Source organism: Pseudomonas allii (assembly GCF_055380095.1).
The window spans coordinates 2635429-2693099 of the sequence record NZ_AP039450.1 but is presented as its reverse complement, the minus strand read 5'-3'; the positions used below and the strand labels follow the sequence as shown (position 1 = coordinate 2693099).

Annotated in this window: 21 protein-coding genes (2 of these 21 only partly in view); 8 read left to right on the top strand and 13 right to left on the bottom strand. The window is 63.7% G+C overall.

Going from position 1 to position 57671, the window contains the following annotated elements; genetic code table 11:
- Positions 1 to 641, top strand: partial view of an AraC family transcriptional regulator gene (locus tag ACZ445_RS12090; RefSeq protein WP_310863937.1) — the 3' portion only. 397 nt of this gene lie to the left of the window's left edge; only the last 641 of its 1038 coding nucleotides appear in the window; its start codon lies beyond the left edge, outside the window; it ends in the stop codon at positions 639 to 641.
- On the opposite strand, the gene ACZ445_RS12085 is transcribed toward ACZ445_RS12090, so the two are convergent.
- From ACZ445_RS12085 to ACZ445_RS12065, 5 genes are all read right to left on the bottom strand, one after another.
- Entirely contained in the window at positions 628 to 1509 is an 882-nt protein-coding gene (locus ACZ445_RS12085) for a LysR family transcriptional regulator (protein ID WP_058425557.1), read from the bottom strand. The two genes, ACZ445_RS12090 and ACZ445_RS12085, sit on opposite strands and share 14 nt — an antisense overlap.
- Before the next feature lie 108 nt (positions 1510 to 1617).
- Positions 1618 to 2235, bottom strand: a complete 618-nt coding sequence (gene ycaC, locus ACZ445_RS12080) for an isochorismate family cysteine hydrolase YcaC (protein WP_058425558.1) — start codon at positions 2233 to 2235, stop codon at positions 1618 to 1620.
- A gap of 29 nt (positions 2236 to 2264) precedes the next feature.
- Positions 2265 to 4103 (bottom strand): amidohydrolase, encoded by a 1839-nt coding sequence (locus tag ACZ445_RS12075; RefSeq protein WP_058425559.1) that lies wholly within the window; start codon positions 4101 to 4103, stop codon positions 2265 to 2267.
- Positions 4100 to 4690, bottom strand: coding sequence for an antibiotic biosynthesis monooxygenase (locus tag ACZ445_RS12070; RefSeq protein WP_464708364.1), 591 nt, complete (start codon positions 4688 to 4690; stop codon positions 4100 to 4102). Before ACZ445_RS12070 ends, ACZ445_RS12075 begins: the two co-directional genes overlap by 4 nt.
- A gap of 894 nt (positions 4691 to 5584) precedes the next feature.
- Complete coding sequence (locus ACZ445_RS12065) at positions 5585 to 6055, bottom strand: Lrp/AsnC family transcriptional regulator (protein ID WP_179030020.1); 471 nt, start codon at positions 6053 to 6055, stop codon at positions 5585 to 5587.
- A gap of 123 nt (positions 6056 to 6178) precedes the next feature.
- On the opposite strand from ACZ445_RS12065, the gene ACZ445_RS12060 reads away from it, so the two are divergent.
- The gene (locus tag ACZ445_RS12060) at positions 6179 to 7414 is read left to right on the top strand and encodes a methionine gamma-lyase (RefSeq protein ID WP_179030021.1); all 1236 of its coding nucleotides are present in this window, start codon (positions 6179 to 6181) and stop codon (positions 7412 to 7414) included.
- 155 nt (positions 7415 to 7569) lie between these two features.
- A complete protein-coding gene (locus tag ACZ445_RS12055; RefSeq protein ID WP_179030022.1) occupies positions 7570 to 8241 on the top strand; it encodes a response regulator transcription factor in 672 nt (223 codons plus the stop codon).
- A 116-nt stretch (positions 8242 to 8357) separates the two neighbouring features.
- On the opposite strand, the gene ACZ445_RS12050 is transcribed toward ACZ445_RS12055, so the two are convergent.
- The 5 genes from ACZ445_RS12050 to pvdP all read right to left on the bottom strand — a co-directional run bounded on the left by ACZ445_RS12050 (position 8358) and on the right by pvdP (position 37910).
- Positions 8358 to 10316: a MacB family efflux pump subunit gene (locus tag ACZ445_RS12050; protein ID WP_058427272.1), complete on the bottom strand. Its 1959-nt coding sequence runs from the start codon at positions 10314 to 10316 to the stop codon at positions 8358 to 8360.
- A 3-nt stretch (positions 10317 to 10319) separates the two neighbouring features.
- Entirely contained in the window at positions 10320 to 11471 is a 1152-nt protein-coding gene (gene macA, locus ACZ445_RS12045) for a macrolide transporter subunit MacA (RefSeq protein WP_058427273.1), read from the bottom strand.
- A 421-nt stretch (positions 11472 to 11892) separates the two neighbouring features.
- The gene (locus ACZ445_RS12040; protein ID WP_058427274.1) at positions 11893 to 23187 is read right to left on the bottom strand and encodes a non-ribosomal peptide synthetase; all 11295 of its coding nucleotides are present in this window, start codon (positions 23185 to 23187) and stop codon (positions 11893 to 11895) included.
- Complete coding sequence (locus ACZ445_RS12035) at positions 23184 to 36011, bottom strand: amino acid adenylation domain-containing protein (protein WP_464708363.1); 12828 nt, start codon at positions 36009 to 36011, stop codon at positions 23184 to 23186. The genes ACZ445_RS12040 and ACZ445_RS12035 overlap by 4 nt, the downstream gene beginning before the upstream one ends.
- A gap of 279 nt (positions 36012 to 36290) precedes the next feature.
- Positions 36291 to 37910 (bottom strand): pyoverdine maturation tyrosinase PvdP, encoded by a 1620-nt coding sequence (pvdP, locus tag ACZ445_RS12030; RefSeq protein WP_058427311.1) that lies wholly within the window; start codon positions 37908 to 37910, stop codon positions 36291 to 36293.
- Positions 37911 to 38052: 142 nt separating this feature from the next.
- Between pvdP and pvdM the strand changes: the two genes are divergently transcribed.
- From pvdM to pvdO, 3 genes are read left to right on the top strand one after another with little or no spacing between them, the layout of a single operon-like run.
- Complete coding sequence (gene pvdM, locus ACZ445_RS12025; protein WP_179040738.1) at positions 38053 to 39402, top strand: pyoverdine-tailoring dipeptidase-like protein PvdM; 1350 nt, start codon at positions 38053 to 38055, stop codon at positions 39400 to 39402.
- An 18-nt stretch (positions 39403 to 39420) separates the two neighbouring features.
- Positions 39421 to 40692, top strand: coding sequence for a pyoverdine-tailoring periplasmic protein PvdN (gene pvdN / locus ACZ445_RS12020; protein WP_179029984.1), 1272 nt, complete (start codon positions 39421 to 39423; stop codon positions 40690 to 40692).
- A 34-nt stretch (positions 40693 to 40726) separates the two neighbouring features.
- Positions 40727 to 41587, top strand: a complete 861-nt coding sequence (gene pvdO, locus ACZ445_RS12015; RefSeq protein ID WP_058427314.1) for a dihydropyoverdine dehydrogenase — start codon at positions 40727 to 40729, stop codon at positions 41585 to 41587.
- A gap of 1194 nt (positions 41588 to 42781) precedes the next feature.
- On the opposite strand, the gene ACZ445_RS12010 is transcribed toward pvdO, so the two are convergent.
- A complete protein-coding gene (locus ACZ445_RS12010) occupies positions 42782 to 43612 on the bottom strand; it encodes a formyl transferase (protein WP_058427531.1) in 831 nt (276 codons plus the stop codon).
- Between the two features lie 200 nt (positions 43613 to 43812).
- On the opposite strand from ACZ445_RS12010, the gene ACZ445_RS12005 reads away from it, so the two are divergent.
- Positions 43813 to 45465 carry a cyclic peptide export ABC transporter gene (locus ACZ445_RS12005; protein WP_179029983.1) on the top strand — a complete coding sequence of 551 codons (1653 nt, stop codon included), beginning with the start codon at positions 43813 to 43815 and terminating at the stop codon, positions 45463 to 45465.
- Positions 45466 to 45574: 109 nt separating this feature from the next.
- Complete coding sequence (locus ACZ445_RS12000; RefSeq protein WP_201026032.1) at positions 45575 to 48007, top strand: TonB-dependent siderophore receptor; 2433 nt, start codon at positions 45575 to 45577, stop codon at positions 48005 to 48007.
- Between the two features lie 120 nt (positions 48008 to 48127).
- Here ACZ445_RS12000 and ACZ445_RS11995 read toward each other — a convergent pair whose 3' ends face one another.
- Complete coding sequence (locus tag ACZ445_RS11995; protein ID WP_464708362.1) at positions 48128 to 52246, bottom strand: amino acid adenylation domain-containing protein; 4119 nt, start codon at positions 52244 to 52246, stop codon at positions 48128 to 48130.
- A protein-coding gene (locus tag ACZ445_RS11990) for a non-ribosomal peptide synthase/polyketide synthase (protein ID WP_464708361.1) crosses the window boundary here: on the bottom strand, positions 52246 to 57671 show its 3' portion. 8749 nt of this gene lie beyond the right edge of the window; the window shows 5426 of its 14175 coding nt (coding positions 8750-14175); its start codon lies beyond the right edge, outside the window; its stop codon occupies positions 52246 to 52248. The genes ACZ445_RS11995 and ACZ445_RS11990 overlap by 1 nt, the downstream gene beginning before the upstream one ends.

Sequence of the window (57671 nt, the reverse complement as noted above, 5' to 3'; positions counted from 1 at the left end):
ACCTGTACTGGCGAGACAGTTGCGGCGCCGGCGAGCACTGGCGGTTTTTGCTGGAGGCCAGCATGACCTCGCTGGTTGCCATGAGCCAGTGGCTCAGTGGCGAGCGCCTGCCGTGGGTGTGCTGTTTCAGTCATGCCGAACCGCGCTACATCGAGCAGTATTGGGTGCACCTGGGCGAAGAGACGCGCTTCGAACGGCCGCTGGATATGCTGAGCATCCCCCGCGAATACCTCACCCGCGCCTGGCCGGGCGCCTCGGCCACCGCCGGCCAGGTCGCACGCCAGCAGGCCCGCGAACAGATCGAACAGCTGGGCTTTGCCAGCAGCTTTCTCGACTGCCTCTACGACTACCTGCACGAACAGGTGCGCCAACCGCCCAGCCTGGAACAGGCCGCGCTGGCCTTCGCCATGAGCCCGGCGACCCTCAAGCGCAAATTGCACAAGCATGACACCGGCTTTCAGCAGCAGGTGGACCGCGTGCGCAAGCAGGTGGCGCTGCACCTGTATCAGGTCAAGGGCTATAGCAATGATGAAGTGGCGGCGTACCTGAACTTCAACGATGCGGCGAACTTCCGCCGCTCATTCAAGCGCTGGACCGGCAGTACGCCCAACCTGATCCGCCAGTTGTTCAACAGCCGCTAGCCAGGCGTTCGCGCAGGAATTCCACCAGCGCCTGCACCGGTCGCGAACTCTGCCGGTGCTGGGGGTACACCGCCGACAGCGTCAGGTCTTCGGGGGCGAATTCGTCCAGCACCGTGACCAGGCGACCGTCCTTCAACGCCTCGCCGACGATAAAGGTCGGCAGGTAGGTCACGCCCAGGCCGGCGATGGCGGTATCACGCAGCAAGTCACCGTTGTTCACCCGCATGCGCCCGCTCACGCTCAGCGCCTGCAACTTGCCCTTGAAGCGCCACTGCACCTGGCGGCCATGGCCGTAGGGCAAGCAGTCGTGGTCGGCAAGGTCATCGGGTTTTTGCGGTGTACCGCGCAAGGCCAGGTAGTCTGGGCTGGCGCAGTACACCCGGGGAATGCTGGCGATACGGCGGGCGATCAGGGTGGAATCTTCCAGGGTGCCGATACGCAGCACCAGGTCATAACCTTCGCCGATCAGGTCGACGGGGCGGTCGCTCAAGTCGACCTCCACCGCCACCTGGGGATGGCGCTGCAGGAACAGTGGTAACAGGCAGCCCAGATGGGCCATGGCAAACGACAACGGCGCGCTGAGGCGAATGGTGCCGCGCGGTTCGCTGTTCTGGCCGGCGATGCCCTGCTCCACTTGCTCGACTTCACTGAGCAGGCGCAAGGCGGATTCGTAGTAACTCTGGCCGAGTGGCGTGACATCCAGGCGGCGGGTGGAGCGGTTGAGCAGGCGCACGCCGAGGCGATCTTCCAGCTGGATCAGGCGGCGGCTGACGAATTGCTTGGACAGGCCCAACTGTTCGGCGGCGGCGGTGAAGCTGCCGGATTCCATGACTTGGCAGAACAGGCGCATGTCTTCGAAGGGGTTCATTGTCGCTTCTCGGTGGACATTTCTCGGATTTATAGCCTGTTAGTGGACACACCACAAAACAAATTGTGGGAGGGGGCTTGCCCCCTCCCACATTGATGACCGACAGGGTTACTTGGCAGTAAACGCCGAGTAGCTGTTCATCAGGTTGCGGTAGTTGGGGATGCGCGGCGACAGCAGGTTGGCCAGGCCTTCCATGTCGTTGCGCCAGTCGCGCTGCAGCTCGCAGGCCACGGCGAACCAGTTCACCAGCTGTGCACCGGCGGCGGTCATGCGCGCCCAGGCGGCTTGTTGTACGGTTTCGTTGAAGGTGCCGGAGGCGTCGGTGACCACGAACACTTCAAAGCCTTCTTCCAGCGCGCACAGGGTCGGGAATGCGACGCACACATCCGTCACCACACCGGCAATGATGATCTGCTTGCGGCCGGTGGCCTTGACGGCCTTGACGAAATCTTCGTTGTCCCAGGCGTTGATCTGGCCAGGGCGGGCGATGTACGGCGCGTCCGGGAACAGGGCTTTGAGCTCTGGCACCAGCGGGCCGTTGGGACCACTTTCGAAGCTGGTGGTGAGGATGGTCGGCAGGTTGAAGAACTTGGCGACGTCAGCCAGGGCCAACACGTTGTTCTTGAATTCGTTGGGGGAGAAATCCTGCACCAGGGAAATCAGGCCAGTCTGGTGATCCACCAACAGTACAACGGCGTCATCTTTGTTCAAACGAGGGCTAGCCATGGTTCAACTCCTTACGGGGGTATGGGTAATCAAAATGCAAAACACGAGCAGCCAAACGCACCCCAGAAACCCTGGAAGTCGCTGACCGGTACGCTGGAATGGCGGGCTTTTTCGTGGCTGTGGGCATGTACGCCGCACGGGCCGCTGCACTGGTGCACCTGGGCCTGTAACGGCGAGCCTGGGCGCCAGTGCCCTGGCACCTTGACCACCGGCGACCAATCCGGCAGTACCGGCACGCGCGGGGGGGCGAAGTCTTCGAAGTCACCGGCACCGTAGACCACCTTGCCGCCGACCACAGTGAGTACCGACTCGATCCACTTGATGGCTTCTTCATCGACACTGAAGAAGTCCGCCGAGAGTGCCGCCACGTCCGCCAGTTGCCCGACCTTGATCTGGCCCTTCTTGCCCTGCTCGGACGAGAACCAGGCGCTGCCATGGGTGAACAGTTCCAGCGCGGTCAGGCGCGGCAGGCCTTCGGCATGCAACTCCAGGCCGCCGACGGTACGGCCGCTGACCATCCAGTACAGCGAGGTCCACGGGTTGTAGCTCGACACCCGCGTCGCATCGGTGCCCGCGCCGACCGGCACGCCTTCGGCGAGCATGCGCTTGATCGGCGGTGTGGCTTCGGCGGCCTTGGCGCCGTAGCGCTCGACAAAATATTCGCCCTGGAACGCCATGCGGTCCTGTATCGCGATACCGCCACCGAGGGCACGTACACGCTCGATGTTCTGCGGGGTGATGGTTTCGGCGTGGTCGAAAAACCACGGCAGGCCGTTGAACGGGATGTCACGGTTGACCTTCTCGAACACGTCGAGCATGCGCGAGATGGACTCGTTATAGGTGGCGTGCAAACGGAACGGCCAGCGCTGTTCAACCAAGTGGCGCACCACCGGTTCCAGCTCCTGCTCCATGGTCAACGGCAGGTCGGGACGCGGTTCCAGGAAGTCTTCGAAGTCGGCGGCCGAGAACACCAGCATCTCGCCAGCGCCGTTGTGGCGCAGGTAATCATCGCCCTGGTGCAGGGTGACGCTGCCGGTCCAGTTCTTGAAGTCGCTGAGTTCTTCCTTGGGCTTCTGGGTGAACAGGTTGTAGGCGATGCGCACCGTCAGCTGTTGGTCCTTGGCCAACTGCTCGATCACCGCATAGTCATCGGGGTAGTTCTGGAAGCCGCCGCCGGCGTCGATGGCACTGGTGAGGCCCAGGCGGTTGAGTTCACGCATGAACTGGCGGGTCGAGTTGACCTGGTACTCCAACGGCAGTTTCGGGCCTTTGGCCAGGGTCGAATACAGAATCATCGCGTTCGGCCGCGCCACCAGCATGCCGGTGGGGTTGCCGTTGCTGTCCCGCACAATCTCGCCCCCCGGCGGGTTCGGCGTGTCCTTGGTGTAGCCGGCCACACGCAGCGCTGCGCGGTTGAGCAAGGCGCGGTCGTACAGGTGCAGCACGAACACCGGGGTATCCGGCGCGGCCTGGTTGAGTTCTTCCAGAGTCGGCATGCGTTTTTCGGCGAACTGGAATTCGTTCCAGCCCCCTACCACGCGCACCCATTGTGGCGTCGGGGTGCGGTCGGCCTGGTCCTTGAGCATGCGCAGGGCATCGGCCAGGGACGGCACGCCCTCCCAGCGCAGTTCGAGGTTGTAGTTCAAGCCGCCCCGGATCAGGTGCAGGTGCGAGTCGTTGAGGCCGGGGATGACGGTGCGGCCCTTGAGGTCAATGACCTGGGTGCCACTGCCGCGCAGGGCCATGGCTTCACCGTCGGTACCCACGGCGACAAACCGCCCCTCGCGGATGGCGACGGCCGTGGCGCGCGGGTTTTCACGGTCCACGGTGTGGAACTGGCCATTGAACAGAATCAGGTCGGCGTTCATAGGGTTTCCTTTACAGAGGCTTCGAGCCAGGGAGCGAACAGGCGGGTGGCCGCCGGCATCAGCAGGTAGACCACCAGCACGACGATGGTCACGGTTACCAGAAACGTGGCGACCACGTAGTTGGAGAGAAACGGGTGCAGGCGCAGCACCGGGCCCCACACGATCGGCACCAGCAGGGTCAGCGGCAGGATCACGCACAGGGTGACTACCGCCTGCTTCCAGCGCGGCGGCTTGGCGGCATTCGGGGTTTCGGGGTTGAACCAGAATTCGTTGACCGCACCGATTTCGGTGTTGTCGCCGTCGGCGAGCATGGGCGCGGCTTCGGCGATCAGGGTTTTGCGCTCGGGGGAGTCGAGCCAGGTTTGCAGGTCATCGGTGGAACGGTAGCGCAACACACAGGTAAACAGCGCCAAATTGCCCTGTTTGCCGCGTACCACGTCGACACCGAGGTGGCCAGGGCGGTCGCCGGCGATGCGGACGATGCGGCGCAGCCAGGCTTCGTAGTCAGCCTCCAGGCCGTGTTTGATGAGGTGTTTGACCACCAGGGTGACGACTTCGTCGGGGCCTGGTTTTGTGGTTGGGTCCATGGGTGTCCCTCTGCCTTGAAGATTCAGCGATGAGGGAGTTTGAGGGGGGATGGGGTGGGGAAAATTGGATGTACGTGCTGTTTGGGGGGGTGGGTTGGGTTGGACTGGGGACATATCCGTTATTTAGGTAACGGCTACTTAGGGTTCCGCTCTTACAGCGGCTCACTTTTGAAAAGCGCAAAAGTAAGCAAAACGCTCTTGCCCCAACACTCGGCACCTCGCCTAGGCGCGGTGTGCCCGTAATTCGACAGTGATTTGGGGGGCCGCCGCCACGCGCCATCCATGGCGCGGGGCGGCTAAACCGGCATCCCTGCCGGTTTACCCCCCAAATCCCTGCCGAATTCCGGCCAGCGTGTTTGACGGGGCGCCTAAGATCAAAATCAAAAGCAGATCAAAAGCCAGAGCCAGAGCCAGAGCCAGAGCCAGAGCCAGAGCCAGAACAAACCACCCTTCACTGATACATGAAGATCAAACTGTGGGAGGGGGCTTGCCCCCGATGGCGGTGTGTCAGCCAACTCATCAGTGACTGACCCACTGCCATCGGGGGCAAGCCCCCTCCCACACTTTGACCGAGTACCGGCCATACAATCCGGTCGGCTCTAAGGCCGCCGCGCTCTTGCTTTTGATCTTGGGCGCCCCGTCAAACACGCTGGCCGAACGCAGGCTTGAATCCGTGGGTAACCCGGCAGGACGCCGGGTTACCCACGGATTCAAGCCGGAATGAGGGCACACCGAGCCTAGGCGTGGTGCCGAGTGTTGGGGCGACGGCCTTTTGCTTACTTTTGGCTGGGCCGGCATTCCGGCCTTTCCAAAAGTGAGCCGCCGTAAGGGCGGAACCATAAGCCGCCGTTACCGCAGCAACGGATATGTACACAACACGACACCACCACCCAATCACCCCGGCAAGGGAATCACCCGCAACCCCCTCACCGACTTATAGGAAAAACTCGAATAAATCTCCTTGACGCAAGGCAACGTCTGCAACACCTCCCGCGCAAACTCCCCAAACGACTCCAGATCCCTCGCCACCACTTCCAACAAAAAATCATACCGCCCCGACACGTTATGACACGCCACAATCTCGGGAATCTCCAACAGCCGCTGCTCGAATGCCCGGGCAATGTCCTGGGTGTGACTCTCCATCATGATGCTGACAAACGCCGTCACCCCATACCCCAGCGCCTTGGGCGAGAGAATCGCCTGGTACCCACTGATCACCCCGCTCTCCTCCAGGTTGCGCACCCGGCGCCAACACGGGGAGGTCGTCAGGGAAACGCGGTCGGCCAATTCAGCCACGGTGAGCCGAGCATTACCTTGCAATGCGTTTAAAAGCGCTTTATCGGTGCGATCCAGACTGACAGGCATAACGTGCCTCTATTCGTTATTTTTATGAGGTTTTCATCCCAGGACGCGGGAATCAGCAGCAAATATTGCAAAATTCATCTGTGGTTATGAGCATAGCATTGTAGGAAATAAGGAGCGTCCGACATGAACAATAAACACAATGCATTCGGCTTTTCCACCCGCGCCATCCACCACGGCTACGACCCCAAGGACCACCACGGCGCGCTCGTCCCGCCGATTTATCTGTCTGCCACCTTTGCCTTCCCCACCGCCGAATATGGCGCCGCCTGTTTTGCCGGCGAAGCCAGCGGCCACTTCTATACGCGTATTTCCAACCCGACCCTGGCACTGCTGGAGTCACGCATGGCGACCCTGGAAAACGGTGAGGCGGCGGTGGCGTTCAGTTCCGGCATGGGGGCGATTGCCGCGACGTTCTGGACCCTTCTGCGCCCCGGCGACGAGGTGATCGTCAGCCAGACGCTGTACGGTTGCACCTTCGCCCTGTTGCACCACGGCATCGGCGAGTTCGGCATCAAGGTGCGGCATGTCGACCTCACTGACCTGGCCGCGCTGCAAGCCGCGCTCAGCCCCGCGACCCGCATGATCTACTGCGAAACCCCGGCCAACCCCAACCTGCAACTGGTGGATATCGCCGCCGTCGCCGCCCTCGCCCACCAGCAGCCCAACGTCACCGTGGTGGTCGACAACACCTACTGCACGCCCTACCTGCAACGCCCCCTCGATTTGGGTGCCGATGTGGTGGTGCATTCGGCCACCAAGTACCTCAGCGGCCATGGCGATATCACCGCGGGTATTGCCGTGAGCAGCCAGGCGCTGGCCCAGCGTATTCGCCTGCAAGGCCTCAAGGACCTGACCGGCGCCGTCATGTCGCCCCAGGATGCCTCGCTGTTGATGCGCGGCCTCAAGACCCTGGCCCTGCGCATGGATCGCCATTGCAGCAACGCCCAGGCCGTGGCCGAAGCCTTGCAGGCACACTCAGCCGTAGAGCGCGTGACTTACCCGGGGCTGCGTTCTTTCCCACAATACGAACTGGCGACACGGCAGATGAAAATGCCCGGCGGCATGATCGCCTTCGAACTCAAGGGCGGGATCGAAACCGGCCGGCGCTTCATGAATGCCCTCAAGCTGTTCACCCGTGCCGTCAGCCTGGGCGACGCCGAGTCACTGGCCCAGCACCCGGCAAGCATGACCCACTCCACCTACACCCCGGAGCAACGCGCCCAGCACGGTATCAGCGAAGGGCTGGTGCGGTTGTCGGTGGGCCTCGAGGACGTCGCCGATCTGTTGGCCGATGTGCAGCAGGCACTGGCCAAATGCACGCGCACGCCGCAACACAAGTCCAAACTCGTGAGTGTCTAATCCAATTTTTTTAGATTGGATCCCCTTCCCGCCGCCAGGCTGTACTAGCATAGGTTCCGGCGGGAAGGACTATCACCGCAGGTTATTCGCATTGGCATGCCTCTTAACCCCCGTCGCTATAAGGCCGAATACCTGCACGCCTCATGGACGAATTGATGAACTCACAGCTGTTTCCCCATATTGGCAAGGTCATCGCCAGCACCGGCAGCCGCCATTTTCCGCGCATGCTGCATGACCTGATCCTCACCCAACTGGCCGTGGACGCCACCCATATCAGGCAATTGCAGCTGAGTGCCGAAGGGCAGGTCCGCCGCAAGATCAGCCCGGTCTACACCGACTCGGTAGAAGCCTTGGGCGAAGAGCAACCTGCGGCACAATTGCACCTCACCCGCCGCCGCGACGACGTGCGCTATGTGTTATCGGTGTATCGCTCACACCAGTCCGAAAATTTCTCGCCGCAGGAGCGCAGCATGCTGCAGGACTTCTCCACCCTGCTGCTGCCCATGGTCGAAAAACACATCGCCGCGATCCAGCCGTGCCGTCAGGACAGCGAACCGGTGCCCCCGGAAAACCAGGGCCTCGAAACCTTGCGCCGGCGCATCGAGGAACGCCTGGTGCAATCGGGGCTGACCCTTTCCAACCGGGAACTCGAAGTGTGCGTCGGGCTGCTGGCCGGGCGCACGGCACCGGAGTTGGCGGAGCAATTGGCGTTGAAGGTCAACACCATCGAGAGTTACCTGAAACGCGCGGCGATCAAGTTGGGGATCAGCGGGCGGCATTCGTTGTTGCGGTGGATGTATGCCACCGAGGAAAGTACGGGGCTTTAAGCTCACACCGAACAAAATGTGGGAGGGGGCTTGCCCCCGATGGCGGTGGGTCAGCAACCGAAATTGTGGCTGATACACAGCAATCGGGGGCAAGCCCCCTGCCACATTCGGCCCTATCAGTCCCTTGCCAAGGCCTCGATCGGGTCCAGCCGCGCCGCATTCCGCGCCGGCACAAAGCCGAACACGATGCCGATCAATGTCGAACAGGCAAATGCGGTGATGACCGAGCCCAGGGAAAACACCATCTCCCATTCCTTCACAAACAACGAAAACAGAAAGCCCAGGGCATAAGACAGCGAGATCCCGATCAGCCCGCCGATCAAACACACCATCACCGCCTCCACCAGGAACTGCTGGCGAATGTCCGATTGCCGGGCGCCCACCGCCATGCGAATACCGATCTCACGGGTGCGCTCGGTCACCGACACCAGCATGATGTTCATCACCCCGATACCGCCCACCAGCAGCGAAATCACTGCGATCAACGACAGCAACAGCGCCAGTGAACGACTGGTTTTCTGCACCGTCTGCATGATGCTGTCGAGGTTGTTGGTGAAGAAATCCTTGGTGCCGTGGCGTTGCAGCATCAGCTTGTTGACGTTGTCTTCGACCACCTTGCTCGGCTGGCCGTCCTTGATACGCACAGTAATGCTGTCCAGATGGCGTTGCCCCAACAGGCGCCCCGCCGCCGTTTCATACGGCACCCACACGTTCAGCGCCTTGCTGGCGGCGAACATGTTTTTATTGTCGGCCGTCACCCCGATCACCGTGCACGGCAGGTTACCCACCAGGATCACCTGGCCCAGCGGGTCGACGTTCGGCCCGAACAGACGATGGCGGGTGTTGTGATCGATCACCACCACCTGGGCCTGACGGCGTGCATCGCTTTCGCTGAAGGCGATACCCGCCTCGAGCTTGAGGCCCTTGACCTTGAAATAGCGGTCACTCACACCGTTGACCTGCGCATCCAGGTCGATATTGCCAAAGCGCAGCAACAGGTTGCGCCCCACCACCGGCGTGGCGCTGTCGACGTAATACAGCTGGTTCAAGGCGTCGACATCCGAAGGCATCAAGGTCTCGATGGCCGAGGCGCGGCTGTCGCCGAAGCTGGTTCCGGAGAAGATATCGATGGTGTTGCTGCCGATGGCCTGGATGTCCTTGAGCACATAACGCTTGGCGCCTTCGCCGATGGCCGAAATCGACACCACCGAGGTGATGCCGATGACGATACCGAGCATGGTCAGCAAGGTGCGCATGCGATGGGACACCAGCGCGACCCAGGCCATGTTGAACGCTTCCTTGAACAACCCCAGGCTCGCCACCAGACGCCGCGCGCCGCTGCGCTTGGGCTCGATGGGCGTTTCGCCGGGCAGCTCCAGGCCGACACTGTCGTTGGACTTGTCGCTGACAATCTCGCCATCGCACACCTCGACAATACGCTGGGCGTTCGCCGCGACCTTGGGGTCGTGCGTCACGATGATCACCGTATGCCCCGCAGCGTGCAGCTCGGCGAGGATACGCATGACCTCCTTGCCGCTGTGGGTGTCGAGGGCGCCGGTGGGTTCGTCGGCGAGGATCACTTCACCGCCGTTCATCAACGCCCGGGCAATACTTACCCGCTGCTGCTGCCCGCCCGACAGCTGGCTGGGACGGTGGCTGGTGTGGCCGGCCAAGCCCAGGCGCGCGAGCAGCTCCCGCGCGCGGCTATGGCGCGTGGTCTCCGGTGTGCCGGCATAGATCGCCGGCATCTCCACGTTGTGCAAGGCGCTCAAGTGCGCCAGCAAGTGGTAGCGCTGGAAGATAAAGCCGAAGTAATCGCGGCGCAGCTCGGCCAATTGCTCGTCGCCCAATGAGCGGGTCTCAATGCCATTGATCTTGTAGCTGCCGGCCGTGGCGTAATCCAGGCCGCCGAGGATGTTCATCAGGGTCGATTTACCCGAGCCAGAGGCGCCGATGATCGCGACCATTTCCCCAGCGTGAATCGTCAGGTCGATGCCCTTGAGCGCAATGAACTCACGCTCGCCGGCCATGAAACTGCGGGTGATGCCCTTGAGTTCCAACAGTGGCTGGGTCATCCGTCAGTTCCCCGCCATAGCCGGCGTGGCATCGCCGATCACCACTTTGTCACCTTCGGCCAGGCCTTCGAGGATCTGCACCTTGACGTTGTTGTTGATCCCGGTCTTCACGTCCCGCGACACCGCCTTGCCCTTGGCATCCAGCACCCGCAGCGGGTAGCTGCCGTCGTTGTTGCGCGCACCGAGCGCCGCCACCGGCACCATCAACGCGGCCTGGGCGGTATCGAGCACGATACGCACCTGGGCGGTCATGGCGATACGCAGGCGGTGATCGGGGTTGGGCACGTCGAACAACGCGTTATAGAACACCGCGGTGTTCTGCTTCGGCGTGCCGGCGGTCTGGGTTTCCAGGAAGTTCTGCGGCGCCGGCTCGGTGCCGCGCAGTTTTGCGTAGTAGCGTTTGTCAGCTTCACCGAGGATGGTGAAGTACACCTGCTGGCCGGGGCTGATGTGAATCACATCCGCCTCGGAGACCTGGGCCTTGACGGTCATGGTGTCCAGGTCCGCGAGTTTGAGCAGCACTGGCGCCAGTTGGCTGGCAATCACGGTCTGGCCTTCCTGGGTGACGATGCCCACCACATCGCCGTCGATGGGCGCGACGATGCGGGTGTAGGCCAGGTTGACCTTGGCGGTGTCGATCTGGATGTGGGCGCTTTTGATCTGCGCATCCAGGGAGAGCAGGTTGGCCTGTTGCACCTGGAAGTTGGACTCGGCGTCTTCGAAATCCTGGCGGGAGACCGACTCGTCGATCTGCAGGCCTTTGTAGCGCTCGTACACGGACTTGGCCTGCCTGAGCTGGGCCGCCGTGGCGCGGCGTTGGGCCTGGAGGTTTTCTTCGTCGACCTGGGCTTTGCGCAGGGTGTTTTGCAGGACCAGTGGGTCGATTTCGGCGAGCCATTGACCCTTTTTGACCTTGTCGCCGACTTTGACCTTGAGGGACTTCAATTGGCCGGAGACCTGGGCGCCTACGTCGACCTGTTTGATGCCTTCGAGCAGGCCGGTGGCCAGGACGGCGTTTTCGATGTCACCGCGTTCGGCGGTGGCGGTGAGGTATTGGGGGGCGTCGGCGGGGGCCTGGACTGTGTAGATGATCAGGCCGATGGCGACTGTGATGACTGTGAGCATTCCTAGTTTGCGTAACTTTGACTTTTCCATGGGTGGCCTTTGATCGAGTACATATCCGTTATTTAGGTAACGGCCGCTTAGGGTTCCGCCCTTACGGCGGCTCACTTTTGAAAAGCGCAAAAGTAAGCAAAACGCTCTTGCCCCAACACTCGGGCTCGGTGTGCCCGAACGAAGGTCAGCGTGGTTTTACGGGGCGTCTGGGATCAAACGCCAGATCACCAGCAGATCAAAAGCAGGCTGATATCTACCTGATGTATGGAGATCAAACCGTGGGAGGGGGCTTGCCCCCGATTGCAGTGGGACAACCACAGATGCATCAACTGACACACCGCCATCGGGGGCAAGCCCCCTCCCACACTCGAGCCGCGAACGACAAACACAATACCGGTCGGCCCTGAGGCCGCCGGGCTAGCCGTTACCGACGCGACGGATATGTACACCGACAATCCACTCAAGAAACCACCTCCCCAACCACCACCCCATCCACCCACCAACGCGCCAACCCAACCACATTGGGCGCCTTGAGCAACGTAAAGTGATTCCCCCCGCCATACCAAACCTGCAACCCACTCCCCTGGCGCCGCCACCCCTCAACCATCATCCCCTGCTCCCGCTGATTCCCCGCCGCATCCAGCGCCGGATCCTCCGCCAACACCAACCGCACCACGCCCTTGAACCGCGCACCCGGCCGATACTCTGTACGCAACGCCGCCGCATAAGTGCGCGCCGGCCCGTCCATCGCATCCACCGCAGAACGCCCCGGCAACAACCCGACACCGACCATGCCGGCGTGTAACCGCCGCCGCTGCGCCCCCTCATCACTCGCGGCAAAATCCCCCGGATCAATCCCCAGCGACCTGCCGGCCGACAACTGCATCGCCTCGATCAAGCGCAGCAACGCCGCCGTCGTGGTGTAAACCTTCCCAGGCCCTCCAGGCGCCTCACTGTCGATCACCGTCAACGACGCCACTTCGCGCCCGGCGGCCTGCAAGCGCAACGCCATCTCCAGCGCAACCCAGCCGCCAAACGAATGCCCCACCAGATGCACCGGCCCGTGCGGACATTCCTGCTCCAAGGCCATCAAGTAACAAGCCGCCGCCGCTTCTACCTGGCTATGGGGCACCGCCTCACCGTCCAGCCCACGCGGCTGCAAGCCAAACAAAGGCCAGTCACGCCCCAGTGCCTCGCCCAAGCCGACGAACCCGGTGACGCTGTCCCCTGCCCCCGGCACGCAGAACACAGGTGCATACCCCGCCCGGCCACTCTGAATGCGCAACAACGGCTGATGCGGCGCCTGGGCCTGCGGCAAACAGGCCGCCAGCACCTCGCTCATCGCTCGCCCCAGTGCCTGGATATGCGGCGTTTGCATCATGCTCTGGTGATCCCCCGGCACCTGTACCTGGCGCAACTGGCCTGGCGCCAATACCTCATGCCACCCCAGCGACTCACTGCGCCGCGACAACTCGGTCGGGCGCTCACCCGCGCTGAACAGGTACACCGGAACCGGCAACGGGAACAGGCTGTAGTGCGCCAACGCATGGCCGTGGCCGACTTCGCGCTGGATATAGTTCAAGAGGTCCGCGTCCGTCGCCGCCGCCATTTGCGCGTGCAGCACACCTTCATCGCGACAACGTTGCAGCAGCCGCGCAAAGTCCAGCTGTCCAACGTCTGCCTCCAAGTGTTCAAGGCTCGCCAGTTCATCCACACCTCCCTGTGCTTTCCAATACGCCGTGCACTGCAACAGCAAATGCCGCTTGAGCGCGTCCGGCCCGCTCCAGCGCGCCTTGCCCTGGTCGGTCATACGCGGCACGTAGCTGTCGATCAGGCCGAGGAACTCCACGGCCTCATCCAGCCCCAGCAGTTGCATCGCCACTTCATAGGCCAGCACGCCGCCAAACGACCAGCCGGCCAGCCGATAAGGTCCATGGGGTTGAAGGCCGCGAATCAAGCCGACCAACCGCGCCGCCAGGCCTTCCATGGTGTTCAGGTGCGGTTCGCCCAGGGCCACGCCCGGCAGGCCGTAGATCGGGTAGTCACCCGGCAGGTGCTGGCCCAGCGCCGGGAAGTACACGTCCATGCCACTGAACTCGTGCACCAGGAACAACGGCGTCTGCGCACCACTGCCACGTACCGTGATCACCGACGTGTCGCGCACCGGCGCGGCGGTACGCTGACGTAACAGCGCAGCGACAGAGGCCACGCTGGCGTGTTGGAACAGCTCGGCCAGGGACAGGTGCAACCCGGCGTCTTCCACCAGGGTGACCAACCGGATCGCCAGCAGGGAATGCCCACCCAATTCGAAGAAGCTGTCATGACGCCCGACCTGCTCCAACTTCAGCACCTCGGCCCACAGCGTTGCCAGGGTCTGCTCCAGTGCATCCACCGGCGCTTCAAACTCGCGGCGGTGCAAGGCTTCCAGCGCGGGCACCGGCAAGGCTTTGCGGTCGACCTTGCCGTTGGCGGTCAACGGCAGGTGCTCCAGCGGCACGAAGGCTGACGGCAGCATGTAGTCCGGCAACTGGCCTTGCAGGAAGGCCCGCACGCTGTCGATGCCGAGGGGCTCATCGGCCCAGGTGAAATACGCCACCAGGCGCTTGTCGCCCGGTGCGTCTTCACGGGCCAGCACCACCACTTCCTGGATACCGGCGAAACCGGACAGGCGCGCTTCGATCTCACCCAATTCGATACGGAAACCACGGATCTTCACCTGGTCGTCATTGCGCCCGATGCACTCCAGCAAGCCCTGCGCCGTCCAGCGGCCAAGGTCGCCGGTGCGGTACATCAAGGCGCCTGGGATAAACGGGTCCTGCACAAACTTTTCGGCGGTCAATTCAGCACGGTTCAGATACCCCTTGGCCACCCCGTCGCCGCCGATGCAGATTTCACCGGTCACGCCCACGGGCACCGGCTGCAACTGCGCGTCCAGCACATGCACCTGCGTGTTGGCGATCGGTAGGCCGATGGGCACGCTGTCGGCCGTCTCGGCCAGCGACCGCACTTCGTAGGTGGTGGCGTAGGTGGTGGTTTCGGTCGGCCCGTAGCAATGCACCAGGCGCAATGCCGGTGCCTGCGCCAACAGGCTGCGGAACGCCGCCGGGTCGGCCCGCTCGCCGCCGCACAGCAGGATGCGCAGGCCCGCCAGGGCCTGGGGGATCAACTGCACGTACTGGTTGAACAACGCGGTGGTGACAAACAGCACCGTCGCGTCCGCCAAGGCCACGCCGAAGGCGGCCGGGTCGAGCAAGGTGGCGTGGTCGATCACCTGCACCTGGCCACCGTTCAGCAACGGCCCCCACACGTCCATGGTGCTGGCGTCGAACGCCGGGTTGGAGGCGAAGGCGACGCGGTCACTGGCATTGAAGTCGGCATAGCCGTTATTCAGCACCAGCCGTGTGATGCCACGATGGGGCACCAATACGCCTTTGGGCGTGCCGGTGGAGCCGGAGGTGTACATGATGTACGCCACGCTGTCCGAGGACTGCGACAGATCCGGGTTGTGGCTCGGCTGCGGGTCGAGGGCCAGGGTGTCCAGGTCCAGGCGCTGCACGGCGTATTCGACGGCAACGTCGCTGCCGGTCAACAACCAGGCCGCGCCGCTGTCCTGCACCATGAACGCCTGGCGCTCGGATGGAGCGTTGATGTCCAGCGGCACATAGGCGGCAGCGCACTTGAGCACGGCCAGCTGGCTGACCAGCAGGTTTAGCGAGCGCGGCAGCAGGATCGCCACGTGATCGCCGGGGCGTACCCCAAGGCCCAGCAGATGATGGGCCAGCCGATTGGCGCGGCTGTTCAGCTCGCCATAACTGAGTGATTGCTCGCCCTGCAGCGCCGCCAGCGCAGTCGGCCGTGCATGGGCCTGGGCTTCGAACAAACGTTGCACCGTATGCTCACGCGGGAATGCGCGGGTAGTGGCGTTCAGGTCGAGCAATTGCTGGCGTTCGGCGGCAGGCAGGATCGGCAAGTGGCCGATGGCCGTCGTACCGCCCTGTTCCAACGCCTGCACCACCTGCTCCACGGCGATGCGCAGGTAGTCGCACACGCGACGGGCGCCCTGCCCCACGACTTTCAAGGAGAAACCCGCGCCCAGATCATCCACGCTCACCGACAGACCGTAGTTGCTGTGCTCCTCGGCCTTGAGCAAATGGATGCCCTGCCAGGCCTCGCTCGCCACCTGCGGCGCACTGTGGCGATAGTTGAACAGCGTATCGAACAGCGGAGTCGTCACCGGCACGCCGCTGCAGCGCTGGGCCAAGGCCAACGGCGCCTGCTCGTGGCTGAGCAGTTGAGTGAGGCGTACGTGGGTGGCACGCAACGCGTCGCGCACGCTGTGCCGACCCAGGTCGACCCGCAGCGGCAAGGTGTTGATGAACACCCCCATGGCCCGCTCGGCCCCTTCGCCGCCTTGCAGGCGACCGAGCATCACGCTGCCGAACACCACCTGCTCACGACCCGAGACCTTGCCCAGCACGTGCGCCCAGGCCAGGTGCATCAGGCTGGCGGCGCTCACCCCGGATTGTCGGGCCTGGGTGCGCAGGCGTTGGCTCAACGCCAGGTAAAGGGCGCAGTGAACCTGCTCATTGCCGCCGAGGTTTTCCAGGCGGGTCGGCTCGTCGATCTCGCCCAGCATCTCGCGGAAGAACGCCTCGTGATCGTCCACCCCCAAGCGGGTCTGGGCCACATAGTTGCGATACGGCACCGGCGCGCCCAGGGTGTGTTGGGTGCCCGAGAGAAACGCCTGCATTTCGTGCTGCAAAATCTCCAGGGCGATGTGGTCCATCACCAGGTGGTGGAACAGCAAGGTGGCACTGTCTTCACTCACCACCAGGCGCATCAGCGGCGCCTGGGACAACTCGAGCCGCTCCGGCATCGGCCCACGTTCGACCTGTAGAGCGGCCTCGCGCCACACCACCTGCACCGGTTCTTCCAGGCCGTCCCAATGGAACGATGAACGCAGGCTGTCGTGACGCTGGATCACCGCCTGCAAGGCCAGGACGAACGCCTCCAGGCGCTGGGCGCTGTCGAACGCAAACTGCGCCCGCAACACATAGTCGTCGCCGCCCTGTACGGCGCGATGCTGATAGAGCATGCCGGCCTGCAACGGCGCCAGCGGGTAGATGTCCTGCACATTCGCCGCGCCGCCCGGGATGCAGGCGACGATACGCTCGATGGCCGGCTGGTCCAGCTGGATCAACGGCAACATGCCCGGGGTGATCGCGGTGCAATCGGCAGCAATGCCATTGACCGGCACCGCCACTTCACGCCCGCCGCCCAACGCAGCGGCTAACGCCGACAAGGTCGGCTGGCCGAACAATACCTTCACATCCGCCGACAATCCGAGGCGACGCATGCGCCCCATCAGGCTCACGGCGAGCAACGAGTGGCCACCCAGCTCGAAGAAGTTGTCGTGACGGCCCACGCGCTCCACGTTGAGCAACTCGGCCCACAGGCTGGCCAGGGCGATTTCCGTGTCGCCCTGGGGCGCTTCGTACTCGCGCACCACCACCGACTCCAGGCCCGGCGCAGGCAGCGCCTTGCGGTCAAGCTTGCCGTTGGGGCTCAGGGGCAAGGTATCCAGGTGTACGAAAATCGCCGGCACCATGAATTCCGGCAGGTGCTGCAACAGGTGCGTGCGCAAGGCATCGATCTCGCTGAACGCCCCGGTGTAATAGGCAATCAGGCGATTGTCACGGGCGATCACCGCGGCTTCTTTGATCTGCGGGTAGTCGGTGAGGCGCGCCTGGATTTCCCCCAGCTCGATGCGCAGGCCACGGATTTTCACTTGGTCGTCGTTGCGCCCCAGGTACTCGATCGTCCCGTCCGCCAGGTAGCGGCCTACGTCGCCGGTGCGGTACAGGCGACCATCGGTGAACGGGTCTTTGAGGAAGCGTTCGGCGGTCAGTTCCGGCCGGTTCAGGTAGCCGCGCGCCACCTGCACGCCGCCGATAAACAACTCGCCGACCACGCCCAATGGCACGGGCTGCATCTGTGCGTCGAGCACGTAGATACGGGTATTGGCGATCGGTTTGCCGATCGGCGTGTTGTCCGGCGTCACCGGCCCGGCGCAGTTCCAGGCGGTCACATCGACAGCGGCTTCGGTCGGGCCGTACAGGTTATGCAATTGGCTACCTGGCAATTGCTGCTTGAAGCGCCGTACCAGGCTACCGGGCAGGGCTTCGCCGCTGCACATCACGCGCACCAGCCCGCCTGCCTGGCTCACATCGCCATGGGCCAGGAACACATCCAGCATCGACGGCACGAAGTGCAGCGTGCTGATCTGTTCGGCGGCAATCACCTCGCACAGATAGGCCGGGTCTTTGTGACCGCCCGGGCGCGCCATCACCAGGCAGGCGCCGGTGAACAGTGGCCAGAAGAATTCCCACACCGACACGTCGAAACTGAACGGGGTCTTTTGCAGCACCCGGTCATGGGTTTGCAGGCCATAGGCATCCTGCATCCACAGCAGGCGGTTGACCACGCCGGGGTGGTCGTTGATCACGCCCTTGGGCTGGCCGGTGGAGCCAGAGGTGTAGATCACGTAGGCACTGACGCCGGGCACTTGCGGGTTGTCGACGGGTTGCTGCTGCCAAGTCGGCTGGTCCAGATCGACCACCGGTACATCCCCCAACAGTGACCGTGTCGCGCCCTGGGCCAGCACCGCCACCGGCGCGCTGTCGTCGAGCATGTAGGCAATGCGCTCCAGCGGATACGCCGGGTCCAGCGGCACATAGGCGGCGCCGGCCTTGAGGATCGCGTACAGGCCGATGACCATGTCCAGGCCGCGCTCCACGCAGATCGCCACCCGTGAATCCGGCTGCACGCCCAATTCCAGCAGGTGGTGGGCCAGTTGATTGGCCCGTGTATTCAGCTCGGCATAGGTCAACACACGGTCATCGGCCTTGACGGCAATGGCATCCGGCGTCCGTGCCACCTGCGCTTCGAACAGGCCATGCAAGGTCTGTTCGAGGTTGTAAGCCACTTCGGTGGCGTTGAAATCAAACAGCAGGTGCTGGCGCTCGCGCTCATCGACCAGCGGCACCTGCTCCAGCACCGCCTGGTCGTTGTCCACCATGGCCTGCAACACGCGGGTGAAGTAGCCGACGTAACGCTGCACCGTCGATGCGTCAAACAGCGCCACCGCGTATTCCAGCGCACCGATGATGGTGCCCTGCACTTCCGACAAGTCCAGGGACAGGTCGAACTTGGCAAAGTGGCTGTCCTCGACAATGCCTTCCAAGGCCAGGTCGCCCAGGGCCAGGGTCGGTGCGCTGCTGTCCTGCCAGGTCAGCAGGGTCTGGAACAACGGGCTGTGGGCCAGGCTGCGCGGTGGCCGGGTGATCTCCACCACTTGTTCGAACGGCAGGTCCTGATGGGCCTGGGCTTCCAGCGCCTGGGCCTTGACCCGCGCCAATAGCGCTTCGGTGCTCAGCTCGCCGGAGGTGTCGATACGCACCGCCAGGGTGTTGACGAAAAGGCCGATCAGCCCTTCCACTTCACTGCGCGTGCGGTTGGCCACGGGTGAGCCGATCACCACATCGTGCTGCCCGGAGAGCCGCGCCAGCAGTGAGGCCCAGGCGCTCATCAAGGTCATGTACAGCGTGGTGCCGTGGCGTTGGCTCAAGGCCTTGAGCCCGGCGGTGAGGCGTTCGTCCAGGCGCACCGCGACGGTGCTGCCGGCGTAGTCCTGCTGCGCCGGGCGCGGGCGGTCGGTGGGCAGCGTGAGCAAGGCCGGCGCACCGGCCAGGGTCTGTTGCCAAAAGGAGCTCTGGCGCTGCAGCACTTCGCCGCTGAGCCACAGGCGCTGCCATACCGCGAAGTCGCCGTACTGGATCGGCAACGCCGGCAAGGGGTCGGGCTGGCCGTGGCTGAAGGCCTGGTACAGCGCCATCAGTTCACGGGTGAGTACGCCCATGGACCAGCCATCGGACACGATATGGTGCAGGGTCAGCAACAGCACATGGTGATCGCCGGCCATCACCACCAGGCGCCCGCGCAGCAGCGGGCCGCGCTCCAGGTCGAACGGCGCCGAGGCCTCGCCATGGATCAGCGCGTCCAGCGCCTGCTGCGGCTGCGGGTGGCGGCGCAGGTCCTGTACTTGCAGGGGCAGCACGTCTTCGGCGGGCACGATCATCACCTGGGCCTCGTCGCCGTGCTGGGCAAAGCGACTGCGCAAGGTTTCGTGGCGCGCGACGATGCGTGCCAGCGCGCGTTGCAGCGCTTGCACATGCAACTGCCCACGCAGGCGTAGGCCAATGGGAATGTTGTAGGCAGTGTTGGCGCCTTCCATCAGCGCCAGGAACCACAGGCGTTGCTGGGCGAAGGACAGCGGCGTGGGCTCATCGCGATTGGCCGCAAGGATAGCCGGCAAGGTGCTGCGGCCCGACTGGGCCAGTACCTCGGCCACGGCTGCCAACTCGGCATTGGCAAACAAGTCGCCCAGCAGCAACTCCACACCCAGGCGCTGACGGACCTGCGAGACCATGCGCATCGCCAGCAACGAATGCCCGCCCAATTCGAAGAAGTGATCACGACGCCCCACGCGCTGCACCTGCAGCACATCGGCCCAGATCTGCGCCAGTACGTTTTCGATCTCGCCTTCCGGCGCCACGTACTCGCGGGTAAACACTGCGGCCATGTCCGGCGCCGGCAAGGCCTTGTGGTCGAGCTTGCCATTGGCGGTCAGGGGCAACGCGTCCAGCTTCACGTAGGCGACCGGCACCATGTAGTCCGGCAGGTGCGCCACCAGATGGGCGCGGATATCGCCGACGGCCAACGGGTCGAGTTGGCGGTGTTCGGTGAAATACGCCACCAGCCGCTCGTCACGCACCAGCACCACGGCTTCCTGGATAGCCGCCAACTGGTTGAGTTGGGCTTCGATTTCGCCCAGTTCAATGCGCATGCCACGGATCTTCACCTGGTCGTCATTGCGCCCCAGGTACTCGATGTTGCCGTCCGGCAGCCAGCGTGCGAGGTCGCCGGTGCGGTACATGCGCCCGGGGTTGAACGGGTCGTGCAGGAAACGCTCGGCAGTCAGCTCCGGGCGGTTCAGGTAACCGCGCGCCACGCCTTTTCCGCCCACGTACAACTCCCCCGCTACGCCCAGCGGCACTGGCTGCTGTTGCTCATCCAACAGGTACACGGTGGCGTTGGCCATGGGTTTGCCGATGTGCAACGGCTGGCCGGCTTCGACCTTGCCGGAGGTGGCGACCACTGTGGCTTCGGTAGGCCCATAGTTGTTGATCAGGTCGAAACGTTGGGAGCGACCGAACTGGCGCAGGCGATCACCACCGATCAGCAGCGTGCGCAGCGTCGGGTGTTCGAGCTGCTGGCTGAACGCGTACTCGGCCACCGGCGTGGGCAGGAAGCACACGTCCAACGGCTGCGCACACCACCAGGCCAGCAGTGCGTCGACATCCTCGGCGCCGTCATGGGCCGGTGGCAGGTGCAGGGTCGCGCCCACGCACAGCGCCGGCCAGACTTCCCAGGCCATCGCGTCAAAGCCGAACCCGGCGACGCTGGCAGTGTGGCGCCCGGCGCACAGGTCAAAGGCGCGGCAATGCCAGTCCACCAGGTTGACCACGGTATGGTGCTCGACCATCACGCCCTTGGGCAGCCCGGTGGAACCGGAGGTGTAGATCACATAGGCCAGGTTGGACGGCGTGACCGCCACCTTGGGGTTGCTCGCCGAATGGTGCTGCCAGGTGTAGCGGTCGAGGTTGATCACCGGCACTTCCAGGGCCGGCAGGCGCGCCAGCAAGGCGTGCTGGGTCAACACCGCCACCGGCGCGCTGTCGCTGAGCAGGTAGTTGAGGCGCTCGGCCGGGTGGGACGGGTCCACCGGCACATAGCAGGCGCCGGCCTTGAGAATCGCCAGCAGGCCGGCCAGGGTGTCCAGGCCGCGACGGGCGACGATGGCGACGCGGTCGTCGGGCTTGACCCCCAGCGCCAGCAGGTGATGGGCCAGCAGGTTGGCTTGCTGGTTGAGTTCGGCATAGGTGAGCTGGCGGCCCTGATGCACGGCGGCAATGGCGTCGGGGCTGAGCACCGCCTGGGCTTCGATGCGCGCGTGCAGCGTGTCGCCTTGGGGGAAATCCGCCTGGGTGGCATTGAAGTGCTCCAACAGCAGACGCTGCTCGTCGGCGGGAACCACTGCCACCTGATTCAGCGCGGTATGCGGCGCCTCTCCCAGCGCCGTCACCAGATGGTCGAGGGCGGTTTGCAGGTAGGCGCAGACGCGCTGCGGGTCGACCTGGGTGGTCGCCAACAGCCGCAGGACAAACCCTTCGCCGAGGTCATCGACGCTCAAGGTCAGCGGGTAGTTGGTACGTTCATCCGAACGCAAGGTCTCGATGCCCTGCCACGCCGCCACCGCTTCGCTGCTGGTGCCGGTGCCGCTGTGGCGATAATTGAGCAGCGCGCTGAACAACGGTGTCGGCGCCAGCACCCCGCTGCAACGCTGTGCCAGGGCCAGCGGCGCGTGTTCGTGGCGCAACAGGCCGGTGAGGCGCGCATGGGTGGCCTTGACCGCACTGCGCAGGTCGTCGTCGCCCACATCCACGCGAAACGGCAAGGTGTTGATGAAGATGCCCAAGGCACGGTCCGTGGCGTGCCCGCCCTGCATGCGCCCCATCAGCACAGTGCCGAACACCACCTGGGACTTGCCGGCCAGCACACTCAGCACCCGCGCCCAGCCCAGGTGGAACAGACTGGCGACGCTGACCCCAAGCACGCGGGCCTGGGCGCGCAGGCGCTGGTTGAGGGTGTCTGTCAGCGGCCAGTCGAGTTCATTGATGCCACGGCCATCGCCCTGCACATCCTGCAGGCCGAAGGGCAAGGTTGGCTCCAGCACATCGCCGAGCATCTGCTGGAAGAACACTTCGTGCTGTTGCTCGCTGACCCCCAGGCGCGCCTGCGCCACGTAGCTGCGAAACGGCACGGCGTGCCCCAGTTGCCCGGCGTGGCCTTGCAGCAGCGCCTGCATTTCATGGCGCACCACTTCCAGCGCACTGTGGTCCAGGGCCATGTGATGGAACAGCAGCATGGCGACGATGCGCTGCTGTGCCGGGTCGTTGGCCCAGGCCAGACGCAGCATGGGCGCCTGGGTCACGTCGAGGCGGTAATGGCGGGCGTCGAAACGTGCATGCAACTGGGCGGCGATATCGCCGTCGGCCGGGTCCAGTTCCAGCGCCTGCACCGGCAGCGTTGCCGTGCGCCACACCACTTGCGAGGGTTGCTGCAAGCCGTCCCAGATCACGCCGGTACGCAGGATGTCATGCCGGTCCATCACCCCTTGCAGGGCCTGGGCAAACGCCTCGAAACGCTCGATGCCGTCGAAGGCGAACTGCGACTGCATCACATAGGGGTCGCCCTGCTCGGTGCTGACGTGGTGGAACAGAATGCCTTCCTGCAGCGGCGCCAATGGGTAGATGTCCTGGATATTCGCCACCCCGCCGTCGACGGTGGTGACGATCCGGTCGATCTCGTCCTGGCTCAGCTCGGACAGGGTCAACATCGCCGGTGTGATGTGTGCGGCGCCAGCCGGGATGCCATTGGCCGGCACCTCGTTGGCCGCCGAGTAGTCACCGGCCTTGATCAGCTCGATCAGCGCCGGTTTGTGTTCGCGCAGGGCGGCGAGGATCAACGGGTCGCTCAGCGCTTGCTTGTTGCCTTGCACTGACAATTGCTCGCCCTTGAGCGCGAGTTGCACATCCTTGGTTTTCAGCGTCGCCAGCAGTTCGAGAATGCTCACAGGACGATCTCCATTCGTTCAGTCATTGCGGCGTAGCCGGCCAGGGTCGGCTGTTCGAACAACCCTCGCACATCGGCTTCCATGCCTTCCTGGCGCAAGCGCCCGATCAAGCTCACGGCGAGCAGCGAGTGCCCGCCCAGCTCAAAGAAATTGTCCTGGCGCCCTACCCGCTCCACGTTGAGCAACTCGGCCCAGAGTTGCGCCAGAAGGATTTCGGTGTCGCCCACCGGGGCTTCGTAGTCGCGCAGGCTCAAGGCATCGGTGTCCGGCGCCGGCAGCGCCTTGCGATCCAGCTTACCGTTGGGGCTTAACGGCAACGCGTCCAGGTGCACGAACAGCGCAGGCACCATGAACTCCGGCAGGTGCTGCAAAAGATGCTCGCGCAGGTCGGCTGAGCGAGCGCCGGTGTAGTAGGCGACGAGCCGCTCTTCGCGGGCCACCACCGCGGCTTCGCTAACCTGCGGGTGTTCCAGCAGGCGCGCCTGGATTTCGCCGAGTTCGATACGCAGGCCACGGAGCTTGACCTGGTCATCGTTGCGCCCGAGGTATTCGATATTGCCGTCGGCCAGGTAACGCCCCAGGTCCCCGGTGCGATAGAGGCGGCCATCGGTGAACGGGTCCTTGAGGAAGCGTTCGGCGGTCAGTTCCGGCCGGTTCAGGTAGCCGCGCGCCACTTGCACGCCGCCGATGTACAACTCGCCGACCACGCCCAATGGCACGGGCTGCATCTGTGCATCGAGCACGTACAGGCGGGTATTGGCGATGGGTTTGCCAATCGGTGTGTTGTCCGGGACGTCCGGCCGTGCGCAGTTCCATGCGGTCACGTCCACCGCTGCTTCGGTCGGGCCGTACAGGTTGTACAGGCCGATGTCCGGCAACTGCTGCTTGAAGCGCCGCACCAGGCTGCCGGGCAAGGCTTCGCCGCTGCACATCACGCGGACCAGTCCGGCGGCCTGGCTCACATCGCCATGGGCCAGGAACACGTCGAGCATCGACGGCACAAAGTGCAGCGTGGTGATCTGTTCTTTCGCGATGACTTCGCACAGATAGGCCGGGTCTTTGTGACCGCCCGGGCGCGCCATCACCAGGCAGGCGCCGGTAAACATCGGCCAGAAGAACTCCCACACCGACACGTCGAAGCTGAACGGGGTCTTTTGCAGCACCCGGTCATGGGCCTTGAGGCCATAGGCGTCCTGCATCCACAGCAGGCGGTTGACCACGCCAGGGTGGTCGTTGATCACGCCCTTGGGCTGGCCGGTGGAGCCGGAGGTGTAGATCACGTAGGCGCTGATGGCCGCCACTTGGGGGTTTTCGGTAGGTTGATGCTGCCAGGTCGGCTGGTCCAGATCGACCACCGGCACGTCCCCCAGCAATGCCCGCGTCGCGCCCTGGGCCAGCACCGCCACCGGCGCGCTGTCTTCAAGCATGTAGGCGATGCGCTCCAGCGGATACGCCGGATCCAGCGGCACATAGGCGGCGCCGGCCTTGAGGATCGCGTACAGGCCGATGACCATGTCCAGGCCGCGCTCCACGCAGATCGCCACCCGAGAATCCGGCTGCACACCCAATTCCAGCAGGTGGTGGGCCAGTTGATTGGCCCGTGCATTCAGCTCGGCATAGGTCAATACGCGGTCATCGGCCTTGACGGCGATGGCGTCCGGCGTCCGCGTCACCTGCGCTTCGAACAGGCCGTGCAGGGTCTGGTCCAGGTCGTAGGCCACTTCGGTGGCATTGAAACCGGCCAGCAGTTGCTGACGCTCCTGTGCCTCCAGCACCGGCAGGCGGTTGACCGCCCACTGCGGTGCCTGCTCCAGCGCGTCGACCAGACCCTGCAACGTCACCTGCAGGTAACCGCAGATGCGTTGCGCGCCAATCGACTTCGCGGTCATCGCGGTGAGGCGGAAACCGTCGCCCTGATCGTCCACGTTCAACGTCAACGGGTAGTTGGTGCGCTCCTCGCTGGCCAGGGTCTGGATGCCTTCCCAGGCCTGGGACACCGGCGCCTGGCGGCTGTCGCTGTGGCGGTAGTTGAGCATCGCGCTGAACAACGGCTGCGGCGCGGCAACCCCGCTGCAACGCTGGGCCAGGGCCAGGGACGCGTGTTCATGGCCGAGCAGCGCGGTCAGTTGTGCATGGGTCTGCTTGACCGCAGCGCGTACGCCGCGCCCATCGATGTCCACGCGCAACGGCAAGGTGTTGATGAACATGCCCAGGGCACGGTCACTGCCTTGGCCGCCTTGCATGCGGCCCAGCAGCACGGTGCCGAACACCACGTGCTCCTGGCCGGACGTGCTGGCCAGTACCCGCGCCCAGGCCAGGTGGAACAGGCTCGCGGCACTCACCCCCTGCAAGCGGGCCTGGGTGCGCAGGCGCTGGTTGAGCGACGGGTCCAGGTTCAGTTGCAGCTCTTCAATGGCGTTGCCGTCGCCGCGTACATCCTGCAAGCCAAACGGCAACGTCGGCTCGCTGATATCGCCGAGCATCCCGCGGAAGAACTGCTCATGCTCCGCTTCGCTGACGCCCAGGCGGGCCTGGGCCACGTAGTTGCGGTACGGCGTGGGCGCACCGCTCGGCTGCGGCTGCCCGAGCAGGCTGGCCTGCATCTCGTGGCGTACGCCGTCGAGCGCCGTGTGGTCGAGGGCAATATGGTGGAACAACAGGATCGCGACCACCCGTTGATGCGCCGGGTCCGGCGCATACACCAGGCGTACCAGCGGGGCCTGGTTCATCGGCACACGGTACTGACGTGGGTCGAAGCGCTGGTATAGGTGTTCGAGCACATCGGCCTGCACCGCCAACTCGGCCTTGCGCCACACCACTTGCAGCGGTTGCGCCAGGCCCTCCCAGACCACGGCGGTGCGCAGGATATCGTGACGCTCGATCACCTGCTGCAACGCCTGGGCGAACGCATTCAGCCGGTCGAGGTTGTCGAACGCCAGGTGCGATTGCAGCAGGTAGGGGTCGCCCTGCCCGGCCGTGATGTGGTGGTAGAGAATGCCTTCCTGCAACGGCGCCAGCGGGTAGATGTCCTGCACGTTGGCGGTGCCACCGGGTACCTGGGCGACCACATGATCAATCGTCGCCTGGTCGAGTTGCACCAATGTCAGCAGGTCCGGGGTGATGCGCCGGCAATCGGCAGCAATGCGATTGGCCGGCACCTGCACTTCGCGACCACTGCCCACGGCGGCGGCCAGGGCAGCCAGGGTCGGCTGGCTGAACAGCACGCGCACATCGGCACTCAGGCCGACCTGGCGCATACGTTCGATCAGGCTGACGGCCAGCAACGAATGGCCGCCCAGTTCAAAGAAGTGGTCATGGCGCCCCACCTGTTCAACCTGCAGCACCTCGGACCAGAGGCGCGCCAGGGTGGTTTCGACCTCGCCTTGGGGGGCTGCGTATTCGCGGGTCAGCAGCGCCGCTTGATCCGGCTCCGGCAGGGCCTTGCGGTCCAGCTTGCCGTTGGCGGTCAGGGGCAGTGCCTGCACCTGCACATAGGCGACCGGCACCAGGGCCTCGGGCAACTGGGCTTGCAGGTCGGCACGCAGGGTCTCGATAGCCAGCGGTTGCTGTGCGGTGAACCAGGCGATCAGGCGGCCTTCACGCACCAGCACCACCGCTTCGCCGATGCCTTCCACGGCCGCCAGGCAGTTTTCGATCTCCCCCAGCTCAACCCGCACGCCGCGCACTTTGACCTGGTCATCATTGCGCCCCAGGTATTCGATATTGCCATCGGGCAACCAGCGCGCCAGGTCGCCGGTGCGGTACATGCGCCCGGCGTTGAACGGGTCTTGCAGGAAGCGTTCGGCGGTCAGGTCCGGGCGGTTCAGGTAACCGCGTGCCACGCCGCTGCCGCCCACGTACAACTCGCCCGCCACGCCCACCGGCACCGCACGCAAGTGCGCGTCCAGCAGGTAGACACGGCCGTTGGCGACGGGCCTCCCGATATGCAACACCTGCCCGGCGCGTACACGGCCGGAGGTGGCGACCACCGTGGCTTCGGTGGGGCCGTAGTTGTTGATCACCGCGAAGCGTCGTTCCTGGGTGAACTGGCGCAGGCGATCACCACCGATCAGCAGGATGCGCAGGGTCGGGTGTTGCAGCTGCTGGCTGAACGCGTACTCGGCCACCGGCGTCGGCAGGAAGCTGACGTCCAGCGGTTGCGCCAGCCACCAGGCCAGCAGTTCGTCGATGTTTTCATTGCCCAGATCGGCCGGCGGCAGGTGCAAGGTCGCGCCCACGCACAGCGCCGGCCATACCTCCCAGGCCATGGCATCAAAACCGAAACCGGCGACGCTGCTGGTGTGGCTTGTCGCATCCAGGCCAAAGGCTTCGCAGTGCCAGTGCACCAGGTTTTCCACGCTGCGGTGTTCCACCATCACGCCCTTGGGCTGGCCAGTGGAGCCGGAGGTGTAGATCACGTAGGCCAGGTGCGCAGGGGTCAGGAGGCTGAGCTGCGGATTGCTGACGGCATGCTGCTGCAGACATGGGTCGTGCAGGTCCACCGTGGCGATGCTGCCCAACAGGTCGCGGGTAGTGGCTTCGGCCAGCACCGCCACCGGCGCGCTGTCCTGGAGCAAATAGGCGATGCGCTCGGCGGGATACGCCGGGTCAATCGGCACGTAGCCGGCACCGGCCTTGAGGATACCCAGCAAACCCACCAGCATCTGCGGGCCGCGACGGCAGCACAGCGCGACGCGGTCGTCGGGCTGTACACCAAGTGCCAACAGATGATGGGCCAGTTGGTTGGCGCGCCGGTTGAGCTGTTCGTAGGTCAACGCCTCACCGTCTTGCATCACCGCGATAGCCTGGGGTTGGCGTTCGGCCTGCACCTCGAAGGCACCGTGGACGGTGTGCCCCTGCGGGAACTCCTCGGCCGTGGCGTTGAAATCGCGCAGCAGGGTTTCGCGCTCCGCCGCCGGCAGGATCGGCAGTTGGTTGAGCGCGGTCGTCGGCGCGTTTTCCAGGCAGGCCACCAATTGTTCTACGGCGTTATGCATATAGGCGCACAAGCGCTGGGCGCCGATCTGCGGCAGCGCCAGTACCGTGAGGCCAAAGCCTTCGCCCAGGTCATCCACGCTCAGGGTCAGCGGGTAGTTGCTGCGCTCTTCGCCGCCGAGCAGTTGCACGCCTTCCCAGATGCCGTGGCCGTCGCGGGCCATTTCACCGGGGCTGCTGTGACGGTAGTTGAGCAAGGCGCTGAACAGCGGCGACGCACCTGCCACGCCGCTGCAACGCTGGGCCAGCGCCAGGGACGCGTGTTCATGGCCGAGCAAGGCACTCAAGCGCCCGTGGGTGGCCTTGACCGCAGCGGCGGCAGTGGCTGCCACGTCCACGCGCAGGGGCAAGGTGTTGATGAACATGCCCAGCGCGCGGTCCGCGCCGTCACCAGCCTGCATGCGCCCCATCAACACGGTGCCGAACACCACGTCGTCACGCCCGCACACCAGCCCCAGCACCTGCGCCCAGGCCAGGTGCATCAGGCTCGCGGCGCTGACGCCCAGTTGCCGCGCCTGCTCGCGTACCCGTTGGGCCAGCGCGGCATCCACGGCCTGTTCGGCTTCCTCGATATCGCGCCCATCGCCTTGCACGTCCTGCACGCCGAACGGCAAGGTCGGTTCATCCACATCGGCGAGCATGTCGCGGAAGAACGCCTCGTGTTCCTCGACGCTGACACCCAGACGCGCCTGGGCCACGTAGTTGCGAAATGGCGCCGCCTCGGGCAAGTCCTGGGCCTGGTTGAACATGAACGCGCGCATTTCCTGGCCCACCACCTCCATGGCGGTGTGATCGAGCGCCAGGTGATGGAACAGCAGGATCGCCGCCACCCGGTTATGCGCCGGATCGTGGGCGTAGACCATGCGCAGCAACGGTGCCTGGGTGATGTCCAGGCGGTAGTGACGGGCATCGAAGCGTGCGTGCAACTGCTCGATGATGGCGCCTTCGGCCGGGTCCAGCTCGACCGCTTGCACGCTCAGCTGCGCCTTGCGCCACACCACTTGCACCGGGCTGTCCAGGCCTTCCCAGACCACCCCGGTACGCAGGATGTCGTGACGGGCCACCACCTGTTGCAGGGCCTGCATGAAGCCGTGCAAACGTTCGAGGCTGTCGAAGGCCATGCGCGATTGCAGCACGTACGGGTCGCCCTGCTCGGCGCTGATGTGGTGGTAGAGAATGCCTTCCTGCAACGGCGCCAGCGGGTAGATGTCCTGCACATTCGCCGCTCCGCCGGGCACGTTCGCGACGATACGTTCGATGGCTGCGGGGTCGAGTTGCACCAGCGTCAGCATCGACGGCGTGATCCGGGTACACCCCTGTGGAATGCCATTGGCCGGCACCACGATTTCCCGGCCACTGCCCACGGCAGCCGCCAGCGCCGCCAGGCTTGGCTGGCTGAACAACACGCGCACGTCGCAGCTCAGACCGACCTGGCGCATGCGTTCGATCAGGCTGACCGCCAGCAGCGAATGCCCGCCCAGTTCGAAGAAATGATCATGACGGCCAACCCGCTCCAGCTTGAGCACGTCCTGCCAGATCTGCGCCAGCTGGGTCTCGACTTCGCCTTCCGGCGCCTCGAAACCACGGCTGAGCAGCGCACTCTGGTCCGGCACCGGCAGGCCCTTGCGGTCGAGCTTGCCATTCGCGGTCAGCGGCAACAGCTCCAGCCACACATAGGCCGAGGGCACCATGTAGTCCGGCAACCGGCCTTGCAGGTGCGCGCGCAGGGCTTCGATCTCCAGCGCCGCAGTGGCGGTGTAGTAAGCGACCAGGCGTTTGTCGCCGGGCTGTTCTTCACGGGCCAGCACCACCACGTCCTTCACGCCGGGGTAACTGGCCAGGCAGGTTTCGATTTCGCCGGGTTCGATGCGGAAACCACGGATCTTCACCTGCAGGTCATTACGCCCCTGGTACAACAACGTGCCGTCGGCCTGCCAGCAGGCCAGGTCACCGGTGCGGTACAGCAGGCCCTCGCCGAAGGGGTTCGGGATAAATTTCTCGGCGGTGAGCTGCGGTTGGTTCAAATACCCCGTGGCCACGCCCGCACCACCGATGTACAGCTCGCCGACCACACCCAACGGCAGCGGTTGCTGGCGTGGGTCCAGCACGTAGGCCTGGGCATTGGCGATCGGCCGTCCGATGGGGATGCCGCCCTCGCCGACCCGGGTGATTTCATGGGTGGTGGAAAACGTGGTGGCTTCGGTAGGCCCGTAGCCATTGAGCAGGTGCTGGGGCTTGCCGTGCCTGAGCACCCGGCCGATCACCTGTGGGTCGAGGACATCGCCACCGACGATCAGGTAGCGCAACTGCGGGAACACCGGCAGCAGTGCGTCGGCGTACTGGTGGAACAGCCCGGCGGTCATCCACAGCACGCTGACGGATTGCTCGTGCAACAACGCGGCGAACGCCGCCTGGGACAACAGCACCGCGTGCTCGACCACCACCACGCAGCCGCCATTGAGCAGGGGCGCCCATACGTCGAGGGTGCTGGCGTCGAATGCGGGGTTGGAGGCGAAGGCCACGCGGTCGCGGGCATTGAAATCGGCATAACCGTTATTCAGCACCAGGCGCGAGATAGCGCGGTGCGGCACTTGCACGCCTTTCGGTGCACCGGTGGAGCCGGAGGTGTAGAGGATGTAGGCGACGCTTTCGGCAGACTGCGGCAACTCAGGGTTGCGCGGCGACAGCGCGTCCAGGCTCAGGTCGGCCAGGGTCGTCAGCACTCGGTGCGCGCCGCTGTCCTGCACGATGAACGCCTGGCGTTCGACCGGCGCGTTGATGTCCAGTGGCACATACACCGCGCCGCACTTGAGGATCGCCAGCTGACAGATCAGCAGGTCGAGCGAGCGCGGCAGCGCAATCGCCACGCTCTCGCCAGGTTGCACACCCTGGTTGAGCAAGTGATGGGCCAGGCGGTTGGCACGCCGGTTGAGGTCGCGGTAACTCAGGGACAATGCGCCCTGCACTGCCGCGACCGCTTCCGGCCGGGCCAGCGCCTGGGCTTCGAACAGCTGATGCACGGTGAGGTGCGCCGGGTACTCACGGGCGGTGGCGTTGAAGTCCACCAGTACCTGGCGACGCTCGGCGGCTGGCAGGATCGACACCGCCTGCAACGGCGTGGTCGGCGCCTGCTGCAACGCCGTCACCAGATGGCGCAGCGCGGTGAGCATGTAGTCCCCCACGCGCTGCACATCCAGGCTCGCCACGCCTTGTACGGTCAGAGCAAAGCCTGTGCCCAGGTCATCGACGTTGAGCACCAGCGGGTAGTTGCTGCGTTCCTCGGAACTGAGGATCTGAATGCCGGAGGCCGCGAACGGGTTGTCTCCCGGCGCCTCCCCCGGTGCGCTGTGGCGATAGTTGAGCAAGGTGCTGAACAGCGGCAGCGAACCCGGCACGCCACTGCAGCGCTGGGCCAAGGACAACGACGCATGTTCGTGCCCGAGCAACTGCGCCAGGCGCGCATGGGTGGCGCGCACGCCGGCTTGCACACCCACGGCACCGAGGTTGACCCGCAGCGGCAAGGTATTGATGAACATGCCCAGCGCCCGGTCGGCACCTTCGCCCCCCTGCATGCGCCCCAGCAACACGGTGCCGAATACCACCGACTGCTGCCCCGACACCTGCCCCAGCACCTGCGCCCAGGCCAGGTGTACCAGGCTCGCGCTGCTCACCCCCAGTTGTCGCGCCTGTTCGCGCAGGCCCAGGCTCAGTGCCGGCTCCAACGGCAAATGGGCCTCGATGATGCCACTGCCATCGCCATTTACGTCCTGCAGGCCGAAGGCCAGGGTCGGCTCGTCGATATCACCGAGCATCTCGCTGAAGAACGCTTCGTGCTGCGCCTGGCTGACGCCCAACCGCGCCTGGGCCACGTAGTTGCGGTACTGCACGGCGGCGGGCAGTTGCGCGCTGTTGCCGGCCAGGCTGGCGCTCATTTCTTCCACCAGCACCTGCAAGGCGGTGTGGTCGAGCAGGATATGGTGCAACAGCAGGATGCCGACAAAGCGGCCCTGCTCTTCGGCGTAGACAAACCGCATCAGCGACGCACGGCTCAAGTCCAGTCGGAAGTGACGCGGGTCGAAGCGTTGCTGCAACTGCGCCAGCGGTTCGTCGATGCGCTCCACGGCCAGCGCTGCCTGGCGCAACACCACCTGCACCGGCTCGTCGAGGCCTTCCCAGAGGATCGCGGTGCGCAGGATGTCATTGCGCTCGATCACGCTGTGCAGTGCCTGGACAAATGCGTCCACCGCCGTCTGGTCGTCGAAGCTGAACTGCACCTGCAACACGTAGGGATCGCCCTCGGTGGTTGCCAGGTGGTGATACAGGATGCCGGCCTGCAACGGCGCCAGGCCGTAGATGTCCTGCACATTGCTGACGCCGCCGGGCACGCTCAGGATGACGTGGTCGAGGGCGGCCTGGTCCAACTCCACCAGGGGCAGCATGTCCGGGGTGATGTGCTGGGTGGCGGCGGTGATCCGGTTGGCCGGCACCTGCACCTCCTGCTGCCCACCCACCGCAGCGGCCAGCGCCGCCAGCGTCGGTTGGCCGAACAGCACGCGCACATCGGCGCTGAGATCGACCTGGCGCATGCGCTCGATCAGCTTGACTGCCAACAGGGAGTGGCCGCCGAGTTCGAAGAAGTTGTCGTCGCGCCCCACCCGGTCAAGCATGAGCAGGTCTTGCCAGATCGCCGCGATGGCTGTTTCCACCGCGCCTTGGGGCGCCTGGTAACCGCGGCGCGCCAGGGCATCGGCATCCGGCGCCGGCAGGGCCTTGCGGTCGAGCTTGCCGTTGGTGGTGAGCGGGAACTTATCCAGCAGCACAAAGGCACTGGGCACCATGTAGTCGGCCAGGCTTTGCAACAGGTGGTCGCGCAGGTAGGCGGCACGCAATTCGCCGTCGGCAATCACGTAGGCCACCAGGCGCTTGTCACCCGGTTGGTCTTCACGGGCGATGACTACCGCGTCAAGCACGCCCTCGGCGCTGGCCAGGTGCGCTTCGATCTCGCCCAGTTCGATACGGAAGCCACGGATCTTCACCTGGTCATCGTTGCGACCCAGGTATTCGACGCTGCCGTCGGCCAGCAGGCGGCCAAGGTCGCCGGTCTTGTACAGGCGCTGGCCGCTGGCCGGGTCGACCAGGAAGCGCTCGGCGGTCAGCGCCTCACGGTTGAGGTAACCCCGCGCCACACCGGCGCCGCCCACGTACAACTCGCCGACGACACCCAGCGGCAACGGCTCGCGGCGTGCATCGAGCACATACAACTGCAAGTCGGGAATGCGCACGCCAATCGGGCTGACGCCGACCAACTGCGCATCCGCGGCTTCCAGGGCGCGATAGGTCACGTGCACGGTGGTTTCGGTGATGCCGTACATGTTCACCAATTGCGTGCCGGCGTTGATCGCCCGGGCGTACCACGGCTTCAGCACGCCCGGTTCCAGCGCCTCGCCGCCGAAGATCACCTGGCGCAGGGAATGTGACCGGGGGTTCTGGCCTTGCGCAGCGATCAATTGGCGGAAGGCGCTGGGCGTCTGGTTGAGGATGCTCACGCCGGCTTCGCAGAGCAGCGCGTAGCACTCGTCCGGCGAGCGGCTGACCAGTTGCGGCACGATCAGCAACTGGCCGCCGTGCATCAGCGCGCCCCAGATTTCCCATACCGAGAAGTCGAAGGCAAAGGAATGGAACAAGGCCCAGACGTCGTTGCGGTTGAAGCCGAACCAGTGCTCGGTGGCGGTGAACAAGCGCGCGACCTGACGGTGTTCGATCATCACGCCCTTGGGCTGGCCGGTGGAGCCGGAGGTGTAGATCACGTAGGCCAGGTGGGCCGGGCTGAGGTCGACGCGTGGGTTGACGATGGATTCGCCGCGCAAGCCATTGAGGTCGATCTGCGGCAGGTCGCCGACCCGATGGCACGTATTGGCCTGCACCAGCACCGCCAAGGGTACGCTGTCGGCCAGGGTGTAGGCGATGCGCTCCTGCGGGTAGGCCGGGTCGATCGGCACGTAGCCGGCGCCGGCCTTGAGGATGCCCAGCAGGCCGATGATCATCTCCGGGCCGCGCTCCACGCAGATCGCCACGCGATCATCCGGGCGAATGCCTTGGGCCAGCAGGCGATGGGCGACCTGGTTGGCACGTTCGTTGAGTTGGCGGTAGCTGAGGCACTGGGTGTCAAAGCGCAGGGCAATGGCGTCAGGCTGGGCGGCGGCGTGGGCTTCGACTTGATGGTGGATCAGTGCAGTATCGGCGTATTGGGTGGGGCTGTGGTTGAGGCCGTGCAGCAGGGTGTGGCGTTCGGCGTCGGGCAGGATGTTCAGGCCGCTGAGCGGCATATCCGGTCGCTGCTCAAGGGCGTCGGCCAGGCTTTCCAGGGCGGTGTGCAGGTAGGTGGCGACACGTTCGGCGCCGATGGAGGCATCGACCATCACCGTCAGCGCGAAATCTTCACCCAGGTCGTCGACGTTGACCGTCAGCGGGTAGTTGGTGCGCTCCTCGGCGCTGAGCACGCGGATGCCCTCGGCCACCTCGATCACCTCGGCCATGTCCGTGGCGGCGCTGTGGCGGTAGTTGAGCATGGCGCTGAACAACGGCGTCGGCGCCGCCACGCCACTGCAGCGCTGGGCCAATGCGAGGGAAGCGTGTTCGTGGTTGAGCAATGCCGTGAGGCGCTCATGGGTGGCCTTGACTCCGGCCCGCACGCCCTGTTCGCCCACATCCACGCGCAGGGGCAAGGTGTTGATGAACATGCCCAGGGCTCGTTCCCCACCCTCGCCCGCGCCCATCCGCCCGAGCATCACGGTGCCGAACACCACCGCGTCACGCCCGGCGACAACGCCCAATACGCGGGCCAGCGCCAGGTGCATCATGCTCGCCACACTCACGCCCAGCGGGCGGGCCAGGGTGCGCAGGCGGCGGCTCAGTGCGCTGTCGACGGGGACGCGGGCCTCGTCGATGCCCAGGCCATCGCCCTGTACGTCCTGCAAGCCGAACGGCAAAGTCGGCCCGTCGATATCCGCCAGCATCTCGCGGAAAAACGCCTCGTGGGCCTGCTCGCTGACGCCATGGCGCACCTGGGCGATATAGCTGCGAAACGGCACCGGCTCACCAGCCTGGGCTTGTTCGCCGGCCAGGTACAGCTGGATCTCGTGGCGCACCACGTCAAGGGCGGTGTGATCAAGGATGGTGTGGTGAAACAGCAGCGTTGCCGCCACATGCCCATCTGCTGGGTCTGCGGTATACACCAGGCGCAGCAGCGGTGCCTGGCCCAGGTCCATGCGATCGGTGCGCGCCTCGAAGCCCACGGCTTCGCACGACAACTTCGCCTTGCGCCACACCACTTGCAGCGGCTCGTCCAGGCGCTCCCAGACCATCGAAGTACGCAGGATGTCGTGGCGATCGATCACCCACTGCAAGGCTTCGGCAAACGCCTGCAAACGTGCGCGACTGTCGAACTCGAACTGCGCGTGCAGCACGTAGGGGTCGCCCTGCTCCGCCGACAGATGGTGGTAAAGCATGCCCTCCTGCAGCGGAGCCAGCGGGTAAATGTCCTGCACATTCGCCGCGCCACCCGGGATGGCGGCGACGATACGGTCGATGGCCGCCTGGTCGAGGCTGACCAGCGGCAGCATGGCCGGCGTGATGCGGTAGGCCGGGCTCAGCCAGTCACCGCCATGTTCGGCGACCAGTTCCAGCAGGCGTGGCTTGTGGACGATCAGTTGATCCCACAGCGCATCGTCCAGCGCATCGTCGTCACCCAGGATGACCAGGTCGCCTTCTTCCCGTTGCAGACGGATCGCATGGGTGGAAATCGCTGCCAATAATTCGCTGAACTGCATGGGGGTAACCTGCCTGATAAGTCACGGTTGAGAAGAAAGTCCGTTTTCAGCTGCCGCTTGGATCGGGTCTGCTGGGCGCACCGCCATCAAAAAACGCGGGCGCAGCCGGGGGCCTGGAGAGGCTTCCGGCAGGCTTGGAAAATTAAGGGATTTGGCGGACGGGGGGTGACATGGGAAGCGGGGACAAGGGGGGACGGGGTTGGTTCAATTTAGCTTGCTGTGGCGAGCCTGCTCACCACAACAGCCCCACTCAACACAGCAGGCCTGCTCACTACAGGTTCAGGCAAGTTTCAAATGACGGGCATACCACGGTCGTCTCGGCACGCGTTTGAACAACCCTTGCAGCCTGTTTTCGTCTTCATCGAAGGTGATGCGCAGCGCCAGCTTCATGGTCTCCGGGTCCATCTCCATCGAACGCCCCATCTGCAACCCTGGCGTGGTGCTGCAGCCGTGGGTATCCGGCCCCAGCCAGGGATCGCCGACTTCCACCCAGCGGCCCGGCGCGAACCAGGCTACGCCGTTGACTTCCATGCGGCTGACCTCCCCTGGATTGAAGCGCTCATGGGCGCGAAACCAGTCTTCGATGCGGTCGTCGATCCAGCCGTGGAAGTGCCAGAACACCGGGTTGACGTGGGAGGAAAACGGATCGCCGAGGAAGTCGTTTTCCGCCGCGTACCAACGCGGGGCGAAGTCGGAGGGGTCACGGGCCATCGGCACCGGCGCGCCGTTGGACGGGTCGCGAGGCACCGAGGCCCAGCGCATGTGCAGCCAGTCGTGCAGGCCCAGCTCCATTTCGGAACCGAGCTGCCCGAGGGTGAATCTGGCCAGGTAGCGTGGGTCGCGGTATTGCGACTCCCACACCTGGAAATTGCTGTGATAGGTCTCGGCGGCCTTGATGTCGCTGACCCACTGGGTGTAGTCGCTGTCATCCGGTGCCGACCAGGTGGGTGGCAGCGCAAAGCCGTCGTGGTTGTCGAAGTAGCGCAGAAAACCCAGGCGATCACGTTCCAGGGCTGGCTGCGGCTCGGGGAATTGCGACCATGAGGGCAGGTCCTGCATGGAGCGCGCGGTGCCGAGCATGTGGCGGTGCATGAAGAAGAAATCGATGCCCGAGCCGTTGCGGTCCTTGCGCTTGCCCCGGGCGTCGCGTTCCTGGCCCCGTGGCCCGGGTTGCCAACCGATGCCGCGCAGGGCGTCGCGCTTTTCTTCGGAGAGTTTGTGCCACTGGTCACGGGTGGCGTGCCACAGTTGGTGGAACAGACGGTGTTCGGGGGAGATCAGCCAGGCCAGCAGGGTCGGGTTGAGACCGATGCGTTGTCGGGCCTCGGGGAACCACTGCTTATGGGCGATGAAACGGTTATCGCGCTCGACCAGCGCCAAGGGCCGGTCGAGGTCGAGGATCTGACCGCTGAGCGTGCTGCTGCCGGCGTTGGCGAAGTCCGCCCAGACCTGGTCGAGGGTCATCTTGAACTCATAGGCGGGTATGCCATCGGCCGAGTCGCGGTCGATCAGGCGCCAATAGAGCATGGCGCTCTCGCCTGTCAGCAGGTCACCCAGCACGCGGTAACGCGGCTCGCCCTCGGCGCGCAGGTGGACGGCGGTATCCAGGTAACCCCGCAAGCCACGTCCACGCGGGGCGATGTCCAGCAGCAACTCCAGACCTTCCAACGGCAGGCCCTTGAGGCCGGCGTCGCGGCCTTCCAGGCGCAGGCTCCACACCCCGCGCAGTGTGTTCGCCAGGTGCTGGCCGGCGGTGTCGGCCAGGTCTACCGTGGCTTCACCGGGGGTGATGGGGAATTCTTCTTCGCGCGTCAACTCGCGATGGGCATAGAAGGCGGCCGGCACAGCGGCGCCGGTCAGCGCCAGGCCTGCGATGAACCCACGTCGAGAGATGGTCATTGTCTACCTTAGGAAACGGCTTTATCAGAGCTAGAACGTTTGCACGCCAGGGAAATTTACCGGCGCGCCCTGCCCGCCTAAATTTCCCCGCCTATCACTCGTTCTTCCCTGATAGCGAAGGCCTCAACTGACTGAGATGGCAATGACAAAACCACGTTCGAAAAAGGCGCTGTATATCGGCTTGCCGCTGGCACTGGCCATCGGCGCCGGAGCCGGCTTCCTGGTCTGGGATCACTGGTTCAAGGGCAATGCCGGCTACCCACTGGCAGTAATCAAGCAGGCCAATGAAATGCAGGACCGGTTGTTGTCGTTCGACAGCCATATCACCGTGCCCATCGATTTCGGCACCGCCGGCAACGAGGCGGACAAGGACGGCAGCGGCCAGTTCGACCTGGCCAAGGCGGCACGCGGGCGCCTGTCCGGTGCGGCACTGACGATTTTCGGCTGGCCGGAAATCTGGAACGGCCCCAACGCCCCGCACAAGCCCACCGACGGTTTTGTCGAAGCCGCGCGCAACGAACAGGAAGTGCGCTACAAGATCATCAGCGGCATGGTGCGCGACTACCCCAACCAGGTCGCCATCGCCTACACCCCGGATGATTTCCGACGTCTGCATGGCGAAGGCAAATTCGCGATCTTTATCAGCATGCTCAACGCCTACCCGCTGGGCAACGACCTGAACCTGCTGGACCTGTGGGCGGCGCGGGGCATGCGCATGTTCGGCTTCAGCTATGTGGGCAACAACGCCTGGTCGGACTCGTCGCGCCCGCTGCCGTTTTTCAATGACTCCACCGACGCCCTCGACGGTTTGTCGGACATCGGCAAGCAAGCGGTGCACCGCCTCAATGACCTGGGAGTGATCATCGACGTGTCGCAGATGTCGACCAAGGCCCTGGAGCAGGTGGCGCAGTTGAGCCGCACACCGATGGTGGCGTCCCACTCGGCACCGCGTGCGTCGGTGGATATCCCGCGCAACCTGAGCGACAAAGAGCTGCAATTGATCAAGAACAGCGGCGGTGTGGTGCAGATCGTGGGCTTCTCCGCCTACCTGCGCCCGTTGAGCCAGCCGACCCAGGACAAGCTCAACACCCTGCGCGCACGGTTCGACCTGCCGCCCCTGCCCAACCTGGCCGTGGCCTTGATGCCGGGCGACGCGATCATCGCCGCCTGGCCGGAACACAAGTTCGGCGAATACGCCAGCGCGCTGTACGGCATCCTCGATGAAGAACCCAAGGCCACCCTCAAGGACCTCGGGGATGCCATCGACTACACCGTGCGCAAGATCGGCATCGACCATGTCGGCCTCGCCTCGGACTTCAACGATGGCGGCGGCGTGCAGGGCTGGAACAACGCCGGTGAAATCCGCAACGTCACCGCCGAACTGATCCAGCGCGGCTACTCCGAAGCCGATATCGCTAAGCTGTGGGGAGGCAACTTCCTGCGGGTGTGGGACCAGGTACAAAAAGCCGCCAAGCCGTTGGCCAACCGTTAATCATCCAGAAGCCAGTCCATGACCGACCGCCGTACGTTCCTCAAGCAGGCCGGGGTATTTGCCGCCAGCCTGCCACTGGGCACCGCCCTGCTGCCCCAGGCTATCGCCGCCCCTGCATCGAATGACCCATGGACGGGTTTCAAGCAACTGTTCAACCAGGACCCGGACTACCTGCACTTTTCCAACTTCCTGGTGGCCACGCACCCCAAGCCGGTACGCGAAGCCATCGAGCGCTATCGCGCACAGATCGACCGCAACCCGGGCCTGGCCATGGACTGGGGGTTGCAGGAAACCTGGAAACGCGAAGGCCAGGTACGCGAATGGGCCGGCCGCTACCTGAAGGCCACGCCGGCGCAGATCGCCCTCACCGGCAGCACCTCCGAAGGGCTGGCGATGATTTATGGCGGGATCAAGGTGCGGCCTGACCAGGAGATCCTCACCACTGTCCACGAACACTACGCCACCGAGTTCAGCCTGGACTTCCGGGTGCGCAAGGAGCAGACCCAGGTCCGCAAGATCAGCCTGTTCAAAAACGCCAACCAGGTGTCCGAGGACGAGGTGCTGGGCAATATCCAGCGCAATATCCGCCCCAACACCCGCGTGCTCGGCATGACCTGGGTGCAGTCCGGCAGCGGCGTGAAACTGCCCATCGGCGAGATCGGCAAGCTGGTGGAAGAACACAACCGCAACCGAGACGACAGGGACCGCATCCTCTATGTGGTGGACGGTGTGCACGGTTTCGGCGTGGAAAACCTCGACTTCCCGGACATGCGCTGCGACTTTTTCATCGCCGGCACCCACAAGTGGATGTTCGGCCCAAGGGGCACCGGGCTGGTGTGTGCCCGCGACCCGCAAAACCAGTACGTGACGCCGATGGTGCCGACCTTCTCCGAAGACAAGGACTTCGCCACCACCATGACCCCGGGCGGCTATCACGCCTTCGAGCATCGCTGGGCGGCGGATGAGGCATTCAAGCTGCATCTGCAACTGGGCAAGGCGCAGGTACAGGCGCGTATCCACGCCCTGAATACCGAATTGAAAGACCAGTTGCTGGCGGATCCTAGGATCGAACTGGTCACCCCACGCAGCCCCGAACTGTCGGCCGGCTTCACCTTCTTCCGGGTCAAGGGCCAGGACAGCGATGCCGTGGCCGACTACATGATGAAAAACCGCGTAGTGATCGACGCGGTGGACCGTGACGTCGGCCCGGTGATCCGCACCTCCCCCGGCCTGCTGAATTCCTCCGATGAGATCCAGCGCTTCATGACGTTGCTGGGCCAGCGGGTGTAACGCACAGCTTTTCCACTTTGAATGAGAGGACCCCATGAACAAACCCCTCACGGCATTGGCACTCACCGCCCTGTGCGGCGCCTTGCTGCCCAACCTGGCCCAGGCCGCCACACCGCAACCCGGCAAAGTGTTCAAGGACTGCAAGGACTGCCCGGAAATGGTGGTGCTGCCGGCTGGCACCTTCACCATGGGCACCCCCGAGGATGAAGTCGGCCGCGAGCCGGATGAAGGCCCGATGCATGAAGTGACCTTCGCCAAGCCGTTCGCCATGAGCCGTTTCCATATCACCGCCGGTGAATGGGACAGCTACATCCGCCAGACCGGCGTGAAGATCGCCGACGGCGACACCCGTCCCGGCCGCGAATGCATCGCCAGCAAGCCACGCTACCCCCAGGGCCCGCGCCAACCGGCGGTGTGCATGGACATGGACGACATCAAGCAGTACGTCGCCTGGCTGTCGAAAAAAACCGGCCAGCAGTACCACATGGTCAGCGAAGCCCAGCGTGAATACGCCGCGCGCGCCGGCTCCACCGGGCCGTTCCCCTTTCCGTTCGACGAGGGCAAGGACTACAGCATTGCCAAGCACGCCAACACCTATGGTCCGGCCGATGGCTACAGCTATTCATCGCCGGTGGGCAGCTACCCGCCGAATGCCTTCGGCATGTACGACATGCATGGCAACGTCTACGAGCGCGTGGCCGACTGCGAACACCCCAACTACATCGGCGCGCCCACCGACGGCAGTGCGTGGATGGAACCGAACTGCGAGGGCTACATGATTCGCGGCAATGACTGGGGCGAGGCGCCGGTGTTTTCGCGCTCGGGCAACCGCAACACCATCTACCCACAGACGCGGGGGGATTGGATTGGTTTCCGCGTCGTGCGCGACCTCTAAGGACACTGGAAATCCATTTGTGGGAGGGGGCTTGCCCCCGATGGCGGTGTATCAGTCACTGCCGCCATCGGGGGCAAGCCCCCTCCCACATTTTTAACCGTGGCGGCTTTAGATTCCCTTGCCTTCAGCATGCGCGATGTGCGCGGGTTGGATGGGGTTTCGCGTCATGCGCGACCTCCAGGAACACTGGAAATCCATTTGTGGGAGGGGGCTTGCCCCCGATGGCGGTGTATCAGTCACTGCCGCCATCGGGGGCAAGCCCCCTCCCACATTTTTAACCGTGGCGGCTTTAGATTCCCTTGCCTTCAGCATGCACGATGTTCGTGGATTGGATGGGGTTTCGCGTCATGCGCGACCGCCAAGAACACTGGAAATCCATTTGTGGGAGGCGGATTGCCCCCGATGGCGGTGTATCAGTCACTACCGCCATCGGGGTGCAAGCCCCCTCCCACATTTTTAACCGTGGCGGCTTTAGATTCCCTTGCCTTCAGCATGCACGATGTTCGTGGATTGGATGGGGTTTCGCGTCATGCGCGACCTCCAGGAACACTGGAAATCCATTTGTGGGAGGGGGCTTGCCCCGATGGCGGTGTATCAGTCACTGCCGCCATCGGGGTGCAAGCCCCCTCCCACATTTTTAACCGTGGCGGCTTTAGATTCCCTTGCCTTCAGCATGCACGATGTTCGTGGATTGGATGGGGTTTCGCGTCATGCGCGACCTCCAAGAACACTGGAAATCCATTTGTGGGAGGCGGATTGCCCCCGATGGCGGTGTATCAGTCACTGCCGCCATCGGGGGCAAGCCCCCTCCCACATTTTTAACCGTGGCGGCTTTAGATTCCCTTGCCTTCAGCATGCACGATGTTCGTGGATTGGATGGGGTTTCGCGTCATGCACGACCTCCAGGAACACTGGAAATCCATTTGTGGGAGGGGCTTGCCCCCGATGGCGGTGTATCAGTCACTACCGCCATCGGGGTGCAAGCCCCCTCCCACATTTTTAACCATGGCGGCTTTAGATTCCCTTGCCTTCAGCATGCACGATGTTCGTGGATTGGATGGGGTTTCGCGTCATGCGCGACCTCCAGGAACACTGGAAATCCATTTGTGGGAGGGGGCTTGCCCCGATGGCGGTGTATCAGTCACTGCCGCCATCGGGGCCAAGCCTCCTCCCACACTTTTAACCGTGGTTGCTTTAGGTTGCCTTCTGCGCCAACAACGCCAGCCCTTCATGCAAAGCCGGGAACAGGCTGTTGTTGAAGTTGTTCCAGCGCAACTCAAGGATGGTGTCGTCCGGCGCGATCTCGGTCTTGAGCACGTCGTGGAACACTTCACCCGAATCAATGCCATTGTCCACGTAGTGGAACGAGGCACCGGTGAGGTACAGCGGCTCGGAGGGCGTGGTGGCCTTGGTCGCCCAATCCGTGACCGTCAGCCCCCGCGCACCATACAGCGCATTCCAGGTGGCATAGGCGCCACGGCGCTCGTACGGCGATTCGATGCGGGTAATGCCGGGGTGAATGTTCATGATGCGCCCGGCAAACGGCGCGCCCGGGCGCACCAGCTCATCCAGGATCACCAGCAGGCCGTCGAGCACCACGATGTCCGCCTTCAATTCCACCAGCGTGTCGTGCAGGCGACGTTCGAAGTCCTGCTTGCCGGCGATGTGTTCCGCGCTACCCCGTGGCAGGCGCCGATAGGTGGACGGCACGCTCAGCAGCAAGTCATTGACCAGCCGCCCCTGCACGCGCAGGTCGGCCGGGTACAGCCATTGGCGGCCCGGCTGGTAGGCAAAGCCATAGTCGCGGACCAGTTGCTGGTCGCGCGGGTTCTGCTCGTCATCGTCGTACACCACGCCCACCAGGTTGTAAGCCTCGCCCAGCGGCGTGTCGTTCAGCGCCCCTGCCAGGGATTCCAGCACCGACATCATGTAGCGCTCGTGGTCCTTGTAGGCCACCGGCTGCCCAGCCTTGTCGGCGGCGGCATTGCGCAGTGACCACACGTACACCAGATTCCTTTTCGTCATTGTTTCGCTCTCGCTGGATAGATCAGGCACGCGCCAAAACGCGTGCGGCTACTCCACAAGAACGAACCAGGCCCCGCCTAATTTATCCATCCCTGCCACCGCCGGGCGCGCCGCGCTAAATAGTCGCGCCAATCCTTCGTTTGTCATGGGTAAGGGTCTGTGTGCCCAGCCCCCTCTTGTTCACTTTCCGGGAAGTATTTATGACCGACCCCAAGCGCGGCGCCTTCAAAGGTTTGCTCGCATTGCTCAGGCCCTTTCGCACCATCGTGACCGTCTCCGTCGCCCTGGGCATGGCCGGCGGCCTGGCCATCACGCTGTTGCTGGCGACCATCAATAACGCGTTGCATTCGTCCACCGGGATGACGCAGGGGGTGATTCTGACGTTTGCGGCGTTGTGTGTGCTGGCGCTGGTCAGTTCGATCGTGTCGGATATCGGCACCAACTACGTAGGCCAACGCATCATTGCGGCACTGCGCAAGGAACTGGGCGAGAAGGTGCTTTCGGCGCCCATCGAGCAGATCGAGCGCTACCGCACCCACAAGCTGATTCCGGTGCTGACTCATGACGTCGATACCATCAGCGATTTTTCCTTCTCATTCACACCACTGGCCATCGCCACCACGGTAACGCTGGGGTGCCTGGGCTACCTGGCGTACCTGTCGGTGCCGATGTTCCTGATGATGGTCGTGGCGATTGTGATCGGTACTGCCGTGCAATACATGGCGCGATCAGCAGGCATCAAGGGCTTTGAAGCGGCTCGCGACCAGGAAGACGAACTGCAGCGCTACTACACTGCCATCGCTTCCGGCGCCAAGGAGCTGCGCATCCACAGACCGCGTCGCTACCGCATGAATACCCATCGGATCCAGGCCACTGCCGACCGGATCGGCGATATCCAGATCCGCTCGGTCAACATCTTTATCGTCGCCAAAACCTTTGGTTCCATGCTGTTCTTCGTGGTGATCGGGCTGGCGCTGGCGTTCCAGGCTTACAACCCCAACCCGGACCCGGCGGTGATCACCGGTTTTGTGCTGGTGCTGCTTTACATGAAAGGCCCCCTGGAGCACGTGGTGACGGCGCTGCCGATCGTCAGCCGCGCGCAGATCGCGTTCTCGCGCATTGCCGAACTCTCAGAACGTTTCTCGTCTCCCGAGCCGCATTTGCTGCTGGAAGACAGCGAAGCCCCCAAACCGGTGGTGCACAGCCTGGAACTGCGCAGCGTGAGCTACAGCCCGCCACCGGTGGAAGGCAGCGAGCCGTTCCACCTGGGGCCCATCAACCTGAGCATCAAACAGGGCGACATTGTGTTTATCGTCGGTGAGAACGGCTGTGGCAAGACCACGCTGATCAAGCTGCTACTGGGCCTTTACCAGCCGCAATCCGGTGAAATCCACCTCAATGGCGAAGCCGTGATCGCCCCTACCCGCGACGATTACCGCCAATTGTTTACCACTGTCTTTGCCGACTACTATCTGTTCGACGACCTGGTCCAGGGTGGCGCAAAACAGTCGCTGGACAGCGCGGCCCAGTACCTGGAACGCCTGGAAATCGCCCACAAAGTCACGATCAAGGACGGCGCATTCAGCACCACCGACCTCTCCACCGGACAGCGCAAGCGCCTGGCTCTGGTCAATGCCTGGTTGGAAGAACGCCCGGTGCTGGTGTTCGACGAATGGGCCGCGGACCAGGACCCGGCGTTCCGCAGGATCTTCTACACAGAATTGCTGCCGGACCTCAAGCGCCTGGGTAAAACCATCATTGTCATCAGTCATGACGACCGTTATTTCGACATCGCCGACCAATTGGTACGCCTGCGTGCCGGCAAGGTAGTGCACGAAATGGAGCCTGCATGAATTTTCTTTTTCCGGTTTCTCCAGGCAGGAACGTCTCACTAGTGGTAATGAGAACCAACCTCATAAACATCTAAAAACTGCCCAACCAAACATAGAAGAGAAAACATCCATGTCAGTAAGACTCGGTCTCAGCCCCCTGAGCAAGGCGCTGTCCATGCGCAGGGCCTTGAACGTCAACCTGAAGCCATGTGCCCTGGCCCTGGCGGTTTCGTTACCGCTATCGGGCTATGTACAGGCCCAAGAGATCGAGATCGACATTCCTGCACAGCCGTTGGGGACGGCACTGCAGGAGTTTGGCCGTCAAACCAATCTGCAGGTGCTGTACAGCCCGACAGATGTGCAGGACAAAAGCAGCACTGCGGTGAAAGGCAAACTGGAACCGACCCAGGCCATTACCACCCTGCTCAAGGGCACCGGTGTCAGCCACGCCCAGCAGGGCAATGCCATGACCATCACGGCCGGCGCCACCTCGGGGCTGGAACTGGGAGCGACCCAGGTGACCGCCAACCAATTGGGGACGATCACCGAAGGCAGCGGGTCCTACACGCCGGGCACTATTGCCACCGCGACCCGGATGGTGCTGACCCCGCGTGAAACGCCACAGTCGATCACGGTCATCACCCGCCAGCATATGGATGATTTCGGGCTGAACTCCATTGATGACGTGATGCGCCATACACCGGGCATTACCGTATCGACCTTCGACAGCGAGCGTACCAACTATTACGCCCGTGGATTTTCGGTCGAGAACTTCCAATATGACGGCATCCCTACCCTGCGCAACTCGGCCTACTCGTCGGGCCAGACCCTCAGCGACATGGCGATCTACGACCGCGTGGAAATCCTCAAGGGTGCAACCGGCCTGTTGACCGGAGCGGGGGCGCCAGGCGCAACGATCAACCTGATCCGCAAGAAGCCGACTCGCGACTTCAAGGCGAGCCTGGACCTGGGTGCGGGGAGCTGGGACAACTATCGCTCCCAGATCGACGTGAGCGGCCCGCTGACCGAGAGCGGCAACATACGCGGGCGTGCCGTGGCGGCCTACCAGGACAAGCACTCGTTCATGGACCGCTATGAGCGCAAGACCAACGTCTATTTCGGTACCCTGGAAGCCGACCTGGACGAAGATACCCTGCTGACGGTGGGCTTCGACTACCAGAACAGTGATCCCAAGGGCTCGGGCTGGTCGGGCAGCCGCCCGCTGTTCGATCGCAGCGGCAACCGCATCGATGTAAAGCGTTCGTTCAACAACGGCGCCAAGTGGAGCAGTTGGGAGCAGTACACCCAGAGCGTCTTCTCCACCCTGGAACACAATTTTTCCAACGGCTGGGTTTTGAAGGGCCAGTACACCCACCAGTTCACCGGCTATGACGCACCGATGGGCGCAATCCAGCTCGGCCCGTTCCCAGCGACCGGCCTGTCGACACTCTACGCAAACAAATTCACCGGCCACACCCGCGCCGACTCTGGCGATATCTACGCCAGCGGTCCGTTCACCCTCGGTGGTCGCGAGCATGAACTGGTGATTGGTGGCTCGGCCTCCAACTCCCGCTGGAGAGGCAAGGACTATGGTGCGCCAATTCACCTCAATGGCCGTGTCGTTGACTTCTGGAACTTCGACGGCAACTTCCCGGAGCCGAATTGGGGCACGCCAACCCGAGTGATTGATGAAACCACTCGGCAAACGGCTGGCTACATGACCGCACGCTTCAACCTGACCGATGACCTGAACGTCTTCCTCGGCAGCCGCGTGGCCAACTACTGGTTGACCGGTGACAACCATTCCACGGAAACCGGCAAGGTCGTCCCTTACGCCGGCCTTACCTATGACCTGAACGACAACTTCACCGCCTACGCCAGCTACAGCGAAATCTTCATGCCGCAGGCGTACAACCGCAACAGCGAAAACAAACTGCTGGAACCGGACGAAGGCAAGAACTACGAAGTCGGCGTGAAGGGCGAGTTCTTCAACGGCGGACTGAACACCAGCCTGGCCTACTTCGAGGTGCATGAAACCAACCGCTCGGAAGCCGATGCGCAATACAACGCCAACCCGACCAACCCCGACATCCAGTTCGCCTACAAGGGCATTACTGCCAAGACCAAAGGTTTCGAGGCGGAAATGTCTGGCGAACTGGCTCCAGGCTGGCAAGCTCAAGCGGGCTACACCCACAAGGTCATCCGCGACGAGCATGGCGTGAAGGTTTCGACCTGGGAGCCTCAGGATCAGGTCAGCTTCTATACCTCGTACAAGTTCAAAGGCCCGCTGGACCGCTTGACCGTCGGTGGCGGCGCGCGCTGGCAGGGCAAATCCTGGCAAAACGTGTACAACAGTGGCAAGGGTCGCAACGAAGACTTCACCCAAGAGGCCTACTGGCTGGTGGACGTGATGGCCAAGTACCAGATCACCGACAATCTCTCCGCGACGCTGAACGTGAACAACCTGTTCGACAAGTACTACTACACCAACATCGGCTTCTATAACACGTCCTATTACGGTGATCCGCGCAACGTCATGCTGAGCACGCGCTGGAACTTCTAAGCGCAAGCAACCCTGGAACCCCGCCCCGTCGGCGGGGTTTTCTTTGGGCACTCATAAACCGCCAGGCAAAAAAACACCGGCGCAGGGCCGGTGTCCAGAGTTGGAAAGGCTAGCACTGGCTCAGTGCCTGGCCGCCTTTACAGCCGCCACGAACGACGCAACGAACTGCGGATTATCGACGATTCGATCATGGGTTGTGTCAAGGACCACCGACGCCGCGACATCGTGGCCGATCCCCTCCTCCAGCGCTGTGCAGATAACCTGGCGGTCATGCAGGGACTTGCTTTGCGCAGCCCACCAGCAACTGACCGGCGCATCAAGAGGTGCGTAAGCCGCGTCCTTCAAGCGCTCATCCAGCGTCCGCTTCAACGCCCAGGAAACATCCAGCTCCCCGCCTTGTTGCAATTCGTTGAGCAGGCTGACAAACCCTTCGCCCAAGGCCACCTGTGCCCACACACAGAACGTCTCCCACTGTTGCTCCGCAGTCGCATCGGAGTACTCGATATCCCGCCAGGCGTGCGTAATAGCCTGCGCTGACTCTGGGAACATCACCGTCAGCAACTCCACACGCTTGTCGCCTGAGCCGGAGAGTTCGGCCACGGGCTGCGAGGTTTTATCCCTGTCCCAGAATGCCTTGACGTGCCACGGTGGAGGTGTATCGATGCACCCCAGGAATGCCACGGCGCTACCCCGTGCTTCCAGATTTGCTGCCACCTGCAGCGCAAGGTTCCCACCCAGCGACCACCCGCCCAGGTAATACGGCCCCTTGGGTTGGCTTGCCAGAATCTGCTCGGCGTAGTCCGCCACCATGGCATCCCATGTGGGCACTTGGTTTTGCGGGTCGAGCAACGCGCGACAAACGACGCCCTGTACCGGCATGTCCTCACGCAACGCCAAACCAATGGCCTTGTAACAATGCACGGAACCAAAGCTTGGGTGAAACAGGAACAAGGAAGGCCCGCCCTTGCGGCCATTCAAGTCAACGATCGACGACTGCCGCGAGTCAGTCGGCGCCCCCCCCGCCAACGCTCTGACCGTCGGGAGCGTCATCAGTTGACTGACCGTGAGCGCCAGCCCGCATTGAACAGCGAGGCGCTCCTTCACCACCAGCAGCAGCAACGAATGCCCGCCCAGTTCGAAAAAGTTGTCGTCAAGCCCCACCCGCTCGACGTCCAGGACATCCTGCCAGACCTGTGCAATCTGCACTTGCAGTGCCGTGTGCGGCGCAGCATAGCCACGTTGTTGGCTGCCGGCCTCAGGGCGCGGCAGCGCCTTGCGTTCCAGTTTGCCGTTGGGGCTCAGTGGCATCGCCTCCAACAACACCCACTGGGCAGGCACCATAAAGAGCGGCAAATGGGTCGACAGATGCGCAGCGAGGGTTTCACGCCAGTGCGACGACGGCGCGTCGAGCACCACGTAACCAACCAGTTGCGTACCGTCCAACGCCAACACCGCTGTCTCGCGCACCCAGGGATGCTCAAGCAGGCGCGCCTCGATTTCACCCAACTCGATACGCAGCCCGCGCAATTTGACTTGGTGGTCGATACGCCCGGCGTACTCAATCACCCCGTCTGGACGATACCGCGCCAGGTCCCCGGTCCGGTACATACGCTCCCCGCCCCGGAATGGGCTGGCGACAAAACGTTCGGCGGTCAGCAGCGGCCGACGGTGATACCCACGCGCCAGCCCCCTACCCGCCAGGTACAGCTCGCCCAGCACGCCGATCGGTACAGGCTCCAGGTTTCCATCCAGGATATGGCAGCCGAGGTTGGCAATGGGCTTGCCGATGGGCACCGCATCCTTGCCTTCGTCGACGCAGTGCCAACTGGTCACGTCAATCGCAGCTTCCGTAGGGCCATAGAGGTTGTACACATCGGCTTTGGGCAGTTTCGCAAACACCTGTTGCTGCGCGTCCACCGGGAGTGCTTCGCCACTGCAGATAATGCGCTGCACGCTGCTGCACGTACCGACCTGGCTATCCTGCAGGAAGGCTTGCAACATTGACGGCACAAAGTGCAGCGTCGTGACACCTTCACGTGTGATCACCTCCACCAGCTTCGCCGGGTCGCGGTGATCGCCAGGCGCCGCCATGACCAAACGTGCGCCACTGAGCAAGGGCCAGAAGAACTCCCATACCGACACGTCAAAACTGAACGGCGTCTTCTGCAACACAGTGTCACTGGCATCCAATGCATAGGCCTGTTGCATCCAGCACAAGCGGTTTGCCAAGGCCGCGTGACTGTTCCCCGCACCTTTGGGTTTACCGGTGGAGCCGGAGGTGTAGATCACATACGCCAGGTTTTCACCGCTGACAGGCACTTCAGGGTTGGCATCGCTGTAGCCATGGAGCCAGTGTTCATCGAGGTCCAGGTCAATACGCTGTACGCCCTCAGGTGAGGGCAGGCGCAAGTGTGACTGACTCAGCAGCAGGCTGACTGCACTGTCATCGAGCATATAAGCCTGACGCTCCTCGGGGTAGTCAGGGTCCACGGGGACGTAGGCCCCCCCGGCCTTGAGCACGGCCAGCAGGCCGACCACCATCTCCACCGAGCGCTCCATCGCCACGCCTACCAGACTGTCCGGGCCAACGCCGCGCTCGATCAAGGCATGGGCCAGGCGGTTGGCACGGGCGTTCAATGCCGCGTAGTTCAATTGCTGAGCACCAAACACCAGTGCGCACGCGTCAGGCGTGAGCGCGACGTGCGCTTCGAACCGTTGATGCACGGCTGCTTCAAGGGGGTAATCGGTGGCAGTGGCATTCCAGTCCACCACCATCTGGCGACGCTCATCCGCCTCCAGCATGGGTAGCCTCTCTACCAAGGCGTCAGGCGTGGCGATCATGGCGTGCAACAGTCGTTGCCAGTGATGCGCCATACGCTCCACAGTGGCGGCTTCGAACAGGTCGGTCGCGTAGCCAAAGGATGCCTGGATGCCCGAAGCATCCTCGGCGACATTCAAGCTCAGGTCGAACTGGGCCGTACGGCTCTCCCAATCCAGGCCTTCCAGCACAAGGCCAGACCCTGTCGGCTCGCTTGCACTGCCAGCGCCACGGTTCTGATGATTGAACATGACCTGGAACAACGGGCTGTAACTCAAGCTGCGTTCCGGGCGAAGCGCTTCCACCAGTTGTTCGAACGGCAGATCCTGATGGGCCTGGGCCTCCAGCACGCGATGACGAGTCTGACGCAGCAGTGCAAGAACAGTGGTCTGCTCATCCAGCTCGGCTTTCAGCACCTGGGTATTGACGAAAAACCCGACCAGCCGCTGCGTTTCCACACGATTACGGTTGGCCGTCGGCACACCGACCCGGATGTCCCGTTGCCCACTGTAGCGATGCAACAACACCTGGAACGACGCCAGCAGCACCATGAAGCTGGTTGCACCTTCACGTTGGGACAACGCCCTGACACCCGCTGCCAATTGGCCGTTCAGGCTCAAGTCCAGGGATGCACCACGATAGCTCTGCACGGCAGGACGTGGCCGGTCCAGAGGCAGTTCCAGCACCGGCTGATCACCGCCCAGCAAGTCGCGCCAATAGGCCAACTGGCGCTCCTTCTCGCCCGCCTCCATCCAGCTTCGCTGCCAGATGGCATAGTCCGCGTACTGAATCGGCAAGGTGGGCAATTCAAACTCGCGACCCTGGCTGTAGGCCGTATAGGCCTGCACCACGTCTGCCACCATCACCTGCATCGACCCACCATCAGAAATGATGTGATGCTGCACCAGAACCAGCACGTGGTCCTGCTCTGCCAGACGCAGGAGGGTCATGCGCAACAGCGGGCCCTGCTCCAGGTCGAAGGGTTGCTCAATGGCCCGCTCGACGCGCGTCTGCAACTGGCTTTCATCAATCGTTTCGGGCACCAACACCACACGGCAATCGGCCTGGACCTCCTGCTGCACATCCTCACCCACCTGCCGGAACCGCGTGCGCAAACTCTCATGCCGGGCGATCAGGTGCTCGAAGCTCTTCTGTAGCGCTGCGAGATCGAGGCAGCCTTTGAGCCGCAGGGCGCTGGGGATGTGATACGCCGCGCTTTGCGGATCCAGTTGCCAGAGAAACCATTGGCGTTCTTGTGCATAAGAGAGCCTCAGGGCGGTTGCTTCAAGGCGAACCTGCGGGATTGGCAGGTTCGCTGGCGAAACACCTTCCTGCAGCATCCGCTGCAGGTAGACCTTGCGCTGTTCAAGCGGCAGCCCGATAAAGCGCTTCATGATCTTATGCGCCATCTGGTCGTCCATTACAGCTGCTCCATTTCGTCGAGGAGTGAGTCGAGGAACGACAGTTTCTCGGTGCTGACACCTGCACCCTGCCCCTGCAGATGCTCTGCCAGTTGCTTGAGTACGGCATGCTGGAACAGCTCATGCACACTGATCTTCGCGCCCAGTTCCAACTGAATGCGCGACATCACATTGATCACCAACAGCGAATGCCCGCCCAGTTCGAAGAAGTTGTCGTTCAACCCCACTTGCTCAACGTCCAGCACGTCCTGCCAGATCGCCGCCAGCTGTTTTTCCAGGTCGCTACCGGGCGCCACGTATTCGCCCTGGGTGACCTGACTGTCAGGTTCAGGCAAGGCCTTGCGGTCCAACTTGCCACTGGGGCTCAACGGCATGTGCGACAGGCGCACGAACTGCTTGGGCACCATGTAGTCCGGCAATTGCGCCAGCAGGGCGTTGCGCAGCGCCTGGCCATGCTCGGCCGCGTCCGGCGCCGACGGATGAGCGACGTAGTAGCCAATCAATTGGCCGCCGCCACTGCCCTGGCGCAGTACCACTTCGGCCTGGATCACGCCCGCCTGGCGCAGGATCAGGGCCTGGATTTCTTCCAGCTCCACACGGAAGCCGCGAATCTTGATCTGATGATCCAAGCGCCCCAGGTATTCCAACGCCCCCTCCTCGGACCAGCGCACCCGGTCGCCGGTGCGGTACAGGCGTACACCTGCGCTGCCGGTTGGGTCGGCGACAAAGCGCTCTGCCGACAACCCTGGCCGCCCGAGATAACCACGCGCCAAGCCAACGCCTCCCACGCACAGCTCGCCGGCAACCCCCACAGGGACAGGGTTCAGGTCACCATCCAAGACTCGGCAGATCACATTGCCCAAGGGTCGGCCGATCGGCGAACGGGCGCCATCGTCCAGGGAGCATGGCCACCAGGTCGCATTGATGGTCGTTTCAGTTGGCCCATAGCGGTTGTGCAGCACAACGGCAGGCAGGGTGCGCAAGATCAGATCACGCAGCTCGGCCGTCAGTGCTTCCCCGCCGGAGAACAACCTACGGATACTGTGGCACCGGGCGACGCCCGGTGTATCCATGAACAGTTGCAGCAGCGATGGGACGAAATGCAGCGTCGTCACACCAAACGCCTGAATCAGCTCTATCAGGCGCACCGGATCGCGGTGTTCGCCCGGTGCTGCGATGACCAGGCGACTGCCGCTGATCAACGGCCAGAAACACTCCCACACCGACACGTCAAAACTCATCGGTGCCTTTTGCAGCAGCACGTCGTCGGCCTGCAGCGCGTAGGTCTGCTGCATCCAATGCAGGCGCTGGGCCAAGGCTTCGTGCGTCACGCCAACGCCTTTCGGGTTACCGGTGGTGCCCGAGGTGTAAATCACATACATCAGGTTCTGGCCGTTCACGGTGACCTGAGGATCAGACTCGTCGCCCTCACTCAACCACGTCTGCTCACCCTCCAGGCTCAGGCACTGCACGCCATCGGCCAGTGGCAGGTTCAGGTCGGAGCGGGTCAGCAGCCACTTCACGCCACTGTCCTTGAGCATGTAGGCCAGGCGCTCTTCGGGGTAGTCAGTGTCCAGTGGTACGTATGCACCGCCCGCCTTGAGAATGGCCAGCAGCCCGGCCAACATGTCAAAGGACCGTTCCAGCGCGATACCCACCAAAGCGTCCGGCCCCACCCCCTGCCTGATCAGCCCGTGAGCCAGGCGATTGGCGCGCCGGTTCAACGCCTCGTAGGTCAACGACTGCTCGCCAAACACCACTGCCGTGGCGTGCGGCGTGCGGCGCACCTGTTGTTCGAACTGCTGCTGGACAAGGCTGCATGTATGCGCGTCGATCAGCCCATTGCCCAGCGCCATCAGGTCGAGGTGCTCGGGTTCCGTCAACAGCGTCAGTTGCGCCAGGGCCGCCTGCGGTTTGGTGACCAGCTCCGTCAACAGGTGCAGCAGGTGCCGATTGAGGCGCTCGACCGTCGGCGCATCCACTTCGCTGCGGTCATAGCTGTAGTGCAATGTCAGCGTGTCGCCCACACCGACGGCAATCGACAACGGATAGTGTGTCTGCTCGCGGCTGCTCACACTGCCAAAGCGCACACCTTGTGGCGCGCCCTGCTCAAGTACCTCCGACACCGGGTAGTTCTCGAACACCAGGATAGTGTCGAACAACGCTTCGCCGCCCAACCCGGCCCAGCGCTGCAGCTCGAACAACGGCGTATGCTCTTGTTCACGCAGCGCTAGGTTCTGTTGCTGGATCTGTTGCATCCATTGCGACACAGGCATGTCTGGCCGTGGGGTTGCCACCACCGGCAAGGTGTTGATGAACAGCCCGACTTGTTGCTCCACGCCACGCAGGTCTGCGGGGCGCCCTGACACGGTTGCGCCGAAGGCCACTGTGTCCTGGCCGGTGTAGCGTTGCAGCAGCAACAACCAGGCGGATTGCACCAGGGTGTTGAGGGTTATTTTTTGCCCCTGGGCAAACGCCTTGATCCGGGCCATCTGCGCGGTATCCAGTTCATGGGCATGTTCACCCAGCCCGGATGCGTGCAGATCCCTGGCGCGCGGCAGTGCCTGGAACAAACGCGTCGGCTCCTCCAGATTGGCCAATTGGGTCTTCCAGAACGCTTCGCGCAAGGATTTGTCCTGCGCTTGCAACCAGGCGATAAAGTCGCGGTAACGTGCAACCTGAGCCTGCGGCACATGGCCGGCGTAACGTTCCAGCACTTCACCGAGCAGTTGGGAACTGCTCCAGCCGTCCATCAGGATATGGTGGCTGGTGTAGATCAGGTGGCAGCGTTGCGGCCCGGTATGCGCCAGCGCGATGCGCACCAGTGGCGGCGTCTCCAGATTGAACCCCTGCAAGCGTTGCGCGTCGGCGAGATGGTCCAGCCGCTGTTGCTGATCGTCACCTTCAGGGCACTCGATTTCGATAAACGGCAGTTGGGCATGGCGATGCACCACTTGCAACGGCTCACCCAGGTCGCCATGCCAGATAAAACCGGTACGCAGGATGTCATGGTTGTCCAGCGCAGCCTGCCAGGCCTCGCGGAAGCGCGGAATGTCCAGCCCGTCCACATCCACACGCATCTGGTTGACGTAGTCACCGGCCTGCGGTTCGTACAGCGCATGGAACAACATGCCTTGCTGCATGGGCGACAGCGGGTACACATCATCGGCGCTGGCCAATGCGAACTGATCCAACTGCACCTGGCTGAGCCCGGCCAGCGGGAAGTCCGAAGGCGTCACGCCTTGCTGGGTCGACGCACAGCAATGCTCGATAAGGTTTTTGAGCTCCTGTGCATAGGCGTCGGCCAAACCTTGTATGGTCGCCTCGCTGAACATCTCACGGCTGAAACTCCAGCTCAGGTTCAACTCACCGCCAAACACCTGGCCATTGATTTCCAGCCAGTTGCCCAGCAACGCGTGCTCGCTCTGGTCAGACCCCGCGCGCTCACCCGTCGGGGTGAAGAATGCCTGCTCGGTGTCGTCCTCGAAGCTGCTATCGAACTGACCGAGATAGTTGAACGTGATGCGCGGTTGCGCCAGGCCGCCCAACGCCTCACGGGCCTGCTCATCGCCCAGGTAGCGTAGCGCGCCGAAGCCCAGGCCTTTGTCCGGGACGGCACGCAATTGCTCCTTGATGCCCTTGATTGAGTCGGCCAGGCTTTGCGCCGGTGTCAGCGCCAGCGGATACATGCTGGTGAACCAGCCGACCGTACGGGTGAGATCGACATCATCGAACAGGTCCTCGCGGCCGTGCCCTTCCAGCTTGACCAGCAGCGAATCACCCCCCGTCCAACGCGTGATGACGCGGGACAAGGCGGTCAACAACAGGTCATTGATCTGCGTGCGATAAGCCGACGGAGCCTCTTGCAGCAGGCGTCGGGTGTAGGACGAGTCAAGGTGCGTGCCCACGGTAAGGGCCAGTGAATTCTGCAGGCTGCCCTGGGGGTTGTCACACGGCAAGCCGGCATCGGCCCCTTGCAATTGCGCCTGCCAGAAACGCAGTTCCTCCTGCAACGCCGGGCTCTGTGCATGGGTTTGCAAGCGCTTTGCCCACGCCTGGGTGGAACTGGTCTTGGCCGGCAGTGCCACGGCCTGCCCGGACTGCACCTGGGTATAGGCGGTTTGCAGGTCCTCCAGCAGAATCCGCCACGACACACCGTCCACCACCAGGTGGTGGATCACCAGCAACACACGTTGCGATGCGTCCGGCAATTCGACCAGGACCGCCCGCAGCATCGGCCCGCCTGCCAAGTCCAGGCTGCGCTGCGCCTCCAGGCCCAGCGCCTCAAGTGCCTCGATGTTATCCAGCGACGTTTGCCAGAGCAGGCTATCCTGTGATTCAACCGCGCGATAATGAGCCTGCCAGCCCGTTGGGTGAAGGGTAAAGCTCAGGCGCAACGCATCATGGTGCGCCACCAGCGCTGCCAGTGCAGCGCTCAATGTCGCACCCTCCAGACGCTCACCGGGGCGCAAGACCACGGATTGGTTCCAGTGATGGCGTTCGGCAATCTCTTCCTGGAAGAAGTACTGATGAATCGGCAGCAGCAGCGCTTCGCCCGTGGCCGGTCCTTGTTCAATGACCAGCCCTTGCCCACCGATCTGGGCGACGGCGGCCAGGCTCTGTACGGTCTGGTGCTGGAACAGGTCCTTGGGCGTGAAGCGGATACCGGCCTGCCGCGCTCGGCTGACCACCTGGATCGAGATGATCGAGTCCCCCCCCAACTCAAAGAAGTTGTCGTTCAAACCGACCCGCGGCAGGCGCAGTACGTCGGCCCACAGGCCGGCGATCTTTTGCTCCAGCTCACTGCGCGGTGCCACATAAGCCTGTTGCATCTGGCTCGCGTCCGGCTGCGGCAGCCCTTTGCGATCAAGCTTGCCGTTGGGCGTCAGCGGCATCTGTGCCAGGAACATGAAATAGGTCGGCACCATGTAATCCGGCAGGCGGGTTTTCAGGGCCCGGCGCAGGGTGTCGCGCAACTCGGCCTGGTCCGCCAGGTTGGCATCTGCCGGCACCACATAGGCCACCAGTTGTTTACCGGTAGGGCCTTCCTGGGCCACCACTACGCTTTCGCCGACGTTGTCCTGCTCTCGCAGGCGCGCTTCGATTTCGCCCAGTTCAATGCGGAAACCACGGATTTTCACCTGATGGTCGACGCGCCCCAGGTAATCCACCACGCCATCCGGGCGGCCACGGGTCAGGTCGCCGCTGCGATACACGCGGCTGCCCGGCTTGCCGAATGGGTCCGGCACGAAGCGTTCGGCAGTCAGTGCCGGGCGCTCCAGGTAACCCCGCGCCACACCCTCCCCGCCCAGGTACAACTCGCCGGCTACGCCGATGGGTTGCAGGTTGAGTTGCGCATCCAGCACGTAGCCGCTGCGGTTGCCCAACAGTGTGCCGATGGGGGCGTAGACCGCGCCGCATGGAT

What these genes read in the sequence shown, in the direction of transcription:
- ACZ445_RS12085 (WP_058425557.1), bottom strand. Translation starts at nt 1,509, where the DNA reads ATGAACCCCTTCGAAGACATGCGCCTGTTCTGCCAAGTCATGGAATCC.
- ycaC (WP_058425558.1), bottom strand. Translation starts at nt 2,235, where the DNA reads ATGGCTAGCCCTCGTTTGAACAAAGATGACGCCGTTGTACTGTTGGTG.
- ACZ445_RS12075 (WP_058425559.1), bottom strand. Translation starts at nt 4,103, where the DNA reads ATGAACGCCGACCTGATTCTGTTCAATGGCCAGTTCCACACCGTGGAC.
- ACZ445_RS12070 (WP_464708364.1), bottom strand. Translation starts at nt 4,690, where the DNA reads ATGGACCCAACCACAAAACCAGGCCCCGACGAAGTCGTCACCCTGGTG.
- ACZ445_RS12065 (WP_179030020.1), bottom strand. Translation starts at nt 6,055, where the DNA reads ATGCCTGTCAGTCTGGATCGCACCGATAAAGCGCTTTTAAACGCATTG.
- ACZ445_RS12060 (WP_179030021.1), top strand. Translation starts at nt 6,179, where the DNA reads ATGAACAATAAACACAATGCATTCGGCTTTTCCACCCGCGCCATCCAC.
- ACZ445_RS12055 (WP_179030022.1), top strand. Translation starts at nt 7,570, where the DNA reads ATGAACTCACAGCTGTTTCCCCATATTGGCAAGGTCATCGCCAGCACC.
- ACZ445_RS12050 (WP_058427272.1), bottom strand. Translation starts at nt 10,316, where the DNA reads ATGACCCAGCCACTGTTGGAACTCAAGGGCATCACCCGCAGTTTCATG.
- macA (WP_058427273.1), bottom strand. Translation starts at nt 11,471, where the DNA reads ATGGAAAAGTCAAAGTTACGCAAACTAGGAATGCTCACAGTCATCACA.
- ACZ445_RS12035 (WP_464708363.1), bottom strand. Translation starts at nt 36,011, where the DNA reads ATGCAGTTCAGCGAATTATTGGCAGCGATTTCCACCCATGCGATCCGT.
- pvdP (WP_058427311.1), bottom strand. Translation starts at nt 37,910, where the DNA reads ATGACCATCTCTCGACGTGGGTTCATCGCAGGCCTGGCGCTGACCGGC.
- pvdM (WP_179040738.1), top strand. Translation starts at nt 38,053, where the DNA reads ATGACAAAACCACGTTCGAAAAAGGCGCTGTATATCGGCTTGCCGCTG.
- pvdN (WP_179029984.1), top strand. Translation starts at nt 39,421, where the DNA reads ATGACCGACCGCCGTACGTTCCTCAAGCAGGCCGGGGTATTTGCCGCC.
- pvdO (WP_058427314.1), top strand. Translation starts at nt 40,727, where the DNA reads ATGAACAAACCCCTCACGGCATTGGCACTCACCGCCCTGTGCGGCGCC.
- ACZ445_RS12010 (WP_058427531.1), bottom strand. Translation starts at nt 43,612, where the DNA reads ATGACGAAAAGGAATCTGGTGTACGTGTGGTCACTGCGCAATGCCGCC.
- ACZ445_RS12005 (WP_179029983.1), top strand. Translation starts at nt 43,813, where the DNA reads ATGACCGACCCCAAGCGCGGCGCCTTCAAAGGTTTGCTCGCATTGCTC.
- ACZ445_RS12000 (WP_201026032.1), top strand. Translation starts at nt 45,575, where the DNA reads ATGTCAGTAAGACTCGGTCTCAGCCCCCTGAGCAAGGCGCTGTCCATG.
- ACZ445_RS11995 (WP_464708362.1), bottom strand. Translation starts at nt 52,246, where the DNA reads ATGGACGACCAGATGGCGCATAAGATCATGAAGCGCTTTATCGGGCTG.